Here is a 57671-nt window from a genome sequence, read left to right as displayed (position 1 = left end):
CTACAATCGCATCGTCGACTACGATACCTATTGCCAATACAAGGGCAAATAGTGTGATCATGTTTATTGTTAAACCAAATAACTGCATAAAAACAAATGCACCTATTAAAGAAACGGGGACCGCAATGGCCGGAATTATGGTAGACCTTAAATCACCAAGGAATAGGAAGACGACCAAAGCTACTAGAATGAAAGCCTCTACTAAAGTATGCAGTACTTTATCTATCGATGCATCCACAAAAGTGGAGACATCATAATTGATCTCGTATGACATGCCTGGAGGGAAATTCTGCTCAAGTTCAGTTAATTTTAATTTTACTTTGTCAATTACTTCACTGGCGTTACTTCCAAAGTTTTGCTTCAATACCATCGAAGCTGCTGGATAGCCATCTTTATTCGAATAAATATCAAAGAATTCACTGCCAAGCTCTACCTCTGCTATATCCTTGAGCATCAAAATTTCCCCTTCAGGGGTTGCCTTAATAATGATGTCTTCATATTCTTCGGGTAAATTAAAGCGACCCTTATAAGTCAATACATATTCTATCGATTGGGCTGTTTTACCAGAACTCTGCCCCAGTCTACCAGGCCTGCCGATGACACTTTGTTCATCAATGGCTGCCAGCACTTCCTCTGTGGAAACGTTGTATGCCCTCATTCTATCTGGTTTTAACCAAACACGCATTGCATATTGGCGGCTACCCAGAATGGTAGCCCTACCCATTCCACTAATCCTTTGAAGCTCCGGTAGAATGTTGACATTGGCATAGTTATATAGAAATTTCTCATCAGCATTTTTGTCTTTACTGAAAAGGTTAACATACATCAACATACTTGGTTGGATAGGGGTAATGATTACACCTTCCCTTTGTACCAGAGGGGGAAGATTGTTCATCACCTGATCTATTCTGGTTTTCACGTTGACTACTGCTGCATTTGGATCCGTTCCAGGTTCAAATATTATCTGGATGGTGGCCTCTCCAGCACTTGTTGCATCGGAGATAATGTATTGCATGCCTTGTACACCGTTAATCGCTCTTTCCAAAGGGATTAAGGTTGATTTGACCAGCACATCTGCACTGGATCCGGGATAGGCTATGAAAATATTTACACGTGGAGGGGCTATTTCTGGGAATTGTGAAATAGGCCTTGTCATTATAGCTAATATTCCTAGGAATATGATGGCCAGGGAGATAGCTATCGCTAAAACCGGCCTTTGTATAAACTTGCTAAACATGTCTAAAGTAATTTAAGGGTTAAATTTACTCTGCATGAAGCAGGTTTAAATCTTTCAAAATTTCTTTTTGGTCAAGAAAATCATACTTTATTTCTTGGTTGTTTTTAACTTTTCTTAGGCCTTCAATTAGAATTTTATCATCCTCCTTTAACCCACTACTTACCATGTACAAATGTGGAACTTCGTGAGCTATAGTTATTTCAGTCGTCCTCAAAGTGTTCGAGTCATCCACCACATAGACGTACTTTCTATCTAAAATCTCGAAGGTAGCTTTTTGGGGGATAATCAATGCGTTCTCGAAGGGTACGGGCATTAGAATATTACCTGTTTCACCATGTCTCAATATGCCCTTCTCATTCGGGAATGTAGCCCTGAAGGCAATGTTTCCTGTTTCATTATTAAAGTCCGCTTCAATGGTTTCAATTACTCCTGAGTGACTAAAATTTTTATTATTGGCCATTTTGAATTGCACTTCAGGCATGTTCTCTAAACCTGTAGTGGATGCATAATCTAAGTACTCGGCTTCAGGAACATTAAAATACACCCACATTTTACTATTGTCGGATAAGGTTGACAACAACTCTCCTTCGTCTAAAAGACTTCCCAATCTTACCTGAAAACGTCCCATAATACCGTCGAATGGCGCTCTGATTTCAGTAAATCCCAGGTGTGCTTTTGCTAGATTGAGTTCGGCTGTTGCCTTGGCTAGTTTTGCTCGGGACATGGCCAGTTCGTTGTAAGAGACGATGTTGCTGTCTGCAAGACTCTGTGTATTACTGTATTCTATTTCTGCAAAGTCTGCCTCTGCTGATGCCCTTTGCTTTTCAGCCTCATAGATAAGTGGCATTATCTGGAACATAAGTTGTCCTTTCTTAATGTGTTGCCCCTCATCTACAAATACTTTTTGCAGATAGCCTCTTTCGAGTGCTCTAAGCTCTATGTGTTGTATGGAGTGAACCTGACTTACGTATTCCTGAAAAACTACCGTATCCATTTTGATTGGACTCGTAATTAGGAAGGTGGATTCATGGTGTTCCGCTTCTTTTTTATGCTCGCACGCAGTATTGCCTAGTATTCCTACCAAACAGAGAAGAATTAATATCCTCGTCATAATTAATCTGATTTTTTGTAAAAGTTGAAATAGATTGCCCTTTTGCAAATGAAAATCTGCTTATTTAAAGGGATTGGAATAAATCATAGGTCAAGACCTTAATGAAGTATTCGGGTGAAATGAAAAAAATTAGGCGAGGAAACTCTTCCAGGAATGGTAAAGAATAACGAGTGAAATTTTAGACCTATTATGAATAGATAGGCTCAATTGGGAAAACAAAGTTTTCTCCAGATTGTACCCTGCTTTTGAAAAAAAAGCGGAATTTACATAGAAACTTTCACTGTCTTCATCCAGCGTTTTGTTGGACTCATTTTCACTTTCTTGTTCTTCAGGAGAATCTCCTTCAAATGGAAAATGCAAAAAATAATGAATGTCACTTAGTATGTCATTGGCGGAAAGAAAAGAGACTTGCTGATTTGAGCTTTCTGAAATCTCCTCAGTAGAATTCGCTCCCAAAAAAATTGGGCCAAATAGTAGCATCAAAAAGCAGGATGCCAATGAGGTCCCTATTAGGAAGGGGTTCTGAATAGAATTCTTTATAAAATGTCTCTTACTTTTCATTTAGATCAACAAACCTATAAAAAATTTTTAATTGTTTTAATATTTTGATATTTTTTTTATGGAAAAGATATTTATCGAGTAGAGGAGAAATGCCAAATATTAGGATCTTTTTAGATTTAAAAAACAGTCAAATTCAAAAAAAAATCAGCTTCCACTCCAATTCATTGATAAAAAAAAACAGATATTTTTTTTAGTAAAAAATTTATAATCAGTGATTTATGTATTTTTCAACTGCCTTGCCAGTCAGTTTTGAGCCCCCTTAAATCGTAAATTTTCATATTAATTTTTTAAAAATGCTGCAGCTTGAGATTAAAATTCAAATAAAAATTATTTTAATCTGAAGGTAATTAATTGTCATTTTTTTAAATATTGAGAAAAATACTGATCAATCTATAAGCCTATTATAGGTTAATTACTTTTTAGGAAAAAAAGTATTGATATTTAGAATTTACACTTATCCTAATGATATAGCTATGGGTCTCTAAATCTATAACAATAGGACTAAAATGTTGAGCTCTTATGCGGTATTATTAGTTGGCTTTTTTCAATACTATATTATCAGAAATACCATATTAGGAGTCAACCTATCTGAAAGCCAATTCAGCAAAAGCCTTTATCTCTAGAATTAAGACCACTTAATGGAATTCTATAACCTTCTTTTGGCTTGAAGGAAGTGACTATTCTACATATTGATTGTCCTTGGAAGTAATTAAGCTAATGGCTCCTTTGATAATTTCAACTTTAAGTCGATCAAATTTCCCAATTACCTCACCGTCAAGTTGCAAAATTCGGGCTTGATCAAATTTCAAAGTTGCCATGTCCGTGCTTATAGCGGTAATGTTTTCTTCCATATAAAAGACATCATTGAATTTAGAAAGACCTGCATTGATTAAAAATTGAGCATTTAAATCTTTTACCAAAATTATTTCAAACTTGCCATCCATAGGGTTACCATTAATATTAAGTGGTATTCCAGTTCCATATTTTCTAGAATTACAAATTCCTACCATCACTGCCTTCTCGCTTATTTTTTCATTGTTTGCCTCAACTTCAATTTCAAAAGGATCGATTTTCCTTAACTCATCCAAAAAATATTTTGCATAAGTGGCCATTCCTCTGTTGGAATCCTTTTCATAGGAAGCTACGATCTCTGCATTTATTCCTACATCACCAATATGAAGGGAAAAATGTTTGTCATTGACTTTCAGCATGTCAAGGTTCTTAATCATGGAAGACATGATCAGGTCCTTTAAAGCTTCAACGGGATTTGAATTCACACCCAATTCTACAGCCATACCATTTGCCGAGCCTAGCGGAATAATGCCCATGGGGATTTTTTCCTTCATCAATGCAATAGCCGAAAACAAGGTTGTACCATCACCACCAACAGAGGCTATTCTATCAGGCCCAAATTCTGCAATGACTTTCTGTACTTTTTCTTTATCATTTTTGCCAGTTGTTTTAAAAAAATGATTTACTATTCCATATTTAAGACACAATTCTTTGGCATTTTTGATAAATGGCTCTTTGTCCACATCCCCAGAGATGGGGTTTACTATGAAAAGTAATTTCATGGTTTTTCTGTTAGGTTTTTAGGTTGCTGAACTTTTTTAAAAATATTTCAATTTTCATAAACGATAAACATTGAAATTTATTTTGGTCTCATATTAATTATCGCCTGCTAAAGAGTTGTAACAATTAGGTGAAATTCTAAATAGCGCGGAGGGCCAAACCCTCCCCATTTTTTCCAATAATTGCTAATATTAGTCTTGTTTTTAATTCTACATTTAAACTAGATGCTAAGAGTAATTAATGTGTCTGTCAAGAATCATACCTTGATTTGGGATTGTCAATTTCGCAAGAGCTCACCATTAACCCATTGACGCTAATTAGTTGATCTAGGCGGAATTTATGACCGCTTTCTAACACGATAAATTCTTCGCTATTTTTGGTAAAAAGGTCCAGGATTCTTGTGCGTAAAGTGTTGGTATTTGCGTCTTTGTCGATAAAAATGATTTCAACAATTTCTTTTCTCGTTGACCAATGCTGTAGTCGGTCAAAGAATGAACAATTGATAGGGGTATATTTTTGGAAGGCAGTCATACCTTAGTGGACGATATTGTTTCAGGATAAACGATTATTTGCAGCCTTAAGTTTTCCCGCAGACCTTACTTTATCATTTCTTTTATGGTTTCACCAGCCTTTTCATCCGGATATTCCATTCCCAAAAGATTGAAAATAGTGCTAGCGATCATGGAGGAATGCCACAGTCCTTTCATCTTCATTTCTCCAGTCGCAGGGGTATCAGGTCCTATAGCTGCCATCCATATTTCTTTTGCTTCTGGAATGGATGAGCCATGGCCTGTCCATGATTTATTGTTTGTTCCTCTACCATGATCTGTGGTGATGATCATTGTTGTTTTATCCTTGTACTGAGGCGTACTTTGGATGTAATCCCAAAGCGCTTTTAGGTAGGCATCAAATTGATGGATGGAATATAGGTACTGATCGTATTCATTGTCATGCGCCCAATCATCAGGTTCGCCATAAGCAATATACGTTACTTTAGGAGCATGTTTGAAAATTCCCTCTAAAGCATAATTGTGCGTAAATGCATCTAGCCTAACTCCTCCCCAAGGGCCTCTTATTTCATTTTGAAGGCGGTTGATCATAATTTCTTTATCAGTTAGGTCAGCTCCTTCGGCAAGGTCAAAACCAGCATTCACGAGAACCTTGCTTCGTTCTTCATTAATAATGTAGGGGAAAACATCCCAGCTCCCATAAGCCAATACCTTATTTTTGTATTCTGGCATTTGATTTAAATACTCCAGTAAAGTTACATTTGGATTGTTTGTTTTTGAGTTTGAAGTGATGCGTTCATCATCAGCAAAACCACTTAATACTTCATTGTAACCAGGATAAGAAAATAGCATGGTATTACTGTTCTCTACCAAGTTACCGTAAGTCCTATTGCCATAAAGTTGCCCTTTTGATTTTAATGGTCCCCAAAAGAAAGGCATCAACATTTCTCTTCGCTTGAACTGATCAACATCCCAAAATGCATCCATTAGCTCATGGGTATTCTCGACCATCCCAGTGTCATCTATGAATAAAGAATCGGCACCTTTAAATACCTCCTGCCAACGAAGTCCGTCCACCGTTATAAGAATGATATTTTCGGTTTGGGTTCTTTTTTGTGCCTGGATCTGGGCGGTGTTAAAAACCAATCCAATTAATAGCAGCAGTGATATTTTCTTCATCTTTTGGTCGGGTTTTTTGTATATGGAATGTCCAGAATTTTAGTTTTAATTCACATAAAAGTAACGAATTCTACAAGCTTTACGCTGGAGATTGTCATTAAGACTATCAGGTACTCTTATTTCTAATAGGTGAGGGGCATTTTCTAATTCACTGGCTAAAGTATAATACCATGGCAAATGAAGCTGCTTGCTCCATTTGGTCAATAGGTCTAACTGTTGCCAATTTCCTTTATCAATTCTATAGCTAATCTTGGCAGCATCCTGGCCTGATGCAACTGCAATTCCTACTGTATTGCCTTCGAAACTTAATTTAAGGGATTTAGCTCCTTTGTTACCTATCAAAAAAGGCTCATTTACAAAACCTGGTCTTGTTTTCTCATCGTCACCTGGCTTCCAGTTAGGAGCTATGTGCCAACCTTTAGCCAATTTTGCCTCGGCTATATCAATTAACCTTCCTTTGTCATAGGAAAAAGCATCCATCCTTTCTGCTGTGGAATAGTTGGTTGTTTTATCGGTTAAATTTTGACTTTTTTCATAGCTGTTTTTAAGGAAAGTAATAATAGAATTGCCGTAAATTCCCTGGCCAAACGGTGAAGGATGAAGATCTTTAAAATCATCTTCCCAGGTAAATTCTCCAGCATTGATTCTGTCTGTTACTTCTTTTGCGAGGTTTATGGTTGAGATATTGTAATAGTCTGCCACGTACTGATGGTTTTTGATTACTTCTGGAACTAAACCTTGGTTGTAGGAGGCCATTTTTCCTGGATCAACAAAATGCATTACAACGATATCCATTTGAGGATTTACTTGCCGTGCATGTCTGATGATGCCTTCCAATGCGCGCTTTTGTTCAGTAGAAGTTCTTCCGTTGCCTGAATCGTTTACAGCTGCTTCTATAAACAAAAGATCAATTTTGCCTTTAGCTAAAACATCTTTCTCTAGTCGAAATGCAGATGGAGTACTTCCCATAGAAGGAATACCAGCATTGATAAATACCAAATCAGTGTTTTGAAACCTGTTCTGCAGGTAATTACTTACACTGTCTCTCCAACCAGGGTTGTGAGTGATGGAACCGCCTAAAAAGGCTACACGTCCACTTCCTTTTTGAGAAAAATTGATTAGAGTATTTTTTATTCCCCCATTGGTTTGATGGTATTCTTCGGAACGCAAGGGTAAGGCTTGTTTAGCGTTGTATTTAATAAAATCAGCCACCAATCGGGGCGTTTGAATGGGGAAATGATGACCTTTTAAGCTTTGTTCACCATTTACGGATGTCACTACTGTAGCAATTCCACCAGCCTTAATGTATTTCTGAACAAATGGTAGGGTGTTTTCATCAACAGGTACCACTTGATCCTCAAGTCCTATCATATGAAGTATAGGCACCCGGTGGGCAGGTAGTTTCATTAAGTTGTCAATAGGGTTATTACTATATGCTTTTGCCTCTTCATCATTGGCAAAATTGTAAACTTTTTTAAGCTTGTCCCAATCTTTTGGAGATCCCTCACTTTCCCCAAAGCCTCCTGGCCAACTTTTAAAATCCAATACAGGAGCTTCGGCATAAATGGAGGCAACCTTTTCAGGATTTTCTTTGGCCCAATTGTATATAAAAAGCCCGCCTCTGCTAACTCCCATCAGAGATACCTTATACTGTAGTCTATGCTCAGCAGTTAGAAACCTGTGAAAATCGTTCCACACTTTAACAGCTTCCGGAGCTCCAAATAAATTATCGGTATTGATATACGCAAGGTGAAACCCTTCGGATACCAAAATACTATCTGCCTCAGTATGCCAGTCGGGAAATCGTGCACGCCAAATCCAAGGGTTTCCTTGAAGTGGCTTCTTCGGTAATATTAGCCTGGCTTTTTTGCCTTGAAAACTAAAATCATATCGCTCAAATCCTTTCCATTCAGATACCTCAGTGCTATCAGTAAAATTATTAGAAAGATGTGATTGTGGAAAACCGGGTAAGATTTGAAAATAGAAGCCAATAAAAACCAGGTATAAATAGATTTTCAACATTAATTTGTGGGGTATCATATTTATTTCTAAGACAGTTGTGAACTATTCGTAAGCCCTGATTTCAAAAATTCGGGCATGATCGATTCCTTGGGTAGCCAGAACGGTGATTTTAACAGTATCTATTGCTTCACCATTGAGCGTATGCTTGCGGAGCCTTTGGTAGTTATTTGCTTCTGATATAGTCTCTATTGGTTGATTATTTATAAAAGTATCGATTTGGTAATCTTTTACCGTTTCTGGTTGGGGGCTTCCCCAATGCATCTTTTTAGTATATTCATCGGCAAGACTGAAAGTGAGTACCCTATGGCCCCCAGTATCAAAGATTACCTGTAAGTGACGAATCTTTTTTGAAGTTTCCCAATGTAGTTCAATAGCGGCTGGCAGACCCGTCTTTGGATCACTCATCCATCGATGGGTACCTGGTATAGCTAATTCGGAACGAACGCCCCGTTTACCATGAACACTCCGGTTTTGCCCACTAATGATATTTATGGCTTCTCCCCCTTTTTGTTCTGAGTTGGCTTTAATCCGGGCTGATTTCACCAAATCGTCGCTCTCCTGATTTAATATGCCCGGTATAAACGCATCGTCCTTTAAAAGCTGTTGTTGGATATCACCCAGCAATTCCTTATTGCTTACAATGTCTCCTGGAGCTATCCCCTTTTTTGCGGCCAAAGCTGCAGCTGTTCCTACCGCTTGTCCTACTACTGCACAAGTCGCCATTACCCGTGTTGAAGCAAATGCTACATGACTTGCAGAGATGTTCCTCCCTGCAAACATTAGGTTGGGAATGGTATGACTGATGGTAGTTCTTAATGGTATTTGGTACAACTGAGGTACATCATGATGAATACAAGGCGATTCTTCGATTGCATCTACTCCTGCAGGAGGGTGAATATCAATATGCCATCCGCCATAAGCGATGGCGTCTTCAAAAGTATTGGCTTCTTGAACATCTTTTTGTGTTAAGGTGTATTGGCCTTGAAACCTCCTGCTTTCTCTTTTACCAGGCAGAAATCCACACCATTCTAAGGCCCAATTATCAGCCCCGTGGTCACCTCCGTTTTTTACATGGTCCCAAACACCTAGCAAAATCGCGAGTAATTCATCTCTTATTAGTTCATTGTCTTTAATGGTGTCTAATGTACCGCCCCATTCCAGCCACCAATAGCCATATTCTAACCCCAAATCCATGTCCATGGCTGGAGTAGCATGGGGCCTGAGAATAAGGTCTTCTTCGGTTACTTTACGGGCCCACTTAGGTGCAGTAAAAGGCATAGGTCTCCCATGTTTTTTAGCCTGAAACATGAGAGAGGAGCCTAATCTTAAGTGGTCACTTTTATCTTGAGCCAAACTTTCCCCGAAAGTAGATTTTGACTCTCTACCCTCATAATAAGGGGCCTCAGAACAGGCACCTATAGTGCCATCTCCCGTGCAATCAATAAAAATTTTGGCTTCAATTTCAAATTCATCTTCTGTGGACTCTCTTCTAGCGTATGCCTTTTTAATTGTTTTGCCTTGTAAATCGGTAGCATATACCCTGGTATTAAGCATTAATTCCAGGTTGGGCTCATTTCTGCATTTGTCATACCAAATCAAGTCGAAAACCGAAGGTGAGCGTTGGGGGTTGTTGACGCATGCATCAAGACGAATTTCCTCGATAATGCCAGATTCTCTGGCCTCAACTGATAAATAATCACCTCGCTTACCACTACAATCCGCACCTACAATGTGCATTCGAACTTCACTAGAAGCATTTCCACCTAGGACAGACCTGTCCTGACATAGGATAACTTTGGCGCCAATTCTAGCAGCAGCCAATGCTGCTGGTAAACCTCCGGGACCTCCTCCTGCTATCAAAATATCGCAATTAAGTTGTTTCATCTATAAAGCTAATTTCTATTACCAAATCAAAGATAGTTTTTATGATGGCTTCTAAATAAATTCTATGGAGAAAACCGCTGTACTTGTGAGCGAAAAGCCTCTATTAATATAAAACTTGCTCAAATTCATCTTTTTTACTGCTGTAATTATTCAAACTATCCTGCCACCAACAAGGAGTTTATAAGAATTATTCTAGGTTAGCCTTTGTCATTTCAAAATATCAAGGCAGTAAAACTCTAATTGAAATTAATAATTTTTCTTTACTTATAATCGTGTTTTTAAATAATGGTACATGATTTGTGCTAATTAAAAAGAGAATTATTAAAGTGAGATTAGGACGGGGCTACTTAATGAAAACAATAGTTGCATTAAAGAGAGGCCTTCGTCGGTTAAAAATAATTGATTTTTCTTAGCTAATAATTTACCGTTTCAATACAGAAACTAAATAATGGAGTTTAAAAGTAAAAGAATATGAAAAGAGGGCTGTTTTTGTTTTTAATAATAACTGTTTTAGGCTGTCAAGATAGGAAATTGACTGATACTGAAAAAGAAGAGTATGCAGATGATGGAAGCGTTACGGTTGAAACTGCTATTGGCGACCTTGTGCTGGAGGCTCCTTTCAAATCGGAATCGGTTACCAATCAAAGTAAAATAGTTGACTGGCCTGAAAATGCGACACCTAAAGCCCCAGAAGGTTTTGTTGTTACCAGATTTGCAGAAAATCTAGACCATCCACGATGGACCTATGTCGCGCCCAATAAGGATATTTTTGTAGCTGAATCTAATACTAAGAACAGCGCCAATAGAATTACACTTTTACGAGACAATGATGGGGATGGAAATATCGACGAACAACATGTGTTTCTAGATAACCTTAACCAAAATTTTGGAATGTTGGTACTTGAGGGCTTTTTTTATGTCGCAAATACGGATGGCCTATATCGCTATCCTTATAAAGAAGGAGACACAAAATTAACTACAGAAGGGGAGAAGATTGTTACACTTTCCGCAAGCGGATACAACAATCATTGGACAAGGAATATTATAGCCAGTAAGGAAAAAGATAAAATATTTATTTCTGTAGGTTCTGCGAGTAATGCAGGCGAACAAGGAATGGAGAAAGAAGAGAGAAGAGCCAATATCTTGCAAATTAATCCAGATGGATCAGAAGAAATCATTTATGCAAACGGGCTAAGAAACCCAGTTGGGATGGATTTCAATCCTGTTACAGGAGAACTATGGACTGCAGTCAATGAGCGTGACAAGTTAGGTGACAATTTGGTACCAGATTATATTACAAGTGTCAAAAAAGGTGGTTGGTATGGTTGGCCCTATAGTTATTACGGGCAGGTAAAAGATCCTCGATGGGAGGACGATCCCCATGAAGATATGGTGGCTAAGGCCATTATTCCTGACGTACCAGTTGGAAGCCATACAGCATCATTAGGCCTTGTTTTTTATAAGGATGATAAATTTCCTGAAAAATATAAGAACGGGGTATTTGTAGGTCAGCATGGTTCTTGGAACCGAGCTAATTTGTCAGGATACAAAGTACTTTTTATTCCTTTTGACAACGGTAAACCAACAAAGGCCGAAGATTTTCTTACAGGATTTATTGCAAACGAAGAGAAAAGCGAAGTTTTTGGAAGGCCCGTATGTGTGGCTGTCGCACCAGATGGCTCGTTGTTAGTAAATGATGATGATGGAGGGATTATTTGGAAAGTCTCGCCTAAATCAATTGAGAGTGCAGAGTAATTATTTATTACATAAATAATATTCTGAAATTGTATTGAATCAAGATTAAAATTTATTGAGACAATTGAACTGGATCACATTTGATAATTTTGTACCATAGGTATAAAAGAACCTTGCTTAGTTTTTATTAACCCTAAAACATTCACTATGCTACGTTGGACAATTATTTTCATTATTATAGCAGTTATTGCGGCGATATTTGGTTTTGGCGGTGTCGCCGAAGGAGCTGCTTCTATTGCGAAAGTAATATTCTTTATTTTCGTTGTTTTATTCCTCATCTCCTTAATCTTCGGACGAAAAGGTTTTTAGGCATTACAAATCAGATTTTGCATTTAAATAAATCGAATACAATTATAAATTAAAGTTAGAACTTATGAAACGTTATATTAATATTTTACTTATTGCATTGATGACAACTTCATTCCTGTCTTTAACAAGTTGCAGGGAGAAAAAAGAGACTACAGGCGATAAAATAGAGGAGGCAGTTGAAGATACTGGTGATGCTATTGAAGAAGGCGCTGAAGAAGTGGAAGATGAAATTGATGACGCTACTGATGACAATTAGTAGTTAGATTTTAAATTATTGAATTCCAAAGGCGGATTTTTCTTAATAGAAAAATCCGCCTTTTTTTGTCTTATTTGTATTTATTTTAACTAAATTAATCAGTAGTTTAAGCTTTGAGGATTAACTAGTTATTTTGCATAGTATCGAAAATAACTATAAGTTTCATGGTTTCAGCTGATTGACTGGGAAATACTGCAATGTTCAGATTTTCTTTAAATATGACGAATTTAATACAAAATTTGTGATTATATTGCCTCAATTCCAGACAAGAAACTTTAATTGAGTCATTTTTAATGAAAATTTATCTGAGATATAATTTCAAGTTAATTTGTGAAAAGGTAGTGCGTGAGCAATTGGAAAAGCTTCAAATTCCCTATTCATCAGCAGATTTGGGAGAAATAAATACCTTAGGAGCATTATCCCTTGAGACCAAAGAAACCCTTTTTAAGGCATTGAAAGGGTATGGAATTACAGTTTCAGAAGACCAAAAACAATCCCTTGTAGACCGTATTAAAAATACCATTGATGAAATGTTGAACGATGAAGATGCTCGGATCATAAAGGTTTCTAGCTATTTGTCAGATAAGCTCAATTACACTTACTCCTATCTGTCTTCAGTATTTTCAGAAAACACCTATTCATCTATTGAAAACTATGTAATTTTAAGAAAAGTAGATCTTGTAAAAGAATTATTGTGTGACGAAGATTTGACCCTAACTGAAATTGCCTATAAGTTGAGTTATAGTAGTGTTTCTCATTTGTCAGGGCAATTTAAAAAAACTACAGGGTTAACCCCAAGTAGTTTCCAGCGCATTATGCGTCGGAAGAAAACCCAAACACTTCAAAGTTCTAAGCCTTAATTTCTATAAATGCAAACTAACTTCCTACGTGTAGCTCTTGCTGATGATGATGAAGATGATAGATTGCTTTTCGATGAAGCGATTAAACAGCTATCTATTAAAACCGAACTAATGCTTTTTAAGGACGGTCAAGAACTAATGGACTATCTTACGCTTTCTGGTACTCTACACCCAAATCTAATTTTTCTAGATTTAAATATGCCCGCTAAAAATGGTATGCAATGTTTACAAGAGATTCGCGAAAATACCGCATTGAAAGACCTTGCAATTGCCATATATTCTACGTCTTCTTCAGAACAGGACATTGAAGAAACTTTCGTTAATGGGGCCAATATTTATATTAATAAACCTACTAGTTTTAGTAAACTTAAAGAAGTGATTGAACGCGTACTACATTTGAATTGGCAGTACCACACCTCTAATATGAATCGAAATACATTTTTGTTTCGGTTTTAACAGTATTTCCCACCTATTTACTTGTCAGGCTCAAGTTTAAAGCGTTATTAGTAACATTTTAGCCTGTTGATTTGATAAATGGCTCTCTTTTAACCCACTTTAAATGGTGTTAGTAAACCGGTATCGTGTTGATATTTAGTTTTTTATGCCCAAAATTCTATTGAGATATAGCAGTTTTGGATTTTAGTTTTTTAGATAGAAAAAGTAATCTAAAAAATAATTTTTTATATAATTTCTACATAGAACATGGAATTTTGCAATCTAAACCCAAAGTTCTGTAACTTAATTGGTGCCACCTTTAAGATATTTGTTAAACGATTTGAGTTATCAGTCAATTTTACTATTTGTGATTAAATGTACTGATACAAAATTAGGCTTTTATTGGTCCAATAGAGATTGTTTAATGAGATTTTGCCACTCAGTCTATGTTTTAATTGCAAAACCAATTTAACTGAGTTGAGACTCAAAACTTAATATTTAACCCTACTACTAACTATATGACAACCATATCCCTTTCTTCCACAGCCATTAAAAACATGTTTGATCAATTACAACAAAGTTTTAGTGGTAACCTAAGTGTTAAAGTAAAAGAACACATCCTGGATATAGACAATGAATTTGGTCGTGGCAGGATTAGAGGCATTACCTTTAAAAGTGGTATTTCATTATTAGAGTTTGACGTAAAGTTTTCACAAGATTTTACTTTACGTGCAGGAACAGCTGAAAATCCTCCTATTTGTTTTGCATATTGTTTGCGAGGGAAAGTTGCCCATAGCTTTGGTAACCAAAGTACAAAAAAGGTACTTGAAAATTTTCAGACGGGTATTTTAACAAATAAAGCCTTTGAAGAAAATGTGCTACATTTTACTAAGGGTGAACACATTAAAATTTCTCTGATTGTGGTAAAAACTACTTCAAATCAGCATATACTACGAAAACACAATTTAAATTATAGAATTCAGAAGTCTTTTTTAAGAGGGGAAGAATCTAAAAATTCAATATATATTGGATCCTATAATTTGAAAATAGCTGACAAAATTCAGCAACTTGAAGCCATACAGCAACGTGGAATTGTTAGAAGTTTAATGATCGAAGGATTGGTTCATTTAATTCTTGCTTATGAAATTCAGCAACATACTGACGACTTGAAGAATAAGGAAATGAATAAGGGGAATTTAACTCAGAGGGAATTAGGAGCTGTGAGAGAAGTTTCAAAAACGATTCAAAACTTCCCTGAAACGCAGCATTCAATTTCAGAGTTAAGCCATCAATCTGGATTGTCTCCAGGAAAATTGCAAGAAGGATTTAAATTAATGCATGGCACTACTGTCAGCGACTACATCAGAGCATTACGGGTTGAAAAAGCTGAAGAGTTAATAAAAACTTCAGATCTTAATATATCACAGGTGGTATATAGTGTGGGCTTTACCAGTAGGAGCTATTTCTCCAAGATCTTTAAGCAAAAATACAATTGTAGTCCGAAAGAATATAAAGAAAAACAACAGTTGATGAGTTTATCAGCCTAGAATAATATTAAAATCAAACCAACTATTTTAATTACGAACAACCAAATTAAGGCCGTCTAAATCAGACGGCTTTTTTGACCCTATAACAATAATTTATGAACAAGTTTTCCAATAGGGCTTCTCTTTAAGAGATACTAAGAGTTAATTGGGAGTTAAACGTTTGTAGGTTGATCTACCTGATTTGTTTACTGGTCATTAGGTTACCATTGGGGTTATAAGCATATCAAAATGAAATCAACTAAGACATATCCTGAGTATACTGATTTAAGCGTAAAAATTAACATTAAAATTTTTCAACAATTATTAGCCGATGAATTGGTTTTGTATGCGAAAACATTAGGAGCCTCATCTAGAGTCATCATCGAAAAAGAGGACCATGTTAATTTTTTTCATGCTAAAATCAAAATGATAGAAAAAGCACTTTATATCATTAATAATCAGATAAGAAAACTAAATTTTAATTCTCAAGGTACTCTTAAAAACAGGTTGCAAAATGCAAACCTAAATGAGTTTGATACCAACTCATCTGACTCAGAATATTATATAAGGAATTTGCTAGATGATCACCAATTGATTATAGAATCCATACGTAAATATTTGAAAGATGATTTTATCTATCTTAATTCTAATGATTCTCTAAATTTAATAGCAGAAGTGCTTCAACTTCATATTGAAATGACTTGGTTATTAAGGGACATTTTGATTAAAATTAACTATTCCTAATATTTTATAATTTTTTACTTAAATATTAATAAAATTTAACTCTCTTATTTTGACTTTAAACCACAAAATTTTAAGTCGCTACCATAGGAATATTATTTTTTCATTTAAAAACTTCTTGATTGATCTTCATCAGTAAAAGTTTCAAAATCGGATTAGTACGCATATTAACTTTTAAATTTTTTTTTTATTTTGCAGTGTCACTCACTCACATCCTTCTGCGAGACCAATTAGCAGTGTTGCAATCTAGGTTCTCATAGTTACTGAAAGTCATTGGTTTAACACAAACGGAACTATTCTTATATAAATTATGGAAGGTTCATGATTTACTTTGGTCTTATTTTTGAAGATATTTCTTCATCCAAAGTGAAAATAAATTTAAATTTACACCCATTTGATTCCTCGATTAAGAATTTCTTTGGATTAAATTATTTGCCATGACCAATTTAAAAAATAATCTCAATGAGAATTTGCTCATTTTAGCTGATGATGATTCGGATGATTGTGAGCTCTTTCAAGATGCTATTACCACCATAAATGTTAATGTGAGAACGATTATATTTAATGGTGGAATTCAACTTATGAATTACCTTAATGATGAAAATGCGGAGTTGCCTGATATTTTGTTTTTAGATCTTAACATGCCGATAATGAATGGCTTTGAATGCTTGGAAGAAATTCGAAAAAATATCAGGTTGAAGGATATTTGTATCATAATTTTTTCAACCTCATTTAATCCTTCAGATGTAGATAAATCTTATGCTCTCGGAGCAAATGGCTACATTCAAAAGCCTTACAGTCAATCAGAAATGAAAAATATTCTTAAAAGTACTTTGGATACGGACTGGAATGATCCGTGTTCAGCATTGGATAATCATAATTTTGTAATTCAAGCATAAAATAATATCCAGTTATATCAAAGGCTTTAGTTGTATTTAGATCATTTAAATAAAAGTGTCCAACCGACCAACAATGTGGGAGGTTAGGACACATTTAGAAGATTTTAACCAATCTATTCAATATTTCTGGTTAGAATTAAAGCCGCATATTCAGCAATTGTAAATGTTAATTTGTGTGGTTGATTGTCATAATTGTCATCAATTGATACTGTTAATTCAGTATTTGCTGTATAAAAAGCATCTTCATCATATCCTGAAAAACTACTGTTAAAAATTGTTTTCCAAGAACCTGCCAATGGAGCCCCTATATCATAATTTTCGAATCTTTGATTTGAAAAATTTAACACAACCAAAACTGGATTATCAAGGTATTCATCATGAAATCTAAGGTAGGCAAGAACATTGTCTTCCTGATTAAAATGAATGATTTGTATACCTTGGCCTTGAAGCCCTAGAAGACTTTTTTCATGACTCAATCTCAATTGAATCAGGTCTTGGTACAATTTTGAAATTCCTCCAAAATGATTTGCCTTCTCCCAGTCAAGCCCTTGATTATCATCAAAAAAACCATCTTCTAGAAATTCCTGCCCTTGAAATATCATGGGAATTCCTGGCGAAGTGAAAATCAGTGTTGCACCGAGTACGGACCGTTTTTTAGCAAATTCGCCATCAGCCTGCCCAGGTTGAATTTCTTCGGGTATTCGGGAACTTCCGTTGGCTACTTCATCATGTGATTCTGTATAAATAATTCTTTCAAATACATCGTAATTATATTTAAAAGTCAATGCATTTACCACCTCTTGCAAATTCCGGGAATTATCTTCTTGATGGACCAGGATATTCTTTACTTTGTGTACGAAATGAGAATCCCATTGTGCATTGAAATTTAGTCCATCATAGCGTTGGTCTTGGGTAACTATGGTGTCTGCATTAAGGTCTTCGGCAATAAGTATTTTTTCTGGATATTTGGCCTTTATTTCCCCATTAATATCTTGAATCATTTTTTTACCTTCGAAAATTTCATTCCTTTCGTATCCTGTTCCTCCTTCTACAAAACGAATATAGGAAGTAGCATCCCACCTTAAACCATCGCAATGGTAATCCTCCAGCCACATTAAAGCATTGTCTCTAATGAACTGACGAACTTCAGGCCTTCCATAGTCTGGCCTGGAATGCCCCCAAGGAGTTTCTGCCCGATAATCATTGTAGAAATAAATACCCCCATTATCATTCTCACTCCATCCATCGAATTGCCATAGGTCCGAATCGGTAGAGCCAAAATGGTTGTACACAACATCCATAAATACTGCAATACCATTTTTATGCGCTGCATTTACAAAGGATGCAAAATCCTCGGGGCTTCCATAGTCCGTTTCGATGGCGAAAGGTGAAGAAGGATTATAACCCCAGGAAATTCCTCCAGAAAATTCTGCTATTGGCATGATTTCAATTGCATTGATCCCAAGATTTTTTAGGTAACCCAACTTTTCAATAGCACTTTTAAATGTTCCTATGCTTGCTTCCCCTGAATTGATTTTTTGATGAAAAGTACCGATATGCATTTCATAGATAACCAATTGATTTAAACTTGGTATTTTAAAATTCTCGTCATCCCAATTAAATGCTCTCTTTGCAATTACTGAATTTCCATTGCTATGGGTCATCTGCCGTGCGTAAGGATCATTTCTTAGCAAACTGTTGCCATTTGATTTTAAGGCAAACTTGTATTCTGCACCCACATTGGCTGATGGAATATGAATGGCCCAGTATCCATTGTGTTCCGAATTCATAGGATTCTCCATCTCATCCCAATTATTGAAATCACCTACTACCGATACATTTTCTGCATTCGGGGCCCATACACGGAATGTTGTTCCTTCATTTGAAGAGGATACTGCGCCCATCCCGTCTAGCAAAGTCTCCTTTTTATTTATTGTAGCTTCCATTTTTTTTCTGATTAACTACGTAAAATAAAGCCTAATTTCAACAATAATTGGCTTCTAAAAAGTTAATTATTACCCCTAAAATATTAAAATAAACGAAATATTTAGCATCCATTTTTTACTTTTTAAGAGCAATGATTATTGGAATTTAAATATAAATTTGATTTTAAAAATCATTTTGTTTAGGGATATGAAAAACAACATTAAAAGACTTGAAAATCAGACCTGTATTGTTACTGGCTCAAGTGCTGGAATAGGTAGTGCTATTGCAAAATCACTGGGATGTGGAGGGGCTAATGTAGTGGTTAACTATAGGGAAAGCAAAGCGGAAGCTGAGGAGGTGGCCCATTGGATCGACAATAATGCTGAATGTGGAGAGGCACTCGTTCTAAAAGGCGATGTAAGCAAGGAAGAGGACGTAAAAAACTTGTTTAAAAAGACAATAGACCATTTTGGAACAGTGGATGTTTTGGTAGCGAATGCTGGCGTTCAAATCGATCATAAATTGCATGAGATGCCACTAGAGGCCTGGAAGAAGGTCATTGATGTTAATTTAACAGGACAATTTTTATGTGCAAAGGAAGCCATTATTGAATTTTTAAGAAGAGGTATGCGTCCTGATGTATCAAAATCCCTAGGTAAAATCATTCATATAAGTTCAGTACATGAAGAAATTCCATGGGCGGGTCACTCAAACTATGCCGCTTCAAAAGGAGGGGTTTTATTATTAATGGAAAGCATTTGTCAAGAATATGCATCTTCTAAAATCAGGTGCAACAGTATTGCCCCGGGGGCTATTAAAACCGAAATCAACAAGGAGGTCTGGAGTTCGAAAGAAGGGATGGAGCAGCTTCTAAAGCTAATTCCCTACAAACGGATAGGGGTGCCGGATGATATCGGTAAAGTGGCAAGCTGGCTGGCCTCTGATGAATCCGAATATATAAATGGTACATCGATTTTTGTCGACGGCGGCATGACCTGTTATCCTGGTTTTTCCGCTAATGGGTAAGCATTGAATAGGTATTGTTCAGCAGAATGATGATCTCTAAAATGCTGATAATCATAAATATGGTTGGATTTGAATGCTCAATCATATGTCACATGGTATTTAAAGATGCCGAATATTTTAGGGGACCATAACCTCTAGGGTGTATATTGGGGAAAATGCATAACTCCTTAAAAATAAGTGCTATTAAGTATTCCAATGGAAAAATTTTTAGAGTTAATTTCTAATTTAATAGTAGCATTCTGAAGGGTATATCTGCTTTATATTTAGGGTAAATAAAAATTAAATTATGAGCAAAGAAAACTTATTTAATGAAGAAGCAATAGCCAAATTAAAAGAATTGGCTGAAGACATAGATTTTGTAATGATGGGCACAAAGCTTAGCTCTTTGCCTCCACATTTAATTCCAATGAGTACTAAAGATGTTGATGGGGATGGATGTGTCTGGTTTTTAAGTAGTAGTGAAAGCGAGCACAATCAAAATATTAATAAAGACCATAATGTTCAACTGATTTACTCCAAGCCGGATAATATGAGCTTTTTGACAGTATTTGGTCAGGCGGTAATTTATAGAGATAAGTCAGTTTTGGAAAGGTATTATAAAAGTGCGGACGACGCTTGGTTTGATGGAGTCGATGATCCTAATCTGACAGCTATCAAAGTAATCCCTAAAGAAGCTCAGTATTGGGATACCGAAAATGGAAAGTTCATCAGTCTATTGAAGATGGGGATGGGTGCCATTACTGGTGATGAACCAGATTTAGGAGAGCATGGTGATTTGAACATCCCTTTGAGTAATTAACAAAGTAACAGATAAATTTAAAATGGAGCCAATCCGAATATTCATTGCCGATGATGATAGAGATGATAGGGAGATATTCTTGGAAGGTTTGGAAAAATTGCCGATGAATAAATTAGTGAGTCAATTTGACAATGGCGTTGAATTAATGAAGGGACTTTATGCTAATAATCCATTGCCTGATGCCATCTATCTTGATTTGTATATGCCACTCCAAAATGGATTCGAATGTCTTACCGATATTCGAGAAGTTCCGGAATTTTCTGAGATAAAAATTATAATCTATTCAACTACCTATAATAACAGTATAGTTGATTTATTGAAGGAAAACGGGGCAAACCAATACATACAAAAACCTATTTCTTTCAGTCATTTGAAAACATTACTGAATAAATCAGTGAAATCCATAATGGATACTAAATCTGATCCAAGTATTCAGGATCAATTCGTTGTAATGCTGTAATAGTCACTTTTTCCATTGGTAAATCGATACATTTGAAACAAAAAATAATTGGCTTAAGTTTGTTAGGAATAGTTACAATGATCTATTTTTTAGGTTTTTAAGTACCTATAAACTAGCCTTCTTTTTATTGAGGAAGTTTGAGTTTTTACAATACTGGACCAAGACATATTTGTAGTTTTTTCGAAGTATTTTTTGGTCTGGTTAGAAACTTTTTCCGTAATTATTGATTAGGTATATGTGTAATTGGTAATCAAGTTTGTCGATTATATCTTATGGAATTTCAAATTCTGACCAACGATTTGTGGCATTTATTATATATTAGCCAATGGTTTTTTGCTTTGGAATTTGTCAGAAGTAATTGATGAATTATTAATGTCAGTAATATATATGAAGGACGATTTTAGAAAGGATCATTCACCACCAAAATTTTTGAGAAATGGAGGAGAGATGGGTAGGATTATTGGTGAAAAGGATTGGACAAATCACCCTTTAGGGATTCCTGAAAAATGGCCTTTGGCTTTAAGGATGTCTGTGAGCAGTATGCTCAAAAATGCTTTTCCTAATTTTATACTTTGGGGAGAAGAGCATTATTGTCTTTACAATGATGCCTATAGGCCTAGCCTTGGTAAAGAAGGAAAGCATCCGTTTATAGTAGGTCAAAAATTTGAAGAGGCATTTCCTGAACTTATTGAAACTTTATATAAAGAAGTAGATAGTGTTTGGAAGACTGGTGTAGCAACCTGGCATGAAAATCAATTGGTTTCCATTTATCGCAATGGGAAAATGGAAGATGTATATTGGACCTTTAGTTATAGTGTTCTGATTGGGGATAAGGAAGAAACAGAAGGGATTTTAATTACCTGCATTGAGACAACGGATGCAGTATTGAACCTCAAAAAATTGCAAGAGAGTGAAAATCAATTGGTTTTTGCAATCGATGCGGCTGAGTTGGGCACCTGGGATTATAATCCGGCTATTGATTTTTTTAAAGGGAATGACCGATTAATAGATTGGTTGGGTATCCCAAAAGGAACAACTGTTTCCCTGAAGATTGCTTTCGAGGCAATTGTTCCAGAAGATAAAGCTCGAGTAATGGATAACATCCAAAAAGCATTTGTAGGACATAAAGCTAGTAGATTTTCCGATACATTTTCTATTAAGAATCATAGAACTAACGAGATCAAAATAGTGCGCGCATTAGGAAGAGCACATTTCAATCATGACAAAGAATTTTATCGCTTCAATGGCACCTTGCAAGATGTATCCGAGCAGGTTCGATATGAACAGAAATTAAAGCTTGCAAATGCACAGATAAAAAAGGAGGAACAGCGTTTTAGAGACATAGTATTCAAAGCACCTGTTGGTATAGCTATTTTCAAAGGAAAGGCCCTAGTGACCGAGATGGCAAATAGTACAATGTTAAACTTTGTGGACAAGAATGTTGAGAATTTTGTTGGCGAACCTTTATTTGAAACATTGCCTGAAGTTAGGGATACTGTAGCCCATTTTTTTGAAGAAGTATATAATAAACAAGAGGCAGTTCGCGGTACAGAGGTTAAAATCAATATTAAAAGAAACGGAGGGATAAGAGATACCTATTTCAATTTCATCATTCACCCAATCACTTTTAGTAGAGGAGAAGTGACTGAATTGATGTTGGTAACCAATGAGGTGACTGATTACGTAAAGTCAAAGTTTGTTTTGGCAGAAAACGAAAGTCAGTTTCGAAACCATATGCTTCATTCCCCTATAGCAATGACAATCCTGAGGGGAAGAGATTTGAAAATAGAAATGGCCAATAAGCGTATGCTAAACCATTTGTGGAGAAGGAGTTGGGAAGAGGTTGAAGGAAAAAAATTAGCTGAGGTATTTCCAGAATTAAATGGACAAAAATACCTAGGTGAACTTCATCAGGTTTTAACTACAGGTCTGGCAATTAAAGACAAGGCTTCTAAGGTGATTATCAATTCTGAAGGAAGAGACAATACATTCTATCTGGACTATCACTATTTGCCTCTTCCTGATGTGGACCACTCAATTACTGGAGTAATTGTTACAGCTACTGATGTTACAGACGTGGTTTTGTCGAGGAATAGACTAGAAAATTTTACAAAAGAATTGGAAAGTCAGGTCGATTTGAGAACTGAGCAATTATTGGATTCAAATGAAAAATTGCAGGAATCCATAGCTAAACTTGAAAATGCAAATGAGGGCTTACAGTCATTTGCTTATGTATCTAGCCATGATCTACAGGAGCCTTTACGGAAGATTCAGATGTATACATCTGTATTAATGGAGAATGAGCAAGGAAGGTTTTCAGAAACAGGGAAAAAATACTTTGAAAAAATCACAAATTCAGCGAGCAGAATGCGGAAACTTATTGATGATTTACTGGCTTTTTCCAGATCAAATGATGACATAAATAAATATGAGGAAATAGACCTAAATGATATCTTGGAGCAGGTGCTGGAGGATAGTAACAATACTATTGAGCAATCAAATGCTAAAATAAAAGTTGAAAAGCTTCCCAAAATAGAAGCCATTGTATTCCAAGTGCATCAGATCTTTACTAATTTAATAAGCAATGCCATTAAATTTGCAAAGCATGGTGTGCAACCTGAAATTATTATAAGCGCTTCTGAAGTTTCAGCAAATCAATTACAAATCTTAAGGTTGAATTCAAGTAAAAAGTACATTGCCATATCCATTACTGACAATGGCATTGGGTTGCCTAAAGGTATGGAAGGGAAAATATTTGAAGTATTCCAAAGGCTTCATGGAAAGCAAGAATATGAAGGTACCGGAATTGGCTTGGCCATAGTTAAAAAAAATATCAATAACCTTGGCGGGGCAATTAAGGCAGAAAGCGTTGAGGGGAAAGGAACAACTTTTACAATGTTTTTACCTGTAAATCATTCCTAATTTCTCGCTTATAACTTTTTGAACTATACAAGTATAAGTGAAGTAATCGCAACCCTCTTTTAAGAAATGTTTGATGATTACCTTTTATTTTAAACCTAGATAGTGCAATAGGATCCGTGAAGCCTGTCCTGTTTGTACGGGGAGGGTTTTAATCCTAAGAAAATCAGGCTATTTGGAATTTTTAGCATAGCATCGCTATGGTGAGATTGTAAAAAGGAGCGAAATGGCTGATTTTGTCCGTAGTGACGGATCAGCACGAATTAGAAAGTCTATTGCCTATTTTGGGTTAAAGGATACTAAGCATTGTTTTTTTTAAACTACAAAAGTATTTTTTCAAGTTAAGGTGAAGCGATTTTTACCCATAAATTGTTCAATATTGAACTTATAACTTAATAAATTATGGAAACAACAGATAAAAAACTCAGAGCCCAACTCGCCGAAATTTTAGAAAAGAATAAAGATGCGGAGAAAGGATATGAAACGGCTGCCGTAAATACGCAACATCCAGGTTTAAGAAATTTTTTTCTAAAGAGGTCGAATGAACGTAGGGATTTTAATTTAAGGTTAAAGCGAGAATTGGAGGCCAATTTTGATGAAATGACCACTGAGGGTAGTTTTACCGGGTCAATTCATCGTGCTTGGATGGATACAAAATCATTTTTTGCAGGTAACAATGATGCTGCCATGTTAGAGGAAGCTATTCGTGGGGATCAGGCAGCACTTGAAGAATATGAGGAACTATTGGGCGTGCAGCACCTGCCAATTATGCTAGATCAAATAATCCAAAATCACGCAATAAAAATTCGAACTGATCTAGAGCAGATCAAAACTTTGGAAGATTTAATAGAATAGAAAATAACTAAAATAAGGGTTTGTAGAAATAAAGTTGAAATAGTCTTCTTTCTACCCGGAATATGTAATAGGATTCTAAAAGCCTGTCTCGTGTAGAGGGGAAGTGATGTAATCGTAAGTTAATCAGGCTTTTTGGAGGTTTAGCATAGCATTACTATGGTGAAATTGAAAAAAGTAACGAATTGGCTGGTTTTGTCCGTAGCGCCGGATCAGTAATAAATAGATTGTCTATTGCCTATTTCGGGGTTTAAACAGGCCACAAAAATAAAGTCAAACAAGCCCTTAGGTTTCCTTAAGGATTTGTTTGACTACCCTTTTATTATTCCATTATGGGGTTAAAATGGATATCATCCTCCCAATTCTGAATTTCGTTCTGAACTTGTTTCTTGGTTCTTTTGGTACGATTGGCAATACGTTCAGTCATAGCATCAAATTCCCCATTTTTGTAGGTTATGTCCTCTTCTGTAAGTACAGGGTATCTCTTGCTATAGGTAAATCTAATGTCTCGCCATCTGTTTTCAAGTTGTTGAATAATCTGATGGTTTTCTAAGTTTTCGGTGTTTTTATCCTTCTCCATTGTTTTTGATACTAAGGGTTTAATTTATCTAAATATAAACCCCTTTAACCTAGTTCTTTAATTCAATAAAATTTATTATTACTAAATTAAATATTTTATTTAATCCCTGTTAACATCCTTCATTAACCATAAATCGAGTGCATGATTTGAATCGGTATGTAGTACTGATATATCACCCGTAGTTTCAAATACAACAGCTTTAACTTGGGACAATTGGATAACATTTGCCTCCCTTAATTTTGAGCGGAGGTCACTTTCAGAAACCCTGGCCTTTCTAAGATTATTATCCAGAATTTTTTCTCCATCCATGAGTAATAATGGTGTATTGTCCACAATTTTCTCTACCATTTTATTTCTTCTGGCTAAAGCGATTGAAATCTGTAAAAGGTAAACGATAGCCAGGCCAAACATCCCTTCTATCAAATTTACCGTTGAAGACATAATGGTAGTTGCAATAATGGATCCTACTGCTACTGTCATTGCAAAATCGAAACTCGACATTTTTGAAAAGCTTCGCTTTCCACTAAGTCTAGTTAGCATAATCACAGTAATATAAATTCCTAAGGCAGTAATGGCCATTAAGGCTATGGACGTCCAAGTGGTTTTAAACAAGCTTTCCATATAGGATTTATTTTAGAAGAAAAATTCTTTTACCTATCAAAGTGGAAGGTTTCTAAATGGGGTGAATTCACTGGAAATCCAATCTCCAAATTATTTAGCTTACGATGATTCGGTTGAAGATACGCATAGTGCATGACATACAATTTCTTTTGCTTATGGATTAAGCTTGTTTGAAATTTGAAAACAGTGATCCGATCACCATTCCTACGAACACAAAACACAATACTTTGGCAATGTCTGCGGCACCTTCAGCCAAGCCTCCGAAGCCATACATGGCGGCAAGTATTGCTAATAGTACGAATATGATTGTCCACTTAAGCATATTAAATTAGTTTGTTGTTATTTTTGACTAAGATACTTTGTTGATAATCTTTGTAAGAACTCAATAAAATATTTGTTTGCCTTATTCAATAAGAAGGGAACGCAAGTATTAAATTGTGGGTTGAGATTAAAATTACTTTTACCAATAAGCCTTGAATAATAGGTGAACAGTAGTAATTCCGATAAAAAAATTATTTATACTTACTTTACAACATTTAAATACGAATATTATATGGCTTCAGGTTTTTTTGCATTACTAGACGACATTGCTACACTTATGGATGATGTTGCAACCATGAGTAAGGTAGCAGCAAAGAAAACCGCGGGTATATTGGGAGATGACTTGGCAGTAAATGCGGAGAAATCTTCAGGTTTTACAGCTTCACGTGAAATTCCAGTACTATGGGCCATCACTAAAGGTTCTTTTTTTAATAAATTAATGATCCTACCAGCAGCTTTTTTACTGAGCGCATTCCTGCCAAAGGTTATTACAATTGTATTATTGCTTGGAGGGTTTTATCTCGCTTATGAAGGGGCAGAAAAGGTATTTGAATTTTTAGGAGGCCACAAACATCATAAAAGTGAAATCCCTAATAAAAATTTAACCGAAGCCGAAATTTTAGCGACTGAAAAGGACAAGATAAAATCAGCAGTTATTACAGACTTTATTTTATCGGTTGAAATTATAATTATTGCGTTAGGAACAGTCATTCAAGAGCAAATTTGGATTCAAATTCCTGTAGTTACCATAATTGCGCTTATTGCTACCGTTGGTGTTTATGGAATTGTAGCAGTGATTATAAGGATGGATGATTTTGGTTTAAAATTGATTGCGTACAATGAAGAAGATAACAGCGTATCTGATTTTTTCGGTCAGCTGTTGGTTAAAGCTCTACCGATTGTTATTAGGAGTTTGTCAGTGATCGGGACGATTGCCCTACTATTGGTAGCTGGTGGTATCTTTGCGCACAATGTTGAATTCTTTCATCACTTGATTCCAACATGGCCTTCACTCATTAAAGAGTTTTTGATAGGATTGGCAGTGGGGGCGATTACATTGCCATTGGTATTTGCAGCAAAAAAAATAATAAGTCTATTCAAAAAATAACCACGAGTGCTTTTGTCCGCTTCAGGGATGTTTTCACCATAGATTCATAATTCTATTCTGAAATTGGATTGGTATTTAACTTATCTACGCATCGAATGGAAATAATTTTTTAAACTTAGTTTTAATCCTAACAGGTAAACCCTTGTTAAAACTTATTTAGAGGAGCCTTTTTCGATTATTTTCAAGGCTAGCCTCTCACTTGCAGAAAGCTTATAGGCACTTCTAGTTGGTTTAAATGGATTGGGTTGTGGTAAGGATTGTTGATCAATTTCATTGTAAATTTCAGGATGGATGTAATAGTTTTTACATACAGTTGGGGTGTTTCCAAGTTCTGAGGCCACCATTTTTATCAGGATGTTACTGAATTTTTTCCGCTTGGCTTTTTGATACGCTTCATAAGCTTTAGGGTAATATTCTACAGCCATGCGACAAGCTGCCCATGTTCGAAAGTACTTGCTAGAATAATCTTCCCCCATGTTTTCATTAATATATTGGTTTACTTCATCACTGTCCACTGCTTGAAAGTTCCCATTCTCATCCTGATAACGGAAAATTTCATATCCAGGAAGATCTGCTGAGTCCTTGATCAATGTGATCAATTCAGTATCGTCAATTAACACTTTACGATTTATTTTACTCTTTCCTTTGAAATGAAAGGTCAGCGCTTCCCCTTCAATTTTCATGTGCTTTCTTCGTAAAGTCGTTAGGCCAAATGTATCATTGCTGTTTTGGTAAAACTTGTTACCAATCCGGATACCATATTCATCTAGGATCAAAACCATTAACCCTAGAACTTTTTCTTTGGTCCATTCTTTAGTCTTTAAAGCCTGATAGGCTTTTTTACGAATAGTGGGTAAGGCCATTGCAAACTTTACCATTTTATTGAATTTCTCTTCTTGGCATTTTTGCTCGAACACTGAGTGGTAGATATACTGTTTTCGGCCTTTCATATCCCTACCTGTAGCCTGTATATGACCTTCCTCAAACCTGCAAATCTTCACCTCCTCCCACATAGGAGGAATCACCAAATTTTTTAGACGTTTCAGTTTTTTTTGGTCTTTAATGGTGCTTCCATTCTCGTCAACGTACCTAAAACCTCTAGCCCATTTTTTTCGATGAATGCATAACGCTGAATCGTCTATTTCTTTTATTGCTTTCATATTCTTGCTAATCCTGCTTTGGAAACCTCACTATGTTACTGAAAACTAGAATTTACTGTTCATTTGATAAGAAACTCATTCTTGAAGACTATGTTTATTAAAATAAATTCTTTTTTCACCTTATACATGCGAAAGCTTTCAAACTCAGACACTTTTGTCCCAAACAAAATTGATGGCCAAAACCCAGTATTTCAAATCCAAGATTAAAGTTGGAGTAGGAAATAATTTTCTTCAAAAACCAATTTTAATGGGTAAGCATTTGCTGACTGAGGTAGTGTTATTTAAACCAATATTCAGAATAATTTTATTTTATATAAAAGTTAAATTCTACTCAATAACTTGTAGTATTAAGTGGTTTTGACCAATTGATAGACCTTGTTCTCTTTATTGGTTTTCAATCAATATAGGCCTTTAAATGAGTCATAACTTATACCTAAAGTTGAATGCTAAATTTTGTTTGGATAATTAATGATTTATTTAAATGAAAACAAATGATAGATTTTGATAGAGCTAATATATAAATCTTTTGGGCTATACTTTTTCTTTTGACGGCATTAGATTTGATCTGTTCAATTCTGATTTTGCAATAAGGTTTCGTGATTTTTATAGGAATTTATTTCCTGGCGAATTTGATAGCTGATTGCAGGTTTTGAGTTTTACCCTTAAAACAATCTCGTAATGAAAAATAAAGAACAACAAACTACAAAAGCCGAACAATTAAAGAAGTTCACAAAGGACCCTACTGACCAGCCATTAACTACAAGGCAAGGGGTAAAAGTAAATGATACAAACAATTCGTTAAAAGCTGGTGTAAGAGGATCTACCCTTCTAGAGGATTTTATCATTCGTGAAAAAATCACCAGTTTTGACCACGAACGTATTCCAGAGCGAATCGTACATGCTCGAGGGAGTGGCGCTCATGGTTATTTTGAGCTTTATGACAGTATTAGCGAATATTCCAAAGCGGGGATATTTACAGATACTAGTCGGAAAACTTCCGTTTTTGTAAGGTTTTCCACTGTAGCTGGCTCCAAGGGCTCAACAGACCTTGCAAGAGATGTTCGTGGTTTTGCAGTGAAATTCTATACTGAAGAAGGAACATGGGACTTAGTTGGTAATAACATGCCAATCTTTTTCATACAGGATGCGATGAAGTTCCCCGACCTTATTCATGCGGTGAAGCCGGAGCCTAACAAGGAAATACCTCAGGCAGCTTCAGCGCACGATACCTTTTACGATTTCGTGTCATTGACTCCTGAAACCCTGCACAATCAGATTTGGCTGATGAGTGACAGGGCCATTCCAAGAAGCTTTCGAATGATGGAAGGTTTTGGTATTCATTCCTATAGACTCATCAATGAAAAAGGCGAGGCCCATTTTGTTAAATTTCATTGGAAACCAAAATTAGGTGTACACTCTATTACTTGGGATGAGGCAACAAAAATTAGTGGAGCTGATTCTGATTTTCACAGGAGGGACCTATGGGATGCTATAGATTCTGGTCAGTTTCCAGAATGGGAGCTAGGAGTTCAAATTGTTCCAGAGGCAGATGAACATAAGTATGATTTTGACCTTTTAGACGCCACTAAATTAATACCGGAAGAAATGGTTCCTGTTAAGGTTATAGGTAAAATGACCTTGAATCGAAATCCAGAGAATTTTTTCGCTGAAACAGAACAGGTAGCTTTTCTGCCAGGGAATATTGTTCCGGGAATCGATTTCTCGAACGATCCATTGCTTCAGGGACGTTTATTTTCCTATCGTGATACACAACTTTCCAGATTGGGAAGTCCTAATTTTCATCAAATTCCAATTAACCAACCGGTAGTTAAAACCGCTCACAATCAACGTGACGGTCACATGCAAACCGAAATACCTAAGGGACAAACGGCTTATTTCCCCAATACCCTAGGTGGAGGATGCCCCCACTTGTCTAAAATCGCTGAAGGTGCATTTTCTTCCTATGAGGAGAGAATAGATGGCAAAAAGATTAGGGCCAGAAGTGAAAGTTTTATAGATTTCTTTTCACAGCCAGCTCTATTCTATAGAAGTTTGGCTGAATGGGAAAAAAGCCATGTGGCCAGTGCTTATTCTTTTGAATTGGGCAAATGTAACCATAAGCATATTCAAGAGAGAATGCTGTGGATGATAGCGCAAATTGACACTGAGCTAGCGGAAAAAGTAGCGGATGATTTGGGTTTGAGTATTCCAGATAAAATTGAGCAACCCATTAATCAAGCCATTGGAGCGGATGCTAATGTAGAAGATTATCAACCTGGTCCTAAAAAGAACTATTTGGATAAATCTGCACCGCTGAGTCAGGCGAATACTAAATTTGATAGTATTGCTACTCGAAAAGTTGCTGTTTTGGCTGGGGATGGTTTCAGTATGGACGATTTTAATGCCATGAAAACTGCTTTGGAGGCGGAAAATGCTACAGTTAGTATAGTGGCACCACATGGGGGAACGATAAAGTGTGATACGAATATGGATCATCCTGTGACTGCTAGTATTAATACAACTGAAAGCGTGCTTTACGATGCAGTCTATATACCTGGCGGACAACCCTCTATCGATGCCTTGTTGAAAACTGCAAAGTTTAAAAAGTTTATTAATGAAGCTTTAAAACACTGTAAGGCAATTGCTGCAGACAAGGAAGGGGAGAAGTTTTTAGATGAAACCTATGTGAAAGATTTCAAAGACGATAAAGCGATACTTATTAACGCTAAAGCAAATGCCTTTATTAAGGCAATTGCCAAGCATAGAAATTGGGATCGAATGAAGAAAGGAGAAGGAGTTCCTGTCTAGTTTATTTTCGGTTTAGAAGTCAAAAAGGCAAAATTTCCTGGATTGTCATTTCTGTTTTAATTCAAATAGAAATGATAATTCAGGAAATTTTTTCATTTAATCAAGAGTTGAATGGCATTGAATAAAAAATTATAATACAGCGAACATCGTAGACCATCAATGCAAAGCTTTACAAAAAATTTTAAGCATTTAACCTAGTCGTTCGAGGCAGAGTAACAGCGGAAAACTAAGCGTAAACACAAGTGATCATTACTTCGAAGGATTAGGAAATAAAATCATTATTAAATTAATTGTTTAGATTTAACGTTTATGTAAGAATCACCTTATTCTCGCTAACCACTGAAACCATAAACGTTATGTCAAAAAAAGAAGTCGAAATTATAAATACGACAACCAGTTCCTTAAATACAAACGAGATCTCAGAATCTAAGCACTTCATTACTAGGCGTGAAATGCTAGCGATAGCAGGAGTGGCTGGATTGTCCGCTTTGGTTGGTATTCCAATTAGCTCAAAAGCAGAACAATCAGAGAGCGGGCCACGTATTGCCGTTCTCGTTAGCTATTGGGGTGCTACAAGGTCCCATGCAGATTGGATAGTAACCAAGTTAATTGATGGCTATTGGTGGCAGGGGGCGTATACCAAATCCCGGGTCGAAGTTGTCGCCATTTACATTGATCAATACGATGAAAGCCTACTAGGTCAGAAAGTAGCCAAAGCCAAAGGTATTCCTATTTTTAAGTCAGTAGAGGAGGCAGTAACACTTGGAGGCGAGGAGCTTGCAGTGGATGGCGTTGTTATTGTCGCAGAACATGGTGATTATCCAAAAGACCTTAAAGGACGATGGCTCTTACCGCGCTGGAGGATTTTCCAACAAATGGTAGCGGTTTTTGAAAAGAGTAAGCGTGCTGTACCCGTATTTAATGACAAACACCTATCTTATGATTGGGATGAAGCCAAGTGGATGTTTGACAAATCCAGAGAGCTGAATTTCCCTTTGACAGGGGGATCTTCTATTCCCCTATATTACCGAAAGCCAGCTATTGAACTTGAAAATGACGTCCCCTTAAAGCATTCAATTGTTATCGGAGGGGCGTCTGATGAGGGGGGTATTTTTCATTGTATTGATGTGCTTCAAGCCTTTGTAGAGAGAAGAAAAGGAGGAGAGACAGGTGTCAAATCTGTTCAGTCCATCCGGGGGGTAGAAACTTGGGAATGGGTCGAGCGAAACCTTTGGGCCGGCAGACTGCTTGAAGCTGTGGCAAAACAATTTGAGCTGAAGCCAGGACACTTTCAAGAGAATGCTAAGGCTAGCATTTGTATCGTAGAATACAATGATGGAACGGAAGCTGCTGTAATATCTGGTAGGGACGTCGGGTGGACTTTTGCTGGGGAGATTGAAGGGCAAGATCAGCCGACGATAATCTCTATGCTTGGCTGGGCCGGACCTTTTGACCAGTACCATGCTTCAAATGCACAACCTCACTGGATAACAGAAATGATGGTGGCTAAAAAAGAACCCTTCAATGCGGAACGTCTCCTTTTGTCTACCGGAATTACCAATCACTACGTGGAATCAAACTGGGAAAATGGTGTTTATTCTGCTATCGGTAGACGCATCAAAACGCCATATATGGACATGACCTACCACACAAGCCGAGGCCCACAATTTAATACAGGTGAGCGACCACTAAGTCGCCCCTATATCCGTGGTTTTGATGAATAGGTATAGGCAGTGTTTTTGGAGGTCCCATTGTGATTAATAAACAGGGCCTGTGAAGAAATGAAAGATTTTAGATGGCATCCAAAGCGCTGGTATTACCATTAAATAATAAAAATATAAATTAAGAAAACGCTTAAGCAAATGAAACGTCGAGACCTTATTAAGGGCTTAACATTACTGCCAATAGCAGGAAGTGTTTTGCCGCTAAATTCCTTGTTAGCTGCTCCGAAAAATGAAAATAGGATTCCTTTGACCCCTCAGGGTAAACCAATGCCAAAATTGCATCGCAAAGCATTTGTGATGGATGGGCATGTTCATGTAATGACCCGTGAATTGTTGATGAATACGGACATTGGTCAAAGGTATTCTGACGGAACCGTTGATCTTCCTAGAGCAATAGAAGGAGGATTGGATGCCATGTTTTTCTCCGTTTATACACCTGAACATTATTATCCTGGAAGGTTTGAAACTAAAAATACCCTTAGAGTGATAAACCTTGCTTTAGACCAGATCAAAAACAATGATTCAGTTATTGAATTGGCCTTGAATGCTTCTGATATAAAGCGTATAAATAAAAAAGGAAAAATGGCTGCTTTCTTGGATTTGGAAGGGGCCTTTGATTTGGATGGTGATTTAAACCTATTACGAGCCTTATATCGATTAGGGCTAAGGTCTATGCAGCTCACCGCTCACAATACTACGAATGCATTCATTGATACCTGTAATGATGTGAGTAAATGGGGTGGCATAAATGAGCTTGGAAAAACAATTATTTCTGAAATGAATGGTCTAGGTATGATCATTAATATTGCTCATGCATCTAATGATGCCATATTACAAACCGCAGAGGCAAGTAAGCATCCTGTAATCTACAGTCATGGAGGTTTTTACGGTATAGTCCCTCACCCTCGGTGCATTACAGATGAAGCGGCAAAAGCCATCGCCTCAAAAGGAGGGGTGATTGGCATTCACTTTGGAAGTTTATTTAACAACCCTAAATATTGGGCCTGGCAAACAGCGCCAAAGGAGACCACACCAGCTTCGGTTAATCAAACTGTATTGAGTACGATTGAAGAGGTTGACCAAGAAGTCCTAAAAGAGGTGCCACTGGTTTTCAATGGAACCATTCCAGATGAATATTGGATGCATGTAGACCAGTTGGCCAGAGTTATTGACTATGGTGTTAATTTAGTAGGAGAGGACCATGTGGCTCTTGGCTGTGATTTGGATGGAGGGCCTGAGTTGCCTCGTGAAATTGAGGACATCAGCGATTACCCTCAAATTACCATGGCGATGCAAAGACTTGGATATAGCGATCAAAGAATAAAGAAAATTCTTGGTTTGAACTGGCTTCGTGTGATTCGAGAAGTAACGGGAGACTAATAATAGAAAGACTGTAGACAGGTAGGTCGAAGTTTTAAATAAAGGTGTACTTAAGTGTTTTAAATAAAAAAAACCGACTCTACTAGCTTGTCTTTTACGCTATTGGAGTCGGTTTTTTGTAATGAGGAGCCTGATACCTTTTCCTATCCAGCAATATTGCTGATGGATGGAACGAATGTGTAAATTAAATAGATGCTAAAACAGAAAAAGCCTTGGAAAACCAAGGCTTTTAAGCGGAATGGACGGGACTCGAACCCGCGACCTCCTGCGTGACAGGCAGGCATTCTAACCAGCTGAACTACCACTCCAATACATTTATTCTTTAAGTTTCGAACCAGCGACCTTCCCGATAAGTCGGGACAATCTAATCAGCTGAACTGATACTTTTTTTATTAGCCTACGTTTGAGTTGAAACGCGATTAATAAAATGTTTGTCTTCAATGTCAAAGCAAAAAAAAGCCTTGGAAAACCAAGGCTTTTTAGCGGAATGGACGGGACTCGAACCCGCGACCTCCTGCGTGACAGGCAGGCATTCTAACCAGCTGAACTACCACTCCTTTTTTTGTTTGTTTAATACTCCTCGTTTGAAGTGATACAAAGGTAGAAGAATGTTTGTTTTTTTACAATAGAAGTACAAAAAAAAAGAGTCTATTTGCTTTATCGCTTTCATATTCAAGGAGATTAATTTTATATTTCATTTTTAAATTTAGATCCGTAGAAAGAAATAGCCAAAAGAACCCAATAACTCCCATACTTTATACAGATCACTTATTGATTGGAGGTCTCTTTCAGCAAGGCCACTTAATGTTTCTCAGATTAACTGAATTTTTGTAAATTCAAACGCTAGGTGAACTTAATACTTAAGTTGATATCAAAGCATTCATCGATTAGGGTTAATTAAATAGACACATTTTGGAAGAATCAGTATTGCACCAGGAAGTACCTTTTTTTAAAAATCTTCAGGAATACCTTAGGGAATTTGTTTACGGAGGCATAGACGGTGCCGTTACTACCTTTGCGGTAGTGGCAGGTGCAGTTGGCGCAAGTCTAGATCCGATGGTGATCATAATTTTGGGTTTTGCCAATTTATTTGCCGATGGGCTGTCCATGTCTATTGGCGCCTATCTATCTTCCAAGTCAGAAAAGGAAAATTATCAGAAACATAAAAATATTGAATATTGGGAAGTAGACCATCTTCCAAAGAAAGAACGTGATGAGATTGTTACCATTTATAAAGAAAAAGGTTTTGAAGGAGAACTTCTACAAAAGGTGGTTGATGTCATTGTTTCAGATAGAGACCGGTGGGTGAATGAGATGATGAAGGACGAACTCAATATGATTGAAGAAGTGAAGAGTCCTTTTAAAATAGGTCTCGCTACGCTTATTTCTTTCGTAGTTGTCGGTTTTATTCCTCTTATAGTTTATGTGTGGGATTTCTTTTATGAAGCTAATTTTGATGTGTTTTTATGGACTTGTTTGCTCACTGGAGTGGCTTTTATTTTGGTCGGCGCTTTGAAAAGTTGGGTCAATCAAACCGGGATTTTTAAAAGTGTATTTGAGACACTTTTTCTTGGCTTTGTAGCCGCAATGGTAGCTTATTTTGTAGGAGATATTTTAGAAGCATTGCTTTTAAAATAAAAAAAGAAGCCTTTGGTTACAAAGGCTTCTAGGTGGGTTTATTTTAACCGACTACAGCTATATTTTTGGCGCAATGCCTTACTGAGTAAGTAATTAAATTGTTATGATTTTTTAAACTTAAGAAAAACAAATGGAAGCGCAAGCATACTATTAGCATATCTTTTCATTAAGTTAAAAAAAAATCAATTATTTTATTATTCCTGTTTAAACCAAATAAAATTTCATTAAAAAATTTTCAAAACCCATTATTAAGTGTTTTTGTTACACTTTTTAAGGGTGATTTTGCTGAAGAGCTCAGGATAAAATAAACTTTTTATTGTATTTTATCTTTTCCTTTTTTATCTCTTTAACGACTGATTCACTCTGTCTCAGATTCGTGATACAGCTTAATTTTCTTTAAAAAAGCTTCCGTTTCTATTAGAGTTTGATCGTAAATTTCTCTGTTTTTGAAGTTGAAAAAACCATGAGGTTGTCCTTCGTATAGAATTAAGTCGCAATAGCTTCCTAATTTTTCCATAGCCGTCTTATAGTATTCTGCAGTAGCCACAGGAATTAATTTATCTTTGGTTCCTAATAAAAAAAGTGTAGGCGGGACACCTTTGTGAAGGTTGTGAAGTGGAGAAACTTCCTTGTATCTGTCAGCCAATCGGTCATAGCCATATCCGGCAGGACCATTGTCTATTACGGGGTTATATAGAAGAAGGGCAATAGGCTTGGAGCTGATCTCCCTATTTTCAAGTCCTTCAAATCCCTGAATGGTGGCTGTTGCAGCTGCAAGGTGACCACCTGCAGAGCCACCGGAGGCAATCACTTTGGCGCTATCCAAGCCAAGCCTTACCGCATTCTTCTTGACGTATTTCATGGCTGCCTTTGCGTCCTCAATTGCATCGAATGGACTGGTCTTTTGACGGGAAGAAACCCTATAGTCGACCAGAATGCATACAAATCCTTTTTTGGAGAAGTGAAGCGCATGCGGTCGGAATTGATCCCAGCTGCCTGATACCCATCCGCCACCAAAGAAAAAAACGATGGCAGGCTTGTCTTTCTTTTGCTCGTCTGAGAGGTAAATATCCATTTTCAAAGTGTCATTGCCTACTATTTTATAAGTTTCCTCTACATGGCTTTGGCCATTACTTGTGAGGGACCCCAACAGCGCAGCCGTGAAAATTAAAATGAATAGGAGGGATTGGGTTTTATATTTCATGTGGTTACGATTTAATATTGCGACCTAATGTACACAAAGAATTAAATGCATGGTAGGCTTTGGCTTTAAATGGGCCAATTTAATAGTGAATCCATAATGAAAGCCTCATTGGCAAAATAATTTGTCTATCGCTATTGATCTATGGGGATCAATATTTAACCCAAATTATATCTATCTTAAAGTAGAGGAACCACTTTACCTTAGACATAAAACATATATCCGCTAAAAACCAATATTAAATTTTAGAACTATAGGATCTTCCTCATCAGATAATTTTTCAATGCTATTCAGGAGCAATTCTTCGTATTTTCCAAAATAACCTAAATCCAATGCCCTTTGCCAATCCGATTGCTGCATTACCTGATAAAAATAACCACCGGTCGAATAACTGTTATTTCTAACGCTTAAGAGTGCTTTTGTGATTTTAAGTTCTCCAGAACTTCGGGAAATAAATACATCATAAAAAGGAAATGTAGAAAGGCTTCCCTTGTCAAAAAGGAGGTTTTTTTCGATACCGTAAGCCATTAATTTCAGGGAACCTTCACTGAAATCAATTAGACCTGTATTGAAGGCGTAGTCTTGAGAGAGCAAGATTTTCTCTACAAATGCTTCTCCTTCCAGCTCAAAATCATCCGTTACTATGCTTTTGTCGCCAAAATCTAGGGTGATATATGGCTTGACAATCCCTTCTTGATATCTGTATATGGTGTCTGAAAGTCCAAAGTTTAAAAGTTTTCCTTCTTTCATGTCTGCAATCATCCCAGGATTCAACTCCCCACTGTATGGGAGAGATAATATGGGTAGCGTTTTTGCTGCTTTTGCTTTTGGATCCACTACGTGGAAAATTTTTTCGCGCGCTTTGTTTGTTGGTTCAGATGAAATCAACCAGCTTTCCGGTGAAATAAGGGACACTGTAGGTACAAAATTAAATTCCCCCAATTTTATTTCCTTTCTAAAATCAAATTCAGGTAAGCCGTATTTCAATAGGACACCTCTTCCTGTACTTATGTAAAGTTCATCATTTTCAATTATCATACCATGCAATGCTGGATATTCTTCAGGACCGTCACCTTTCCTGTTCCAGCTCTGAAGGTGGTTGCCTTCCAGATCAAAGGAGTGAATAGAAAGATCCTGAAAACACCTGCTGGCATAATAAATCTTATCATGGACGACCAATTCGCTGACATTGCAGGAAAGGTTTATCAAAGTGTCTTTTGGAGCCACTAGTGGGATAAATTCAATCTCTGAAACAAGTTCGTCAAACGGAAGGATAGAAGTCCTGTCAATTAAAAAAGAAGGGGTTTTATCAGTTTCCCCTTCTTTCTCTTTTGTCTGGCATTGTACTAGGATCATACCTATTATACCTATGACAGCACTGTAATACCTGATTTTGAACATTTGTTATTTATTTTGGCCCCGCTTTGGTAATGTTTTCGTCAACTTGGTCTTCAAATTGTTTGAAGTTTTCTTTAAAGAGGTTTACCAATTTGCTCTTTAACTCACGAAATTTGTCTTGGTCTCTCCAGGTGTTTTCGGGAATAAGTATTTCACTGGGTACTTCTGGACAGGTTGTTGGGATTTTAAGGTTAAAATCTGCTTCATTTGCGAATTCCACATTATTAAAATCTCCATTATGTATAGCATCCAAAATGGCACGGGTGTATTTTAATTTAATTCGAGACCCCACTCCATAGGAACCGCCACTCCATCCAGTATTTATTAACCAAGCGTTTACCTCATGTTTTTTAATTTTCTCTGCCAGTAAGTTAGCGTATTTATTTGGATGCCACATCATAAATGCGGCACCAAAACAAGCACTAAAAGTGGCTTCAGGATCTTTTACACCCATTTCTGTTCCGGCCACCTTGGCTGTATACCCAGAAATGAAATGGTAACTGGCCTGTTCCGGACTTAATTTGCTTACTGGAGGCAGTACCCCAAAGGCATCACAAGTCAGAAAAATAATGTTTTTGGGATGTCCAGCAGTACATGGAATTTTAGTGTTTTCTATGAAATCTATTGGGTAAGCAGCGCGGGTATTTTGCGTTATTGAAGTGTCAGCATAATCTACTTTTCTAGTTAGGGGGTCATAAACCACGTTTTCCAATACGGCGCCATAACGAATAGCTCCAAAAATATCTGGCTCCGCTTCCTCATTTAAATCAATGGCTTTGGCATAACATCCACCTTCAATATTGAATACACCGTTTTCATGCCAGCAGTGTTCGTCGTCACCTATAAGTCTTCTTTTAGGATCTGCACTTAGGGTAGTCTTGCCAGTGCCAGAAAGGCCAAACAATATAGATACATCGTCATTTTCGCCTACATTGGCAGAGCAATGCATGGACAAAACCTCTTGCTCAGGCATCAAGTAATTCATAATAGAGAAGATACCTTTCTTCATTTCTCCGGCATATTCAGTGCCTAGAATGACTACTTCTTTATGCTCAAGACTAATTCCAACACTGGTTTTTGAGGTCATGTTGGTGGTGAAATGATTAGCAGGAAATTCTCCAGCGTTAAAAATAACATAATCTGGTTCGCCAAAGTTTTTTAACTCTTTAGAAGTTGGTAGAATTAGCATGTTTTGCATAAATAGCGCGTGGTAGGCGCGGGTGCAGATGATCCTTACTTTTATCCTGAACTTCGGATCCCACCCTGCATAGGCATCGACAACATAAAGATGTTCTCTCGTATTGAAATAGTCGATGGCTCGCTCTCTATTGACCATAAAGGTGTGCTCATCCATTTCATAATTGACAGCTCCCCAGTCGATGTCTTTCTCTGATTCAGGGTGTCTAACAATTCTCTTGTCTTTGGGACTTCTTCCCGTCTTTTTTCCTGAGAAAACCATTAAGGCTCCGGTACTTGAGATGGCAGACCCTTTTTCTAACTTTAAGGCTGCTTCATACAATAATGCTGTTCCGCCATTCCTTAAGATATCGGTTACTCCAATTTCGTATTGCTTTAAATCAAAATCCATATTCCCTCATTTCTTTTAAAGTTCCCTATTGCTATTCCATAAAATTAGCAAGAACCTGGTGCTTAGGCTATGACCAAAGTCATAAAAAAACCTAAAAAACTTAAGGATTTGGGAATAAATACCAGTAGGATCAAATAAAATCAGCCTGGCGCAACTATACGTTTCACCAGGCTGTTTTCTAAGGGTTTAATAATTTTAATTGGATAGCTCCCAATTGGAGTAATCAGCTCAGCAATATGAAATTAACCAATGCTTATAGTGCCAATTAGGGAATCCATTTAATATGTTTAAAGTTAGGTTTACGTTTTTGTAGAAAAGCATCTCTGCCTTCTTTAGCTTCCTCTGTCATATAAGTAAGCCTTGTGGCCTCACCTGCAAAAACCTGTTGGCCTACCATGCCATCATCTGTAAGATTAAATGCGAATTTGAGCATTCGGATAGAAGTAGGAGATTTTTCCAATATTTCTTGCGCCCATTCAAAAGCGGTATTTTCTAAGTCATCGTGTGGAACCACGGCATTAACCATTCCCATTTCAAAGGCTTCTTGAGCGGAATAATTTCGGCCTAAAAAGAAAATCTCTCTGGCCTTTTTTTGCCCTACCATTTTGGCAAGATAAGCAGAGCCATAACCACCATCAAAGCTAGTTACATCTGCATCAGTTTGTTTAAATATGGCATGTTCTTTACTTGCTAATGTCAGGTCACAGATGACATGAAGACTATGTCCACCACCTACTGCCCAGCCAGGCACAACAGCTATGACTACTTTGGGCATAAAACGAATAAGACGCTGTACTTCAAGTATGTTTAATCTGTGCATGCCATCTTCACCCACGTAGCCTTGATGGCCTCTGGCTTTTTGGTCTCCACCACTGCAGAAGGAAAAAACCCCATCTTTTGAAGATGGCCCTTCCGCGGACAATAAAATCACCCCTACATTGACATCTTCACGGGCATCTAAAAAGGCATCATAAAGATCACTTGTAGTTTGTGGACGAAAAGCATTTCTAATATCCGGTCTGTTGAATGCAATTCTGGCTACACCATCACATTTTTTATAAGTGATGTCTTTGTATTCTTTTGCTGTTTTCCAATCGATCATTTCCAGGTTAATTTTTTATTGCAAGTTAACAGGCTAATTTAATTTTGTGAAATTAAGCCTGTGGATTATGGATGCCAAGCTATAATTTATTTATTTTGTGCAGCAAAAGACCTATGATAACTTTCGGACACACCACTTTTAGCCTTAGTCAAATACAAAAAGGAGATGAAAAACAACTTCCTGATTTATATAAGGAGGCATTTAATTTTTGTTGGGAGTGGTTGAATGGGAAAGAAGCTTATACCCTACAAACTTCTGGATCAACTGGTCCACCAAAGAATGTATTTGTTTCTAGGAGTCAACTTGTTGAAAGTGCAAAGGCCACAAAGTTGTTTTTTGGTTTCAAAGAAGGGTGTAAAATGCTTTGTTGTCTTGATACAAGCAAGATAGCAGGTAAAATGATGCTGGTGAGGGCCATGGAGTGGAAAGGTGATTTGAGGGTGGTTCCACCTGAATCGAATCCTTTTAAAGGTAGGATGAATGACTTTTTTGATTTTGTCGCCTTGGTTCCATTGCAAGTTGAAAAGACCCTGGGATCTCCCAACGGGATAAAAGCCCTAGAGCAAATTCAAAACATTATAATAGGAGGCGCACCAATCTCCAATCAGCTGAGGGAAAAAGTAAATTGTTTACCAGGTAGGGTTTTTCAAACTTATGGCATGACCGAGACCGTCTCACACATTGCTTTGGCAAACCTCAAAGAAAATGGTGCATTGCTTTATAAAGCCTTACCTGGTGTAGCCTTAAAGGTAGATAACCATAACAGGCTATTGATTCATGCGCCGATGGGAGGCCGTTCATGGTTGCAGACCAATGACGTGGTAAGTTTACAAAACGATAATACTTTTTTATGGAAAGGTAGAGCTGATAATGTTATAAATTCGGGAGGGGTAAAACTTCATCCAGAGGAAATAGCAATAGAAATTGAGGGATTAATGTATCAATATTTTCCTGGAAGGTTGTTTTTTCTGACAGGAACGAATGATAAAAGCTTGGGAGAATCCCTCACGTTGGTAATTGAAGGGGAAGAGGCCCTAGAGATCGCCACTTTGTTTCTGGACAAGGCCAAGAAGTTGCTACCCAAGTATCATAATCCCAAACTAATTCTATTTATTTCTGAATTCAAGGTAACGGTCTCTGGAAAAATAGATCAATTGCGTACTTTAGCAAAATGATAAATCAAGCTGTCATTATTCTTGCAACTATTTCTGTTTTCTTATTTACTATGGAGAGAAGTTCAGAGCTTACCGTTAATGTAAGCGTTCAAAAAGAAGACCAAGGTCTTGTTCAGCTTTTACTCTTTAAAGGGGGAGAAGGGTTTCCTGATCAAGCTGATAAAGCAATTTTAAGCGGTTCTGCCATTATAGAAAATGGTAAAGCGGTGTTTATATTTAATGATTTGCAGGAGGGAGCCTATGCAGTAGCTGCCTTTCACGATGCCAATGAGGATGGTAAAATGCGTAAAACCCTTCTGGGAATACCTAAAGATGCTTATGGGTTTTCTAATAATGCCAGAGGTACTTTTTCCGCTCCTTCATTTGAGAGTGCATCATTTGAGCTTCCAGCAGGTAATCATACAATAAGTTTTACTTTAAAATAATTATGTTAAAGAATCTTCAGATCACCGTATCTATAATAGGACTGGCAGCAGCCATAGTATATATCCTTTATTTTTTCAGGGTCATTTACCATCCTTATATACCTACTATATCTGGTGGTATTGTGATATTCTCCTATCTATTTGGGGTTTATGCTAAGAAAAAGCAAGAACAGCCTTGACTATTAAAGTATGCCAATTGGGAAAGAAAAGAATACAAAATGCCGATGGTAAAACCGGCATTTTGTATTATAATTTTATTCAAAAAATTTCTTTAAAGCATTTATTTTTGCTTCAAGAGAAGCTTCGGTAGTTCTGTAAGCTTCTCTATTGGGCAATTTCTCATTAACAGAGATATAGTATTTAATTTTAGGCTCGGTGCCTGATGGCCTAGCGGAAATTTTGCTACCATCTTCCAGGTAAAATTGGATAACGTTGGATTTTTCCAAATCCAACACCGATTCCGTTCCCGCAGTCATGTCGTAAACCTTACTTTCCTGAACGTCCACAATTTTACTAATCGCTATTCCATTAATGGACTTTGGTCTATTTGTTCTAAAGCCCTTCATTAATGCTTGTATTTGTTCAGCCCCATCCTTCCCTTTTTTGGTGATGGAAATAAGTGATTCTTTGTAAAATCCATATTCCATGTATATCTCTGCCAGGACATCGATGATATTCATGTTTTTCTGCTTGTAGTAGGCCATTATCTCAGCCACTATCGCACAGGCAGAAACCCCATCCTTGTCTCTAACGAAGTCGCCTACCAAGAAGCCATAACTCTCCTCGCCCCCAGCGATAAATTCTTTTTTACCTTCATTGGCAAGGATTACCGCTGCAATGTTCTTGAAACCTGTCAGAACATCATAATAAGGAACGTCAAAGCCTTTACTGATTTCTCCTAATAACCCTGTAGTCACTATCGTACTTACAGTAAATTGATTGCCCGTAAGTCTGCCATGTTCTTGGTACATAGATAGCAGGTAATAAATAATAAGTGCGCCTGTTTGATTGCCATTTAGCAATTCGTATTCGCTTCTCTCATTTTTGACAACGGCAGCATATCTGTCTCCATCCGGGTCACATGCCAGAACAAGTTCAGCATTTATTTCTTTGGCCAACTTGATAGAAAGATCCAAAGCCTCAGTCTCTTCAGGATTTGGGTACTTTACTGTTGGGAAATTTCCATCAGGCTCAATTTGTTCTTTTACCACATGAATGTTTTCAAAACCGAAAACTTTTAGGGCAGCAGGGACCATTTTCCCAGAGGCACCATGGATGGGTGAAAATACTATGGACATGTCTTTTTCTGCCAAATTAGTTAGCGGAGACATGCTTAATTTTTTTACCTCATTAAGGTAAAAAAGGTCAAAGTCTTCTTCAATGTATTCTTTGAGCGCATCATTTTTGTTCCAATTAACATCATCGATGGACTTGATTTTTAATACTTCTAAAATGATGTTTTTATCATGAGGTGAAACTACTTGACCTCCATCATCCCAGTAGACTTTGTAGCCATTGTACTCTTTGGGATTATGAGAAGCAGTTACCATTACACCACTTTGACAGCCGTAATACCTAATGGCATAGGATAGCATAGGGGTAGGTCGCATTTCTCTGAAATACTTAACTTTAATGCCATTTGCGGTAAGAACATTGGCAGTAGTTTCTGCAAATAGGGTATTGTTAATTCGAGAGTCATGGGTAATGGCAAGACTAATTTCTTCACCTGGAAAACTTGCTTTTAAATAGTTGGCCAGTCCCTGAGTGGCCATACCGATGGTATAAACGTTGATTCGATTAGAACCAACGCCCATTAAGCCTCTGAGGCCGCCAGTTCCGAATTCCAGGTCCCTATAAAAAGAATCGATAAGATCCGTATTGTCCGGATCATTTAGTAAGTCCTTTATCTCTTGCTTGCTCTTTTCATCGATGTTACTATTGAGCCATGCCTCCGCTTTGTTGATTATGGATGAATCTGTCATTTTTTGAAAAAAATTAATTTTGGTTTGAGATTTATGTCCAAAATATAAGCATTTATATGGATTTAGCCTTGAAGTGTCTTTAGATTTTTAAATGCCTCAAATATATGGCATGCCTTAAGTACTTTTAATAATTCTAAGTTGGAATATGATTTCAGATTATTTACCTTCATGTAGTTAAAAATATAATAGTAATAGCTTATATGGATTTTGAAAAATTAGATGTGGAGCTCTCCAAGATCGTACAGTTGCGAATTAAGTTGAGCGAAATAACTTATGCTGACCCGGAATATGATGACATTGAGGAGGAATTGCATGACCTTGAAGATGATCTGAATGAGGAGTTTGGAGATGAACTGGAAGGTAAATTAGAGGATATTTATGCCACCTTGGTTTCGGACAACGACGTCTTGCTTCCTTCAGCGTATTTGGCTAATAAATACGTACCAATGTTGCCAGATGCCCGAGGAGTAATCACTTATGATGTTCAGGGTAGAGAAGGTGTTCCAATTGAGTCGGAACAGTTTGATGGTCAAGATGTAAGAATTGTATTGGTACCAAATCCAACTAGATTTGTCATGGTTATAAATGGCAAATCGTTGAAAGACCTTTGGAGATCGAGATAAGTAGTCTCTATGATTTCCTGATAAATGGTAATTGGTTTCAAACCTATAATTTTGGGTTTGAACTGATTATCATTTTTTTTTTTAATTGAAATGGTGAAAAAATGAGCTACTCATCTTTTCAATACTGCCTGCTCTAAGGATTGACCCCGACACCTATTGAAAAATGTCAGCACGAGCTTTTTTTTGGATCTGGTCAAAAAAAAATCAGGGGCTTATGCACCTGATTTCCATAGCTTTTAAGTTACTAAAAACTGCTCAATTCAATGGGGGTTGAATATTTATCCGAAACCCAGTTTTTTTCTAAGGGTTGCTAAAAGCTGATTGGCTTCTTCTCTAGCTTTTTCTTCTCCTGCCTTTAACTTTGATTCTAGGTCGGGAAGGTTATTCATATAATAGTTGAATTGCTCTCGTTCGTTTTTATAGGTGTCTAGTATTAATTCAAGTAATTCCTTTTTGGCATGGCCAAAACCAAAGTTGCCAGCAAGGTATTTTTCTCTAAGGATTGAAGTTTGATCCTCATTGGCGATTAATTTGTATAAATTAAAAACGTTACAGACGTCCGGATCTTTTGGTTCTTCCAGTGGAGTGCTGTCAGTAATTATAGTATTCACATTTTTCTTTAATTGTTTTTCGGGCAGAAAAATATCAATATAGTTGTTGTAAGATTTGCTCATTTTTTGCCCATCTGTACCGGGAATAATCATTACCTCATTACTGATGCGTGCCTCAGGAACTTTAAGGAGCTCCTCTCCAATGCGATGGTTAAAAGTGCTAGCGATGTCTCTGGAAATTTCTAAATGCTGCAATTGATCCTTCCCCACAGGTACAAGATCAGCTCCATACAAAAGAATGTCAGCAGCCATCAATACAGGATAAGTGAACAAGCCTGCATTTACATCCGATAACCGATCGGACTTGTCCTTAAAGCTATGGGCATTGGCCAGCATAGGGTAAGGGGTAAAGCAACTCAAATACCAGGTGAGCTCAGTCACCTGAGGGATTCTTGACTGCCGGTAAAAAACCGATCTATTAATGTCCAAACCAAAAGCCAACCATGCTGCTGCTACAGCATTAACATTTTCTATTCTCGCCACAGGGTCTTTAATTGTGGTGAGGGAGTGGAAATCAGCAATGAATATATAGGACTCATTGTCCTCGTTTTTGGTTAAGGCTATGGCCGGTTTAATTGCACCCAAAATATTACCTAAATGCGGTTTTCCTGAACTTTGTATACCTGTGAGTACTCTTGCCATTACTGTGTTTTTGACACAAATTTAAGGAATTTAAGCAATAATTTGTGGTAATTTTATCGTTATTTGTCATTATGAAGTACACAGTGTTTTTGTTATTCGTCAGTGTTTTTTTGTTTTCTTCTATAGTAGAGGTTAATAGTCAGGAAGTTGAGCGTGGAGGATTGGTCTGGGAAAACAATCTGATAAATATTGGTGCGGTAATGCCTGAGCAAGGAGAGCATATCGCGGATTTTTACTATTTGAATGAAACTGATTCAAATGCCTATATCAATGAAGTTATTACTGATTGCGGTTGTGCAGTAGTTGCCTATTCTCAGGATTCATTAGCACCAAATAAAATTGGTCACCTTCAGATCACCTTCGATCCTGAATCTCGAGGGGGTACTTTTTCTAAAATGATTTTGGTTAAAACTAATGTAAAGCCTTTGGGTGACTCCTTATTTTTAGAGGGGGTAAATGTTCACTTTCCTAATGATCCTGAATCCCATTACAAAATTAGAAAAGGTGGCTTGGGATTTGTTTTTGATCAAAACAATTTGGGGACGCTTTATACAAATAAGCCTAAGGTTAAAGTCATAGATTTTTATAATTTCAATGACTTTCCTATTCAGTTGAATTTAAAGCAGGATAGTATCCCCAACCATGTGAAAGTGCGAATGGTACCCCCTGTAGTAGAAAGCAATACTAGAGGTGTTTTAGAAATCGAATATGACCCCATTATAAAAAATGACCTTGGCTTTACGCGTGATTCATTTAAGCTCTCCCTTTTATCGGGTGAACATTTTGAAATACCTATAAATTTATTGGCTACCATTCATGAATATTTCGATCCTTTGCCAGTAAGCCAGGTAAATGAAGTGCCCAAACTTTCAATAGCTGAAATGGAAATTAACTTAGGAAAGATAGGTTCTAAAAATGTGGTTTCCCGAATATTGACACTTGAGAACGAAGGCCCAAAACCATTGAATATAAGAAAAATTGTTAGCAACTGTGAATGCTTAACTTTGGATATGCCTAAAATGAATATTCAAAGTGGAGAAAAAGTTGATCTCGTATTCACCTTTGACCCAAAAGGAAGAAGAGGCATCGATCACAAAACCATCACCTTCTTCAGTAATGATCCTCTGACACCTACCAAGACAGTGGTTATAAAAAGTAGAATAGACTAAAATTACCAACGGTAAAGATTTTCTGATTCGAGTCATTGAAAGACAATTTTTGGTTTAAAGTGTCGCTGATTACAAAGAAAAACGTATTAATTTGGCATTTCGAAAGAATTTCTACTCGCGTAACATCGAAAATTATTCTCTATAGCGTATATTAATGAATTAATGCTTCGGCACCTTTGCATGGAAAAAAAATATCCCGAAAAAGAAATTGTAGATAAAATTAAACTACTAGAAGAAAAATTTAGGGCTTCTGGACAGGATTTATCCTCTTATTTGGAAGGACTGTTACATGCCGATTACCTTAACTATTGGGATTATATAAATTTAGACACGCTGCTTACCCTTCAGCAGCCCAGGACTTCCTTTAAGGACGAAAAAATTTTCATTATATATCATCAGATCACCGAACTGTATTTTAACCTCATCCTTTGGGAGATAGAACAAATGGCGGCAGTTGACCATATAGAGTTGAAGTTTTTTAAGGAGAGGATAAAAAGGGTCATTATGTATTTTGACTTACTGATCTCATCTTTTGCGGTGATGTGGAAAGGGATGGAAAGAGAACAATTCATGAAATTCAGGATGTCTCTTCTTCCAGCCAGTGGTTTTCAAAGTGCTCAGTATAGAATGATTGAGATCATGTGTACAGATATTCAAAATCTTGTGTACCTGGAAGAGCGAGAAGACTACAAGGACATTAACTTAACTAGTATCGATAGCCTTTTTGATATACTCTATTGGCAATATGGAGCCAAAGAATTGGCTACCGGAGAAAAGACACTTACCCTCCAGTCATTTGAAGATAAATATGGTGATGAATTGAAGGAGTTGATATCTAAATTCAGAAAGAATAACTTGTGGAAAAAGTATGTTTACCTCGATGATAAGGACGAGGAATTGACAGATTTAATGAAAGAGCTGGATGAGAAAGCCAACGTTTATTGGCCCCTAGCTCATTACAAATCCGCAGTTAAATACCTTCACAAAAATCCTACGGATATCGCCGCTACTGGTGGTACCAATTGGCAAAAGTTTTTGCCTCCTAGATTTCAAAAAGTAATATTTTATCCTGAATTATGGACAGAATCGGAAATCAAGGAATGGGGCAAGCATTGGGTAGAGACTGAGTTGCTTGATGTGGTGGAAAAATAGATATGAAAAAAGAATTGCAGCTGGTACTCAGCCCTGAAGAAGCCTATAATGCGTTATTGTTTCAAAAAATAGCAGCGGAAAAATCAGGTTTTGCTGAGCAGAAAGACTTAATCATAAGGGCAACAAAAAGGTCTATTGATGCAAGAAGCAAAAAGGTTAAAATTAATGTAACCGTAGAAGTTTACAGTGGTCAGGTTCCTGAGCCTTTGGTAAATAGCGGGAAGGATTATCCTAATGTAAAGCATAGTGACCCGTTAATAATTGTAGGAGCAGGTCCAGCAGGTCTTTTTGCAGCCTTAAGGGCCATTGAACTTGGAATAAAGCCTATCGTCCTAGAACGAGGCAAAGATGTACGTGCTAGAAGGAGAGATCTGGCTGCACTGAATAAGGAACATATCGTAAATCCTGATTCTAATTATTGTTTTGGAGAAGGGGGTGCAGGGACTTATTCTGATGGTAAATTATATACAAGGTCCAAGAAAAGAGGTGATTTACGACGCATTATGGAGATCTTGGTCGCCCATGGTGCCAATGAAGATATTTTAGTCGATGCCCACCCTCATATCGGCACCAATAAACTCCCCCAACTTATAACCCGACTTCGTGAAACTATAATTGAAGCAGGGGGGGAGGTGTTGTTCAATACAAAGGTTACTGAGCTTCTTTTGAATAAAGATACCATCCAGGGTGTAATTACAAGCGAGGGAGAAAAAATCACTGGTTTAGGTGTAATTTTAGCAACTGGGCATTCTGCCAGAGATGTTTTTCAATTACTTACAAGGCAGAAAGTATTGATTGAAGCAAAGCCATTTGCCTTGGGAGTACGTATAGAACATGACCAAAAATTAATAGATAGTATCCAATATCATTGTCCTTCGGATAGAGGGCCATTTTTGCCAGCATCATCTTATAGCTTAGTACAGCAAACTGTTTTAGATGGAAAACAACGTGGCGTTTTCTCTTTTTGTATGTGTCCAGGGGGGTTTATAGTACCTTCGGCTTCATCACCGGGTGAAATAGTTGTCAATGGAATGAGTCCTAGTAGAAGAGATGGTAAATTTGCCAATTCTGGTATGGTTGTAGCAGTGGAATTGGAAGACCTGCCAACTTATCAAAAATACGGACCGCTCGCGGCTTTGGTATTCCAGCAAGAGGCAGAGAAGGCAGCTTGGCTTGCAGGAGGTGAATCTCAGGTGGCTCCGGCACAGAGAATGGTAGATTTTGTAAATAATAAACCAAGTAAAGACTTACTGCCTACGTCTTATCAACCAGGTTTGAAGAGTGTAAATATGAACAATGTTCTCCCTGATTTTATCGCAAGACGATTGGCCATGGCCTTGCCACTCCTGGATAAAAAAATGAAAGGATATTATACCAATGAAGCCCAAATAGTAGGTGTGGAAAGCAGGACATCCTCACCAGTGAGAATCCCCAGAAGTAAAGAAGGATTTGAGCACCCCCAAATTAGCAGGCTTTATCCATGTGGAGAAGGGGCAGGTTATGCTGGAGGCATCGTTTCGGCCGCTATGGATGGTGAACGTTGCGCTGAAAAATTGATAGAAAAGTACAGTAAAGCAGGTATGCGAAACAAGTAGTTTTAATGAAGAGGTGAATATGGAAAAAAGTAAAAAAACAGTCGTTTTTGGTGCAAGTCCGAATCCTGCGAGATATGCGCATACGGCAGCCACTATGTTGAAAGAAAGAGCTGTACCTTTTGTTCCTGTTGGAATTAAAACGGGCGTAACCTCAGGAGAAAAAATATTGAATTTAAGAGAAAAACCAGTTTTACCAGATATTCATACGGTGACACTCTATGTAGGTCCTCAAAATCAAACGGAATGGTATGACTATATACTTTCCCTTAAGCCCGAAAGAATAATATTTAATCCGGGAACTGAAAATCAGGAATTTATGGATTTGGCTAGAGAAAAAGGAATTGCCGTTGTACCAGCTTGCACACTGGTGCTGTTAAGTACGGGCCAGTATTGAATTGCAAAAGTTTGGGGTTTAAAGTAATCGTATTTTTTCAGGGTAACTGATTAATTGATTTTTGTTCAGGTGGTGAAAATAGCCTTGATTATAAATCAAGAGAAACTGCAATTGGTGGAATGGTAATGAACTTTAGCTATGATATATGTTTAGTACCTTTTTGTTAGCCAATACCTAATACTTGGACCCAAAGTAACAGGCGGTGCATAATATAGTAACAATAGCCCTTAAAAGGGTTACATTCTCGTTTTTTTTGTGTATTTTTGTCTTTAGTTTAGTTTAAAATATTTGAATTTGAAATGGCACTTCTTTTGCCATAAAGTCTTACTATGAGTCAGGAAAAAGCGTCGTCGAATAAAAGCGATTATTCAGCCCAGAATATTCAGGTGTTGGAAGGGTTGGAAGCGGTTAGAAAAAGACCCGCCATGTATATTGGTGACATAGGTGTCAAAGGGTTGCATCATTTGATTTGGGAGGTAGTTGATAACTCCATTGATGAAGCATTAGCCGGCCATTGTGACACCATTTCAGTTACAATTCATGAAGACAATTCTGTTTCGGTACAGGACAATGGTAGGGGTATTCCTACTGAATTTCACAAGAAAGAAAACAGGTCTGCACTTGAGGTGGTAATGACTGTTTTACACGCTGGTGGTAAGTTTGACAAAGATACGTACAAAGTGTCTGGAGGACTACACGGAGTGGGGGTTTCATGTGTGAATGCCCTTTCTTCTATCTTGACAGTAACCGTCAAAAGAGATGGAAAAATACATGAGCAAGAATATGTTAGAGGTGTTCCTCAATATGTAGTTAGGGAGATAGGTAAAACGGATGATCGTGGTACTCATGTGCATTTCAAGCCTGACCATGAGATATTCCAAGCATTGGAATACAAGTACGAAACAATCGCTAACCGTTTACGTGAGATGGCCTTCTTGAATGCGGGCATTCGGATTTCTTTAAAAGACCTTCGAGAGAAAGAGGATGACGGAAACTTCAGAACTGATGAATTCTATTCTGAGGGTGGTTTGGTTGAATTTGTTGAATACTTGGACGAAAACAAACAAAAGATAATTGAAAAACCAATTTATATAGAGTCTGAGAAGAATGGTGTACCTGTTCAGGTTGCCATGGGCTACAATAACTCCTATACAGAGAATGTTGTGTCCTATGTGAATACCATTAATACCTATGAAGGTGGTACCCACGTTTCAGGTTTTAGAAGAGCACTTACCAGAACGCTTAAAAGCTATGCTGATAAGTCAGGGATGCTTGATAAGCTGAAACTTGAGATTTCAGGTGATGATTTTCGAGAAGGCCTTACAGCGGTAATTTCTGTTAAAGTGGCGGAACCACAGTTTGAAGGGCAAACCAAAACCAAATTGGGTAACTCCGATGTGACAGGAGCAGTAGATGCTTCAGTTTCAGAAACATTACAATTCTGGCTATTAGAACATCCAAAAGAGGCAAAAATAATAATTGGTAAGGTGGTACTGGCAGCTCAGGCCAGGCACGCAGCCAAAAAGGCCCGTGAGATGGTGCAGCGTAAGAATGTACTTGGAGGTGGTGGACTCCCTGGTAAACTGGCCGATTGTGCGAATTCTGATCCTGCTGTGTGCGAATTGTACCTGGTGGAAGGGGACTCTGCTGGTGGTTCAGCCAAGCAAGGAAGAGATAGAGATTTCCAAGCGATATTGCCCTTGAAAGGAAAAATATTAAACGTAGAAAAAGCGCATGAACATAAAATCTACGATAATGAGGAAATCAAAAATATATTAACAGCGCTTGGTGTTAAATTCGGTACCGTTAATGACGAAAAGGAATTGGACTTATCCAAACTCCGTTATCATAAAATCATAATCATGACGGATGCTGATATTGATGGTTCTCACATTAGAACATTAATTCTGACCTTGTTTTTCAGGTACATGAGAAGCTTGATTGAATATGGTTACCTTTATATTGCGCTTCCACCTTTTTATCTTTTGAAAAGAGGAAAAGAAGAAAGGTATATCTGGACTGAAGAAGAAAGACAAATTGCTATCAAAGAGATGGCGCCTGATGGGAAAGAAGACAGTGTAGGTATTCAGAGGTATAAAGGACTTGGTGAAATGAATCCTGAGCAACTTTGGACTACTACCATGGACCCAGAATCCAGGACATTGAAAAAAGTAACCATTGACTCTGCAGCCGAGGCTGATCATCTATTTAGTATGCTTATGGGTGACGAAGTGGCTCCTCGAAGAGAGTTTATAGAAAAGAATGCTAAATATGCCAAAATTGATACCTAACGGTTGCCAAAAGGTTTTCCGTAGAGAATAAAAAAAGGGCTAAATGCCCTTTTTTTATTCTCTAAATAATTTAGTATCATTGATCAACTTTTTCCCAATTTAATGAAATACATATGAAATTGATCCAGCTCGATAAAATTGAAGAAACCATAAATAGTAGTAAATTAATCAGCAGGGACCTTAGCTGGTTAAAATTTAATGACCGGGTTGTTGATCAGATTAAAAAGGACAAGCGGAATATTTTTGAGAAATTTAAATTTCTAGCGATAGCAGCCTCTAACCTTGATGAGTTTTTCATGATCAGGGTTGGCTCTTTATATAACTACCTGGACTATGATAAGGTCAGAATAGACTATTCTGGTTTGCGAGAAGATAGTTTTAAGAAGAAGCTGATGATCGAATCCCAGATTTTCCATAACAAGCTTCAGCGACAGTTTGTGGATGAACTGCTCACTACTACCAAACAAGCTGGTTTTCAATTAAGCAATGTGCGTAACCTGTTGGCGGAAGAGCAAAAGACAATTGAAGATTATTTTTACAAGGCAGTCTATCCAATGTTGACCCCTATGGTCTTTGATGGTTACCATACCTTTCCCATTTTGATGAACAAATTGTTGATTTTTGGGGTAGTTACTATAGGTCCTGGGGAAAAGAAAGACAATAAGAAACTTTCATTCGTACAGATTCCTTCCAATATTCCACGGTTTTTTGAGTTGGAAAGGGAGGACATGACGATTTGTGTGCCCATTGAAGAAATGATAAGGGAGCATATTGTTTCGCTATTTAGAAATGTGAACATTGAATCGATTAACCTATTTAGGATAACGAGGAATGGTGATTTTACCTTGGAGGAAAGTGAAGACATGGATTCCAATTTCTTGGAAGAAGTGAAACGTAAACTCAATGAGCGTAAGACAGGTAGAGTTGTTCGGATTGAAATCGAAGAAGGCTATAGCAAATACATGGTCAATTTGCTAAAACAGCGCTGGACACTCAATGATGACAGTATATTTAAAATTGAGCGTAAAAGCTTGATGGATTTCACAGGTTTGTGGCAGGTGATTGGTAACAAGCGGTTTAAAGACAAAATTCCTGCTATACACGATCCAATTCCTCCATTGTCATACCCTGAAGCTGCCTCTGAAGACATCTTCCAGGTGCTAAAAAACAAGGATATTTTGCTTCATCATCCTTACAATGACATGGAGCCGATTCTTGAGCTGCTGGATAAGGCTGCTGACGACCCACATGTTATGGCCATCAAGATGACGATTTATCGCCTGGCGAAAAACTCAAGAATTGTTGGCGCTCTACTAAAAGCGGTAGAAAATGGCAAGCACGTCTCCGTATTATTTGAAGTTAAAGCCCGTTTTGATGAGGAAAACAACATCAGAGAAGCAAAAAAGATGCAGAAAGCAGGCTGTTTTGTAATCTATGGTGTAAGTAATTTCAAGACGCACACAAAATTACTGCTGATTGTTAAAAAAGAAGAAAATAGAGTTACCCGTTATGTTCATTTAGGCTCAGGGAATTACAATGAAGAAACCAGTCGTATTTATACAGATATTGGACTTCTAACGACAGACGAGACGCTTGCAAATGATGTTTCTGAGTTTTTCAATGTAATTACCGGACATTCAGCTCCAACAAGCTATCAAAACCTTATCACCTCACCACGTGATATGAGAAATAATCTCATAGAATTCATCAATATTGAATCAGAAAATGCAAGCAAAGGGTTGCCTTCTGGGATTTTTATAAAAATTAATTCTCTTGAAGATTCGGAATTCATCCACGCGCTTTACAGTGCGTCTCAGGCGGGAGTACCTGTGAAGTTGATTGTGCGTGGCATCTGTTGTCTGAGGCCTGGCAGAAAAGGATTAAGTGAAAACATTGAGGTGATCTCTATTGTAGGCGACTTCCTCGAGCATTCTAGAATTTATCATTTCCATAACAATGGTGATCCTACAATTTATGTAGGTAGTGCTGATGCCATGGTTAGAAGTTTTGATAAACGATTAGAGTCCTTGTTTAAGGTGGAAAATCAATTCCTGCAGAAGCAATTAATGAATATTTTAAAGTACAATCTTTTGGACAATGAAAATGCCTATGTAATGCAGGAAGATGGGAAATACCTTCCTAAGAAAGCTAAAGAAGGGGAAGAAATCTTTAATATTCACCAAAGGTTTTTTGAATTGGAACCAGAGATGATTGAAAATGTTAAATTGATTGATTGAAAGTAACTAAGGTTAATCAAACCCAAGTCTTCAAATCGCCACAAGTAAATTGTGGCGATTTTTTTAGGAAGTGATTACATCAATTATTAGCTATCCTACAATGCGGCATAAAAACAGGCTTTAAAATATAAAAAACGTTAGCGGATTATTTTTTCCTACCAACAGCTAATAATACAATGCCAGCAATTACGGCGATCCCGCCCGCATAAGGGGGCCAGTCCACACTTTGTTCTTTGTCAGCGCTTAATTTTAACGGTCCTGCATCTATTACTGTCTCTTCGGTTGTGAACGAAAACCCAGTCATTAAAAACATGGCAATGCCTGCAATGATCAAAACTATTCCTAGAAGCTTCATTTGTATAAAGTTTGGTTTCAATTTTTAGTATACAAATAGCTTACCAAATTTAAATAATAAAAAGATGGGCATCCCACTCTTTACATTTTCTCGTATCTCCCTTTAGATAATTTTCTTTTAAGTTTAAAAAAATTAATAAAACCTACAATCAATAACATTACACTTATCATAAAGGAGAAATAACCAAGGTTTTTAACATTTTCGAGGTCATTGACTTTCATTAAAGCTGTACCGCTCACAATGAAGTATAAACTCGTCCTAATATATGCCAAAAGCGTGCGCTCATTAGCGAGTTTCGTTCTTTGCCTAGCTAAAAAATCTCTGACTATCAGTGTTTCTTCTGTTTGATTTTCCATAAATTTGCAATTCGTATCGATTTTACGGTTAATTTAAAATTTTATTTTCAACTTTTAATTTGGTGAATATTTAAAATTAAACGATAGGTCGCGAAATTGTTCTGATTAAAACAAATAATAATAAATTCTAATAAAAAAAGCATGAAAAATTTTCTACTAACCTTTTTGGTTTTTGTCATAACAACAACGGTTATCACCGCCCAAGTGGTTTCAGACTCGCTGGAACAAATACCTGCAGATACCAGTTACTGGCAATCGGAGTTTAGCGCAGGACTAAACTTTAATCAGGCAGGCTTTAGCAGCAACTGGAAAGCAGGAGGGGTAAATTCCGTATCATTTGGAAGCATCATAGCAGGAAAAGCGCTCTATCAAAAAGAAAAAATTTCCTGGGACAATGAATTAGAGCTTCTTTTTGGAATTGTTCGCAATGAAGGTGAAGGTACAAGAAAATCTAACGATAGGATATTTTTAGATTCAAAGTTAGGTTACCAATTGAGTGAAAAATGGTCTAGTTACTTCTCTGTAAATTACCTTTCACAATTTGCCGAAGGTTATAAATACAATGAGGATGGTACACAATCATTGATTTCGAAATTTATGGCTCCAGGTTATTTAACCTCTTCCCTTGGGTTTGAGTTTAAACCCAGTAAGGAATTTTTCCTAAGAATAGGTCCCTTTTCTCCGAGGTTCACATTTATGTCAGATGATCAAATTATTAATAATGTACCTTCAAACTATGGTGTTTTGCCAGGTGATAAAGTAAGAATAGAATGGTTGGCAATGCAGGTCTTTGCCAGTTTAGATAAAGATCTTTCTGAGAATTTAAACCTTAAGTCTCGCTATACAATGTTTGCTAATTACGAGACCCTTTCTATGAAAAATATTGATCACAGACTGGATTTGACACTAACTGCAAAAATATCAAGCATCATTAACGTAACCTTCACAGGGATATCTCTTTATGATATTGATCAGGATGCAGCAATCCAGTATAGCCAAGGCCTATCATTAGGTATATTGTACAAAGTAGGTAACAAAAAATAGATAATTAACCAGATTTTATCTTCTAAATTTGGTTTTTAATCAGTTATTGTTAATTTTGTTTGTATTATGGTAGTTAAATAATAGTTGGTTTAGTTTTCAAAATAAAAAGCAGGAGATATTCTCCTGCTTTTTTATTGTTCAGCTATTTTTTTT

General features: G+C 37.0%; 50 protein-coding genes and 2 tRNA genes (1 of these 52 only partly in view). 29 read left to right on the top strand and 23 right to left on the bottom strand.

Annotated features, from left to right (window positions below):
* The 8 genes from AAC073_RS01680 to AAC073_RS01645 all read right to left on the bottom strand — a co-directional run.
* A protein-coding gene (locus tag AAC073_RS01680; protein ID WP_339922094.1) for an efflux RND transporter permease subunit crosses the window boundary here: on the bottom strand, nucleotides 1–1237 show its beginning. 1991 nt of this gene lie to the left of the window's left edge; 1237 of the gene's 3228 nt are visible here — the first part of the coding sequence; its start codon is at nucleotides 1235–1237; its stop codon lies off the left edge, out of view.
* Between the two features lie 25 nt (nucleotides 1238–1262).
* On the bottom strand, nucleotides 1263–2348 hold the full coding sequence (locus AAC073_RS01675; RefSeq protein ID WP_339922093.1) for an efflux RND transporter periplasmic adaptor subunit: 1086 nt from the start codon (nucleotides 2346–2348) through the stop codon (nucleotides 1263–1265).
* A gap of 129 nt (nucleotides 2349–2477) precedes the next feature.
* The gene (locus AAC073_RS01670) at nucleotides 2478–2909 is read right to left on the bottom strand and encodes a hypothetical protein (RefSeq protein WP_339922092.1); all 432 of its coding nucleotides are present in this window, start codon (nucleotides 2907–2909) and stop codon (nucleotides 2478–2480) included.
* A gap of 677 nt (nucleotides 2910–3586) precedes the next feature.
* Nucleotides 3587–4483, bottom strand: a complete 897-nt coding sequence (locus tag AAC073_RS01665) for a diacylglycerol kinase family protein (protein ID WP_339922091.1) — start codon at nucleotides 4481–4483, stop codon at nucleotides 3587–3589.
* Between the two features lie 247 nt (nucleotides 4484–4730).
* Nucleotides 4731–5012: a hypothetical protein gene (locus tag AAC073_RS01660; RefSeq protein ID WP_339922090.1), complete on the bottom strand. Its 282-nt coding sequence runs from the start codon at nucleotides 5010–5012 to the stop codon at nucleotides 4731–4733.
* Between the two features lie 65 nt (nucleotides 5013–5077).
* The gene (locus tag AAC073_RS01655) at nucleotides 5078–6169 is read right to left on the bottom strand and encodes a sulfatase-like hydrolase/transferase (protein ID WP_339922089.1); all 1092 of its coding nucleotides are present in this window, start codon (nucleotides 6167–6169) and stop codon (nucleotides 5078–5080) included.
* Nucleotides 6170–6214: 45 nt separating this feature from the next.
* Complete coding sequence (locus AAC073_RS01650; protein WP_339922088.1) at nucleotides 6215–8209, bottom strand: SGNH/GDSL hydrolase family protein; 1995 nt, start codon at nucleotides 8207–8209, stop codon at nucleotides 6215–6217.
* Nucleotides 8210–8233: 24 nt separating this feature from the next.
* Nucleotides 8234–10075 (bottom strand): FAD-dependent oxidoreductase, encoded by a 1842-nt coding sequence (locus AAC073_RS01645; protein ID WP_339922087.1) that lies wholly within the window; start codon nucleotides 10073–10075, stop codon nucleotides 8234–8236.
* Between the two features lie 471 nt (nucleotides 10076–10546).
* On the opposite strand from AAC073_RS01645, the gene AAC073_RS01640 reads away from it, so the two are divergent.
* From AAC073_RS01640 to AAC073_RS01605, 8 genes are all read left to right on the top strand, one after another.
* Nucleotides 10547–11830 (top strand): sorbosone dehydrogenase family protein, encoded by a 1284-nt coding sequence (locus AAC073_RS01640; RefSeq protein ID WP_339922086.1) that lies wholly within the window; start codon nucleotides 10547–10549, stop codon nucleotides 11828–11830.
* 147 nt (nucleotides 11831–11977) lie between these two features.
* Entirely contained in the window at nucleotides 11978–12139 is a 162-nt protein-coding gene (locus tag AAC073_RS01635; RefSeq protein WP_040414012.1) for a DUF1328 domain-containing protein, read from the top strand.
* Nucleotides 12140–12239: 100 nt separating this feature from the next.
* Nucleotides 12240–12395, top strand: coding sequence for a hypothetical protein (locus tag AAC073_RS01630; protein ID WP_020890201.1), 156 nt, complete (start codon nucleotides 12240–12242; stop codon nucleotides 12393–12395).
* A gap of 293 nt (nucleotides 12396–12688) precedes the next feature.
* Nucleotides 12689–13255 (top strand): AraC family transcriptional regulator, encoded by a 567-nt coding sequence (locus AAC073_RS01625; RefSeq protein WP_339922085.1) that lies wholly within the window; start codon nucleotides 12689–12691, stop codon nucleotides 13253–13255.
* Between the two features lie 9 nt (nucleotides 13256–13264).
* Complete coding sequence (locus AAC073_RS01620; RefSeq protein WP_339922084.1) at nucleotides 13265–13711, top strand: response regulator; 447 nt, start codon at nucleotides 13265–13267, stop codon at nucleotides 13709–13711.
* 536 nt (nucleotides 13712–14247) lie between these two features.
* The gene (locus AAC073_RS01615) at nucleotides 14248–15237 is read left to right on the top strand and encodes an AraC family transcriptional regulator (RefSeq protein ID WP_339922083.1); all 990 of its coding nucleotides are present in this window, start codon (nucleotides 14248–14250) and stop codon (nucleotides 15235–15237) included.
* 228 nt (nucleotides 15238–15465) lie between these two features.
* Nucleotides 15466–15960, top strand: a complete 495-nt coding sequence (locus tag AAC073_RS01610; protein WP_339922082.1) for a hypothetical protein — start codon at nucleotides 15466–15468, stop codon at nucleotides 15958–15960.
* Between the two features lie 434 nt (nucleotides 15961–16394).
* Nucleotides 16395–16856 (top strand): response regulator, encoded by a 462-nt coding sequence (locus AAC073_RS01605; RefSeq protein WP_339922081.1) that lies wholly within the window; start codon nucleotides 16395–16397, stop codon nucleotides 16854–16856.
* A gap of 113 nt (nucleotides 16857–16969) precedes the next feature.
* Here AAC073_RS01605 and AAC073_RS01600 read toward each other — a convergent pair whose 3' ends face one another.
* On the bottom strand, nucleotides 16970–18802 hold the full coding sequence (locus tag AAC073_RS01600; RefSeq protein WP_339922080.1) for an alpha-amylase family glycosyl hydrolase: 1833 nt from the start codon (nucleotides 18800–18802) through the stop codon (nucleotides 16970–16972).
* 187 nt (nucleotides 18803–18989) lie between these two features.
* On the opposite strand from AAC073_RS01600, the gene AAC073_RS01595 reads away from it, so the two are divergent.
* From AAC073_RS01595 to AAC073_RS01575, 5 genes are all read left to right on the top strand, one after another.
* Entirely contained in the window at nucleotides 18990–19808 is an 819-nt protein-coding gene (locus tag AAC073_RS01595) for a glucose 1-dehydrogenase (protein ID WP_339922079.1), read from the top strand.
* Between the two features lie 286 nt (nucleotides 19809–20094).
* On the top strand, nucleotides 20095–20607 hold the full coding sequence (locus AAC073_RS01590; protein ID WP_339922078.1) for a pyridoxamine 5'-phosphate oxidase family protein: 513 nt from the start codon (nucleotides 20095–20097) through the stop codon (nucleotides 20605–20607).
* Nucleotides 20608–20629: 22 nt separating this feature from the next.
* On the top strand, nucleotides 20630–21067 hold the full coding sequence (locus AAC073_RS01585) for a response regulator (RefSeq protein ID WP_339922077.1): 438 nt from the start codon (nucleotides 20630–20632) through the stop codon (nucleotides 21065–21067).
* Nucleotides 21068–21439: 372 nt separating this feature from the next.
* Nucleotides 21440–23989 (top strand): ATP-binding protein, encoded by a 2550-nt coding sequence (locus tag AAC073_RS01580; protein ID WP_339922076.1) that lies wholly within the window; start codon nucleotides 21440–21442, stop codon nucleotides 23987–23989.
* 399 nt (nucleotides 23990–24388) lie between these two features.
* A complete protein-coding gene (locus AAC073_RS01575; protein ID WP_339922075.1) occupies nucleotides 24389–24841 on the top strand; it encodes a PA2169 family four-helix-bundle protein in 453 nt (150 codons plus the stop codon).
* 319 nt (nucleotides 24842–25160) lie between these two features.
* Here AAC073_RS01575 and AAC073_RS01570 read toward each other — a convergent pair whose 3' ends face one another.
* The 3 genes from AAC073_RS01570 to AAC073_RS01560 form a co-directional block, all read right to left on the bottom strand.
* The gene (locus tag AAC073_RS01570) at nucleotides 25161–25418 is read right to left on the bottom strand and encodes a hypothetical protein (protein WP_339922074.1); all 258 of its coding nucleotides are present in this window, start codon (nucleotides 25416–25418) and stop codon (nucleotides 25161–25163) included.
* Nucleotides 25419–25517: 99 nt separating this feature from the next.
* Nucleotides 25518–26039: a YetF domain-containing protein gene (locus tag AAC073_RS01565; protein ID WP_339922073.1), complete on the bottom strand. Its 522-nt coding sequence runs from the start codon at nucleotides 26037–26039 to the stop codon at nucleotides 25518–25520.
* A 160-nt stretch (nucleotides 26040–26199) separates the two neighbouring features.
* Nucleotides 26200–26361 (bottom strand): DUF1328 domain-containing protein, encoded by a 162-nt coding sequence (locus AAC073_RS01560; protein ID WP_339922072.1) that lies wholly within the window; start codon nucleotides 26359–26361, stop codon nucleotides 26200–26202.
* A 231-nt stretch (nucleotides 26362–26592) separates the two neighbouring features.
* Between AAC073_RS01560 and AAC073_RS01555 the strand changes: the two genes are divergently transcribed.
* Nucleotides 26593–27468, top strand: a complete 876-nt coding sequence (locus tag AAC073_RS01555; RefSeq protein ID WP_339922071.1) for a DUF808 domain-containing protein — start codon at nucleotides 26593–26595, stop codon at nucleotides 27466–27468.
* A 152-nt stretch (nucleotides 27469–27620) separates the two neighbouring features.
* Here the strand turns inward: AAC073_RS01555 and AAC073_RS01550 are convergent, their stop codons facing one another.
* A complete protein-coding gene (locus AAC073_RS01550; RefSeq protein ID WP_339922070.1) occupies nucleotides 27621–28628 on the bottom strand; it encodes a DNA topoisomerase IB in 1008 nt (335 codons plus the stop codon).
* A 678-nt stretch (nucleotides 28629–29306) separates the two neighbouring features.
* On the opposite strand from AAC073_RS01550, the gene AAC073_RS01545 reads away from it, so the two are divergent.
* The 3 genes from AAC073_RS01545 (at nucleotide 29307) to AAC073_RS01535 (ending at nucleotide 34540) form a co-directional block, all read left to right on the top strand.
* Nucleotides 29307–31436, top strand: a complete 2130-nt coding sequence (locus AAC073_RS01545; protein ID WP_339922069.1) for a catalase — start codon at nucleotides 29307–29309, stop codon at nucleotides 31434–31436.
* A gap of 356 nt (nucleotides 31437–31792) precedes the next feature.
* Complete coding sequence (locus AAC073_RS01540; RefSeq protein WP_339922068.1) at nucleotides 31793–33160, top strand: hypothetical protein; 1368 nt, start codon at nucleotides 31793–31795, stop codon at nucleotides 33158–33160.
* A 138-nt stretch (nucleotides 33161–33298) separates the two neighbouring features.
* A complete protein-coding gene (locus tag AAC073_RS01535) occupies nucleotides 33299–34540 on the top strand; it encodes a dipeptidase (RefSeq protein ID WP_339922067.1) in 1242 nt (413 codons plus the stop codon).
* Nucleotides 34541–34774: 234 nt separating this feature from the next.
* Here AAC073_RS01535 and AAC073_RS01530 read toward each other — a convergent pair.
* Together AAC073_RS01530 and AAC073_RS01525 are read right to left on the bottom strand one after the other, a co-directional pair.
* Nucleotides 34775–34848 (bottom strand) — tRNA-Asp (locus AAC073_RS01530).
* A gap of 175 nt (nucleotides 34849–35023) precedes the next feature.
* Nucleotides 35024–35097, bottom strand: a tRNA-Asp gene (locus AAC073_RS01525).
* 355 nt (nucleotides 35098–35452) lie between these two features.
* Between AAC073_RS01525 and AAC073_RS01520 the strand changes: the two genes are divergently transcribed.
* Nucleotides 35453–36178, top strand: coding sequence for a VIT1/CCC1 transporter family protein (locus AAC073_RS01520; RefSeq protein WP_339922066.1), 726 nt, complete (start codon nucleotides 35453–35455; stop codon nucleotides 36176–36178).
* Nucleotides 36179–36536: 358 nt separating this feature from the next.
* Here AAC073_RS01520 and AAC073_RS01515 read toward each other — a convergent pair whose 3' ends face one another.
* The 4 genes from AAC073_RS01515 to AAC073_RS01500 form a co-directional block, all read right to left on the bottom strand.
* Entirely contained in the window at nucleotides 36537–37382 is an 846-nt protein-coding gene (locus AAC073_RS01515; RefSeq protein ID WP_339922065.1) for an alpha/beta hydrolase, read from the bottom strand.
* A 222-nt stretch (nucleotides 37383–37604) separates the two neighbouring features.
* Nucleotides 37605–38780 (bottom strand): 6-bladed beta-propeller, encoded by a 1176-nt coding sequence (locus AAC073_RS01510; protein WP_339922064.1) that lies wholly within the window; start codon nucleotides 38778–38780, stop codon nucleotides 37605–37607.
* A gap of 7 nt (nucleotides 38781–38787) precedes the next feature.
* The gene (gene pckA, locus AAC073_RS01505; protein WP_339922063.1) at nucleotides 38788–40365 is read right to left on the bottom strand and encodes a phosphoenolpyruvate carboxykinase (ATP); all 1578 of its coding nucleotides are present in this window, start codon (nucleotides 40363–40365) and stop codon (nucleotides 38788–38790) included.
* A gap of 265 nt (nucleotides 40366–40630) precedes the next feature.
* Nucleotides 40631–41467, bottom strand: a complete 837-nt coding sequence (locus tag AAC073_RS01500) for a 1,4-dihydroxy-2-naphthoyl-CoA synthase (RefSeq protein ID WP_339922062.1) — start codon at nucleotides 41465–41467, stop codon at nucleotides 40631–40633.
* A gap of 113 nt (nucleotides 41468–41580) precedes the next feature.
* Between AAC073_RS01500 and AAC073_RS01495 the strand changes: the two genes are divergently transcribed.
* From AAC073_RS01495 to AAC073_RS01485, 3 genes are read left to right on the top strand one after another with little or no spacing between them, the layout of a single operon-like run.
* Nucleotides 41581–42642, top strand: coding sequence for an AMP-binding protein (locus tag AAC073_RS01495; protein ID WP_339922061.1), 1062 nt, complete (start codon nucleotides 41581–41583; stop codon nucleotides 42640–42642).
* Nucleotides 42639–43067 carry a DUF2141 domain-containing protein gene (locus AAC073_RS01490; protein ID WP_339922060.1) on the top strand — a complete coding sequence of 143 codons (429 nt, stop codon included), beginning with the start codon at nucleotides 42639–42641 and terminating at the stop codon, nucleotides 43065–43067. The genes AAC073_RS01495 and AAC073_RS01490 overlap by 4 nt, the downstream gene beginning before the upstream one ends.
* Before the next feature lie 2 nt (nucleotides 43068–43069).
* Nucleotides 43070–43246, top strand: coding sequence for a hypothetical protein (locus AAC073_RS01485; protein ID WP_339922059.1), 177 nt, complete (start codon nucleotides 43070–43072; stop codon nucleotides 43244–43246).
* A gap of 75 nt (nucleotides 43247–43321) precedes the next feature.
* Here the strand turns inward: AAC073_RS01485 and AAC073_RS01480 are convergent, their stop codons facing one another.
* The gene (locus AAC073_RS01480; RefSeq protein ID WP_339922058.1) at nucleotides 43322–45049 is read right to left on the bottom strand and encodes a phospho-sugar mutase; all 1728 of its coding nucleotides are present in this window, start codon (nucleotides 45047–45049) and stop codon (nucleotides 43322–43324) included.
* Between the two features lie 200 nt (nucleotides 45050–45249).
* Here AAC073_RS01480 and AAC073_RS01475 point away from each other — a divergent pair, with 200 nt between their 5' ends.
* A complete protein-coding gene (locus AAC073_RS01475; RefSeq protein WP_339922057.1) occupies nucleotides 45250–45672 on the top strand; it encodes a hypothetical protein in 423 nt (140 codons plus the stop codon).
* 278 nt (nucleotides 45673–45950) lie between these two features.
* Here AAC073_RS01475 and trpS read toward each other — a convergent pair whose 3' ends face one another.
* The gene (gene trpS / locus AAC073_RS01470) at nucleotides 45951–46925 is read right to left on the bottom strand and encodes a tryptophan--tRNA ligase (protein WP_339922056.1); all 975 of its coding nucleotides are present in this window, start codon (nucleotides 46923–46925) and stop codon (nucleotides 45951–45953) included.
* 71 nt (nucleotides 46926–46996) lie between these two features.
* On the opposite strand from trpS, the gene AAC073_RS01465 reads away from it, so the two are divergent.
* The 6 genes from AAC073_RS01465 (at nucleotide 46997) to ppk1 (ending at nucleotide 55763) form a co-directional block, all read left to right on the top strand.
* Nucleotides 46997–48094 carry a DUF1573 domain-containing protein gene (locus AAC073_RS01465; RefSeq protein ID WP_339922055.1) on the top strand — a complete coding sequence of 366 codons (1098 nt, stop codon included), beginning with the start codon at nucleotides 46997–46999 and terminating at the stop codon, nucleotides 48092–48094.
* A gap of 180 nt (nucleotides 48095–48274) precedes the next feature.
* On the top strand, nucleotides 48275–49246 hold the full coding sequence (locus AAC073_RS01460) for a tryptophan 2,3-dioxygenase family protein (RefSeq protein WP_339922054.1): 972 nt from the start codon (nucleotides 48275–48277) through the stop codon (nucleotides 49244–49246).
* A 2-nt stretch (nucleotides 49247–49248) separates the two neighbouring features.
* Nucleotides 49249–50841 carry an FAD-dependent protein gene (locus AAC073_RS01455; RefSeq protein ID WP_339922053.1) on the top strand — a complete coding sequence of 531 codons (1593 nt, stop codon included), beginning with the start codon at nucleotides 49249–49251 and terminating at the stop codon, nucleotides 50839–50841.
* A gap of 19 nt (nucleotides 50842–50860) precedes the next feature.
* The gene (locus AAC073_RS01450; protein ID WP_339922052.1) at nucleotides 50861–51235 is read left to right on the top strand and encodes a CoA-binding protein; all 375 of its coding nucleotides are present in this window, start codon (nucleotides 50861–50863) and stop codon (nucleotides 51233–51235) included.
* Nucleotides 51236–51564: 329 nt separating this feature from the next.
* The gene (gyrB, locus tag AAC073_RS01445) at nucleotides 51565–53526 is read left to right on the top strand and encodes a DNA topoisomerase (ATP-hydrolyzing) subunit B (protein ID WP_339922051.1); all 1962 of its coding nucleotides are present in this window, start codon (nucleotides 51565–51567) and stop codon (nucleotides 53524–53526) included.
* 113 nt (nucleotides 53527–53639) lie between these two features.
* Nucleotides 53640–55763 carry a polyphosphate kinase 1 gene (ppk1, locus tag AAC073_RS01440; RefSeq protein WP_339922050.1) on the top strand — a complete coding sequence of 708 codons (2124 nt, stop codon included), beginning with the start codon at nucleotides 53640–53642 and terminating at the stop codon, nucleotides 55761–55763.
* 145 nt (nucleotides 55764–55908) lie between these two features.
* Here the strand turns inward: ppk1 and AAC073_RS01435 are convergent, their stop codons facing one another.
* Together AAC073_RS01435 and AAC073_RS01430 are read right to left on the bottom strand one after the other, a co-directional pair.
* Nucleotides 55909–56118, bottom strand: a complete 210-nt coding sequence (locus tag AAC073_RS01435) for a hypothetical protein (RefSeq protein WP_339922049.1) — start codon at nucleotides 56116–56118, stop codon at nucleotides 55909–55911.
* Between the two features lie 80 nt (nucleotides 56119–56198).
* Nucleotides 56199–56474, bottom strand: coding sequence for a DUF202 domain-containing protein (locus tag AAC073_RS01430; RefSeq protein ID WP_339922048.1), 276 nt, complete (start codon nucleotides 56472–56474; stop codon nucleotides 56199–56201).
* Between the two features lie 141 nt (nucleotides 56475–56615).
* Here AAC073_RS01430 and AAC073_RS01425 point away from each other — a divergent pair, with 141 nt between their 5' ends.
* Nucleotides 56616–57518: a DUF3078 domain-containing protein gene (locus AAC073_RS01425; protein ID WP_339922047.1), complete on the top strand. Its 903-nt coding sequence runs from the start codon at nucleotides 56616–56618 to the stop codon at nucleotides 57516–57518.
* Nucleotides 57519–57671 lie beyond the last annotated feature (153 nt).

The sequence above is a fragment of the uncultured Cyclobacterium sp. genome (genome assembly GCF_963977555.1).
In the GTDB taxonomy this organism is placed as follows: Bacteria; Bacteroidota; Bacteroidia; order Cytophagales; family Cyclobacteriaceae; genus Cyclobacterium.
This window is presented reverse-complemented; position numbering and strand designations above follow the sequence as displayed.

Coding starts and splice junctions, on each gene's coding strand:
- AAC073_RS01675 (WP_339922093.1), bottom strand. CDS start 2,348: ATGACGAGGATATTAATTCTTCTCTGTTTGGTAGGAATACTAGGCAAT.
- AAC073_RS01670 (WP_339922092.1), bottom strand. CDS start 2,909: ATGAAAAGTAAGAGACATTTTATAAAGAATTCTATTCAGAACCCCTTC.
- AAC073_RS01665 (WP_339922091.1), bottom strand. CDS start 4,483: ATGAAATTACTTTTCATAGTAAACCCCATCTCTGGGGATGTGGACAAA.
- AAC073_RS01660 (WP_339922090.1), bottom strand. CDS start 5,012: ATGACTGCCTTCCAAAAATATACCCCTATCAATTGTTCATTCTTTGAC.
- AAC073_RS01655 (WP_339922089.1), bottom strand. CDS start 6,169: ATGAAGAAAATATCACTGCTGCTATTAATTGGATTGGTTTTTAACACC.
- AAC073_RS01650 (WP_339922088.1), bottom strand. CDS start 8,209: ATGATACCCCACAAATTAATGTTGAAAATCTATTTATACCTGGTTTTT.
- AAC073_RS01645 (WP_339922087.1), bottom strand. CDS start 10,075: ATGAAACAACTTAATTGCGATATTTTGATAGCAGGAGGAGGTCCCGGA.
- AAC073_RS01640 (WP_339922086.1), top strand. CDS start 10,547: ATGAAAAGAGGGCTGTTTTTGTTTTTAATAATAACTGTTTTAGGCTGT.
- AAC073_RS01635 (WP_040414012.1), top strand. CDS start 11,978: ATGCTACGTTGGACAATTATTTTCATTATTATAGCAGTTATTGCGGCG.
- AAC073_RS01630 (WP_020890201.1), top strand. CDS start 12,240: ATGACAACTTCATTCCTGTCTTTAACAAGTTGCAGGGAGAAAAAAGAG.
- AAC073_RS01625 (WP_339922085.1), top strand. CDS start 12,689: ATGAAAATTTATCTGAGATATAATTTCAAGTTAATTTGTGAAAAGGTA.
- AAC073_RS01620 (WP_339922084.1), top strand. CDS start 13,265: ATGCAAACTAACTTCCTACGTGTAGCTCTTGCTGATGATGATGAAGAT.
- AAC073_RS01615 (WP_339922083.1), top strand. CDS start 14,248: ATGTTTGATCAATTACAACAAAGTTTTAGTGGTAACCTAAGTGTTAAA.
- AAC073_RS01610 (WP_339922082.1), top strand. CDS start 15,466: ATGAAATCAACTAAGACATATCCTGAGTATACTGATTTAAGCGTAAAA.
- AAC073_RS01605 (WP_339922081.1), top strand. CDS start 16,395: ATGACCAATTTAAAAAATAATCTCAATGAGAATTTGCTCATTTTAGCT.
- AAC073_RS01600 (WP_339922080.1), bottom strand. CDS start 18,802: ATGGAAGCTACAATAAATAAAAAGGAGACTTTGCTAGACGGGATGGGC.
- AAC073_RS01595 (WP_339922079.1), top strand. CDS start 18,990: ATGAAAAACAACATTAAAAGACTTGAAAATCAGACCTGTATTGTTACT.
- AAC073_RS01590 (WP_339922078.1), top strand. CDS start 20,095: ATGAGCAAAGAAAACTTATTTAATGAAGAAGCAATAGCCAAATTAAAA.
- AAC073_RS01585 (WP_339922077.1), top strand. CDS start 20,630: ATGGAGCCAATCCGAATATTCATTGCCGATGATGATAGAGATGATAGG.
- AAC073_RS01580 (WP_339922076.1), top strand. CDS start 21,440: ATGTCAGTAATATATATGAAGGACGATTTTAGAAAGGATCATTCACCA.
- AAC073_RS01575 (WP_339922075.1), top strand. CDS start 24,389: ATGGAAACAACAGATAAAAAACTCAGAGCCCAACTCGCCGAAATTTTA.
- AAC073_RS01570 (WP_339922074.1), bottom strand. CDS start 25,418: ATGGAGAAGGATAAAAACACCGAAAACTTAGAAAACCATCAGATTATT.
- AAC073_RS01565 (WP_339922073.1), bottom strand. CDS start 26,039: ATGGAAAGCTTGTTTAAAACCACTTGGACGTCCATAGCCTTAATGGCC.
- AAC073_RS01560 (WP_339922072.1), bottom strand. CDS start 26,361: ATGCTTAAGTGGACAATCATATTCGTACTATTAGCAATACTTGCCGCC.
- AAC073_RS01555 (WP_339922071.1), top strand. CDS start 26,593: ATGGCTTCAGGTTTTTTTGCATTACTAGACGACATTGCTACACTTATG.
- AAC073_RS01550 (WP_339922070.1), bottom strand. CDS start 28,628: ATGAAAGCAATAAAAGAAATAGACGATTCAGCGTTATGCATTCATCGA.
- AAC073_RS01545 (WP_339922069.1), top strand. CDS start 29,307: ATGAAAAATAAAGAACAACAAACTACAAAAGCCGAACAATTAAAGAAG.
- AAC073_RS01540 (WP_339922068.1), top strand. CDS start 31,793: ATGTCAAAAAAAGAAGTCGAAATTATAAATACGACAACCAGTTCCTTA.
- AAC073_RS01535 (WP_339922067.1), top strand. CDS start 33,299: ATGAAACGTCGAGACCTTATTAAGGGCTTAACATTACTGCCAATAGCA.
- AAC073_RS01515 (WP_339922065.1), bottom strand. CDS start 37,382: ATGAAATATAAAACCCAATCCCTCCTATTCATTTTAATTTTCACGGCT.
- AAC073_RS01510 (WP_339922064.1), bottom strand. CDS start 38,780: ATGTTCAAAATCAGGTATTACAGTGCTGTCATAGGTATAATAGGTATG.
- pckA (WP_339922063.1), bottom strand. CDS start 40,365: ATGGATTTTGATTTAAAGCAATACGAAATTGGAGTAACCGATATCTTA.
- AAC073_RS01500 (WP_339922062.1), bottom strand. CDS start 41,467: ATGATCGATTGGAAAACAGCAAAAGAATACAAAGACATCACTTATAAA.
- AAC073_RS01495 (WP_339922061.1), top strand. CDS start 41,581: ATGATAACTTTCGGACACACCACTTTTAGCCTTAGTCAAATACAAAAA.
- AAC073_RS01490 (WP_339922060.1), top strand. CDS start 42,639: ATGATAAATCAAGCTGTCATTATTCTTGCAACTATTTCTGTTTTCTTA.
- AAC073_RS01485 (WP_339922059.1), top strand. CDS start 43,070: ATGTTAAAGAATCTTCAGATCACCGTATCTATAATAGGACTGGCAGCA.
- AAC073_RS01480 (WP_339922058.1), bottom strand. CDS start 45,049: ATGACAGATTCATCCATAATCAACAAAGCGGAGGCATGGCTCAATAGT.
- AAC073_RS01475 (WP_339922057.1), top strand. CDS start 45,250: ATGGATTTTGAAAAATTAGATGTGGAGCTCTCCAAGATCGTACAGTTG.
- trpS (WP_339922056.1), bottom strand. CDS start 46,925: ATGGCAAGAGTACTCACAGGTATACAAAGTTCAGGAAAACCGCATTTA.
- AAC073_RS01465 (WP_339922055.1), top strand. CDS start 46,997: ATGAAGTACACAGTGTTTTTGTTATTCGTCAGTGTTTTTTTGTTTTCT.
- AAC073_RS01460 (WP_339922054.1), top strand. CDS start 48,275: ATGGAAAAAAAATATCCCGAAAAAGAAATTGTAGATAAAATTAAACTA.
- AAC073_RS01455 (WP_339922053.1), top strand. CDS start 49,249: ATGAAAAAAGAATTGCAGCTGGTACTCAGCCCTGAAGAAGCCTATAAT.
- AAC073_RS01450 (WP_339922052.1), top strand. CDS start 50,861: ATGGAAAAAAGTAAAAAAACAGTCGTTTTTGGTGCAAGTCCGAATCCT.
- gyrB (WP_339922051.1), top strand. CDS start 51,565: ATGAGTCAGGAAAAAGCGTCGTCGAATAAAAGCGATTATTCAGCCCAG.
- ppk1 (WP_339922050.1), top strand. CDS start 53,640: ATGAAATTGATCCAGCTCGATAAAATTGAAGAAACCATAAATAGTAGT.
- AAC073_RS01435 (WP_339922049.1), bottom strand. CDS start 56,118: ATGAAGCTTCTAGGAATAGTTTTGATCATTGCAGGCATTGCCATGTTT.
- AAC073_RS01430 (WP_339922048.1), bottom strand. CDS start 56,474: ATGGAAAATCAAACAGAAGAAACACTGATAGTCAGAGATTTTTTAGCT.
- AAC073_RS01425 (WP_339922047.1), top strand. CDS start 56,616: ATGAAAAATTTTCTACTAACCTTTTTGGTTTTTGTCATAACAACAACG.